The sequence below is a fragment of the Nonomuraea sp. NPDC049624 genome, from assembly GCF_040675255.1.
Lineage (GTDB): Bacteria > Actinomycetota > Actinomycetes > Streptosporangiales > Streptosporangiaceae > Nonomuraea.
The window spans coordinates 470334-527472 of sequence record NZ_JBFAOR010000007.1; the positions used below are offsets into that span (position 1 = coordinate 470334).

Genomic DNA, 57139 nt, shown 5'->3' on the forward strand with positions numbered 1-57139 from the left:
GCCGAGGCGAAGCCGACCAGCGTGTGGGTGCGCAGGCCGGCGCTCTTCTGGCGGATCTCGCGTTCGAGCCCGATGGCGGCCGACAGGAGCAGGGCCAGGCCGAGTTCGCCCAGCTGGGTCCATCCTTGCCCGGCCAGTGCCGTCGTGACGAACGCCGTCCCCATTTGCCCAGATGTCCCCGGCGGGCGCGGGTCTCACACCTGCGTCGCAAGAAGTCAGTTGTCTGACTGAGTTTCTGTGCTACGGTTCTTTTTAGTCAGACGACTAACTAATGACTGAGGAGAACCACCATGTTCGTTGTCACGGGTGCCACCGGGAACGTCGGCCGCACGCTGGTCGGTCTGCTGGCCGAGGAGGGCCTGCCGGTCACCGCCGTCGCCCGCCGCGTCACGCAGGCCGACGTGCCGCCGGGCGTCCTGGCCGTCGCCGCCGACCTGGGTGACGTCGCGAGCCTGCGTCCGGCCCTGGCGGGTGCGGACGCGCTGTTCCTGCTGGTGGCGGGGGAGGACCCGGAGGGCGTGATCGCGGCGGCCAGGGAGGCGGGCGTGCGCAGGATCGTCCTGCTGTCCAGCCAGGGTGCCGGGACCCGGCCGGGGGCCTACCCGCACGCAGTCCGCTTCGAGGAGGCCGTCCGCGGGTCGGGCCTGGCCTGGACGGTCCTGCGTTCGGGCGGCCTGGCCTCCAACGCCTACGCCTGGGCCGAGCCCGTACGCCTGCACCGCACCGCCGAGGCTCCCTTCGGCGACGTCGGCCTGCCCTTCGTCGACCCCGCCGACGTCGCCGCCGTGGCGGCCGCCGTCCTGCGTGAGGACGGGCACGACGGGGCGACGTACGTGCTGACCGGCCCCGAGGCCACCACCCCGCGGGACCGGGCGGCGGCGATCGCGGCGGCGCTGGGCGAGCCGGTGCGGTTCGCCGAGCAGACCCGCGAGGCCGCCCACGCCCTCATGGCGCAGGTCATGCCGCTGCCCGTGGTGGAGGGCACGCTCGCCATCCTGGGCGAGCCCACCCCTGACGAGCGGAGCGTCAGCCCGGACGTCGAGCGCGTCCTCGGCCGCCCCGCCCGCCCGTTCGCCGCCTGGGCCGAGCGCAACGCCGCCGCCTTCCGCTGACCGCCGGCGACGAGCACGGCGGCGTGGCGAGCCGGCGGGCGCCGGACGGCCGGAAGCCGGTGACGGCGGGCGTCACCGGCTCCGGAGCCGCGCCCGTCAGGTGATCGGGCAGGTGTCGCGGTACTCCTCGATCGCGGTCCCCCGCGGGGCGGGGCACAGGAACTGGTCGTAGCGGGTGTCGTCGTCGACGAACCGCTTCAGCCAGGCCACCATCGACTTGGCCATCGTGGTGTTGGTGACCTGCGGGAAGAAGTGCGAGGCGCCGTTCAGCTCCAGGTACGCCTTCTCCACCGACGACGGGATCGACTGGTAGAACGGCTCGGAGTGGGTCGCCACCGGCGCGATCGTGTCGGCCTCACCCCCGATGATCATCGTCGGCACCCGGAGGCCCGACCAGCTCTTGGTGAGGTTCCACGGCGCGAGCGGCACCGCCGCCTGGAGCGACGGGCGCGCGTCGGCGGCCTCCAGCGTGCCGCCGCCGCCCATGGAGTGACCGGCCACCGCCAGCCGGGACGCGTCGATCCTGCTCCGCACGGCCGTCGGGCTGCCCGAGGTCAGGTAGTCCAGCGCGGCCAGGAGCTGACGGCCGCGGCTGGCCGGCTGGTCGTAGATCGTGGTGGTCTCGATGCCGATCACCACGAACCCGTGCGAGGCGATCCGCGGCCCCAGCCAGGCGAGGCTGGACCAGGTCGCCGTGTAGCCGGGCGAGATGGCGATCGCGCCGAAGGTGCCCTGGCTGGTGTCGGTCGGGTAGTAGACCGTCCCGCCGCCGAAGCCGGAGACGCTCAGCCGCGAGACGCTGAGCTCGGCGGTCGCGAACGGGCCGCGCGCGGCTTCCAGGATCGCGGAGGTCGGGTCGGGGCCGCGCTCGTACGGGCCGGCCGCGTGGGCGGCCGGCGCCGCCGCGACGCCGCCGGCGAGCAGCGTGACGGCCAGGGCGAGCTTGGTGAACGTTCGCGCGCCGAAGTGGGGGGTGGAGAGCTGCACGTCGTCGAACTCCCTGCTCATCGGGGAATGACTGCTGTCTGTCGCCATTGTCGGGACGCGCAGTCAGTCGTGCATCGGTGAAATCACCGGTCTCGTGCCGCGCGCCGCCCGCGATGGAACCGCTCGGCGGCGTCGCTCAGGACATGAACCTGACCAGCTCCACCCGTGAGCGGATGCCGAGCTTGCTGAAGACGTTCCTGAGATGGTGCTCGACCGTGCGCCTGCTGAGGAAGAGCTGCTCGGCGACCTCCTTGTTGGTGGCGCCCGCGGCCACCATGCGGGCGATCTGCGCCTGCTGCGCGGTGAGCTGCGACACCGTCGCGTCCGCGGTCGGCCGGACCGGCTCGCCGGAGGCCCGCAGCTCGGCCCTGGCCTGCTCGGTCCACAGCCGCGCGCCGTGCCGTTCGAACGTCTCCAGCGCCGTGTGCAGGTGGTTCCTGGCCGCGCCGGGCCGCCGGTCGCGCCGCAGCGCGCTGCCCAGCAGCAGGTGCGTACGGGCCGCCTCGAACGCGCAGACGCCCTGGCCGTGCAGGCGCAGGGCGTCCAGGAACAGCTCCTCGGCCTCGCCGGGACGCACCGACAGCAGCGCCCGGCAGCGCGAGACCAGCGCCCGCAGGTCAGGGCTGCGTGTGCTGCCGACCCAGCGTTCGAGCACCCGCAGGGCGGCCGCGGCCCGCTCGCGGTCACCGGTGCGGGCGGCCGCCTCGATGTAGTGCGGGGTGGACATGACCTTGATGACGACGTGGCGGTTGCGCCGCTCGGCCCGCAGCCTGCCGGCGGCGTCGGCCACGCGGCCCGCCGCCAGGTCGAGGCAGGCCAGCGCCCAGTTGCCTACCGCGCCGGCCAGGCCCAGCTCGTGGGCGTCGGCCAGCTCGATGGCGGCGTCCGCGCGGATCCGGCACGTCTCCTGGTCGCCCTCCACGGCGGCGCTGACCGCCAGCCAGGCCAGGTGCTGGGCGGCGGTGTTGTGCTGGCCCGTCTCCCGGGCCAGCCGCAGGCCCTTCGCGGCGGTCGCGGCGACGGAGGCGTACCGGCCCATCCAGACGTCGGGGTAGATCGTGAACTCCAGGAGTTGCGGCACCGCCGACGCGGCTCCGCGCAGCCGGGCCTCCTCCACGGCCCGCGCCGACAGCCGGTGGGCCACCGCGTCCTCGCCCAGCAGCATGCCCGCCACGCAGGCCCACGTGAGCACGGCCGGGTCGCGTACCGACCCGGCCAGCTCCAGCACCCGCCGCAACGGCCCGGCGGCCTCCTGGTGCAGGCCGCTGAAGGTGTGGGCCATGCCCGCCAGGTACTCGAACATGAGCTGCGCCGGCGCCGGTTCGTCCGGACGCCGCAGCGCCGCCGCCTGCCGGGCGATCGCGATGAACGCCCGGTTGTCGCCCGCCCGGTAGCTGGCGTCCGCCGCCCGGACCAGGGCGCGCACGCCGAGCTCGCGGTGGCTGTCCAGCAGCCGGCGGGCCGCCGCCAGCAGCTCCTCGCGGGCGCTGCCGGTCTCGCCGCCCAGCAGCTCCAGGCTGCCGCGCAGCAGCTGGACGTGGCCGCGCAGCTCCTCGGGCGCGCCGGGCGACCGCAGCCGGGCCAGCAGGGAACGCGCGGCCCGGGGACGTCCCGACACCCAGGCGTGCCTGGCGGCGGCGGCCAGTCGCTCGGCCTTGACCGCGGGACGAGCGGTCAGCTCGGCGGCGCGCTCCAACGCCAGGTAGGGCTCGGGGAACCCGGCACGGCACGCCGAGGAGCTCCCCGCGGCCCACCGGACGGCCAGCGCCGCCCGCGCCAGCTCGTCCCCGGCCTCCTCCGCCCCGCCGTCTGCCGTCCAGGCCCGATGCCAGGCCCGCCGCAGCCTCTCCCAACCGTCCGCACGGCCCCCGTCCGGGGTGAGCAGGCCGGCGAGGAGGCGGTGGGCGCTGCGGCGCTCGGCCAGCGACGCCGCGTGGTAGGCGACCGCCCGCATCGCGGGTGCGCAGAACGCGAACGCGTCACCGTCGGCCCGCAGGACGCCCGCCCGTTCGGCCGGTTCGAGCACGGACAACGCGCACGCCGGGCTCGCCGCCCTGGCCAGAGTCGCCACGTCCAGGGCCGGATCGGCGGCGATCAGCAGCGACAGCCGGCGCGTACGCGCGGGCAGCCGGGCCAGCACGCCCGTGTGCTCCCGCCACAACCGCCCACCAGGAGGCAGGACGGCGGGCGGCGCCGCGAGCCCGGCCCGCTGGTCGGGGGTGAGCGCGCCGATCAGCTCGCGCAGCGCCAGCGGGTTGCCGCAGGCGATCTGGTCGAGCGCGGCCGCCAGGTCCTCGGCGAGCCCGCCGGGCACCAGGTCCGCGGCCAGCTCCCGCACCGCCGGCCCGTCAAGCCCGCGCAGCTCCCGGACGGGCACGCCCTCCAGCGGCCACATCGCCCCGGCGTCGAACCCCTCCTGGACCGGCACGTCATCGGCCCCCCGCTCGCCGGAGGTCGTCCCTGGGGCGAGGGCCGGGGGCCTGGTGGTGAAGAGCAGGACGATCGGTTCGCAGGACAGGCGGCGGGCCGCGAACGCCAGCGCGTCCAGGCTCGCGGCGTCCAGCCGGTCGGCGTCGTCCACGCAGGCCAGTACGGGACGCTCGGCGGCGACCGCCGACAGCAGCCCCAGCACGGCGGCGGGCAGCGCGAGCCCCGCCGCGCAGGTCCCCGACTCCAGGGCCTCGGCCAGCGCGCGGGCCTGGGCGGCCGGCAGCGTCGCGACGGCCGCGGACACCGGCCGCAGCAGGCCGTGCAGCCCCGCGTACGGCACCCGCGACTCCGACTCCACCCCCGACACCCGCAGCACCCGGAACCCGGGGGCCCGCGCGGCGGCCAGGTCGAGCAGCGCGGTCTTGCCCATGCCCGCCGCGCCGGTCAGCAGCAGCGCCCCTCCGGAGCCGGCCCGGGCGTCGTCGAGCAGCCGCAGCAGGACGTTCTCCTCCGCGTCGCGGCCGCGGAACACGGGAACGCGCGTGACTGGTGACACGCCGTCCAGTGTCACGCGCGGGTGCCGCCGCTGAAAGAGGCCGCCGCCGACGGAAGTGCGGCCCGACCGTACGAGAAGGGGCGGACGGGAGAAAGTGTGGCATTCCGGTGACAGCAAGCGCTTGGTGACCTACCTTGAGTCCTGACCGTCAAGGAGTGCCGATGCGGAATCAGGGGCTTGGGTCATGGCCGGCACGCAGGGCGCGGATGACGCCCGCCCGGCCCGCCGTCGGTTACCGGGGAACCGACCGCAGCTACGGCGACCTGTACGACCGGGTCACCCGCCTGGCCCACGGGCTGACCGGCCTGGACGTGGGCCGCGGCGACCGGATCGCCTACCTCGGGCCCAACCACCCGTCCCTGGTGGAGACGTTCTTCGCCGCGGGGCTGCTGGGCGCGGTGTTCGTCCCGCTCAACGCCCGGCTGGCCGCGCCCGAGCTGCGCTTCCTCCTGGATGACTCCGGCGCCCGCGTCGTCGTCCTCGGCGCGGGCCAGGACGGCGGCGGCCTGCCCGGCCGGCACCTGAGCCAGGACGCCGTCGAGGAGCTGATCGCCGGCGCGCCCGCCGACCCCGTGGACGAGCCGGTCAGCCAGGACGACATCTGCCTGATCATGTACACCTCGGGCACCACCGGCCGCCCCAAGGGCGCGATGCTCACCCACGGCAACCTCATCTGGAACGCCGTGAACCTGCTGGTCGACGTGCCGCTCGCGCACGACGAGGTGACGCTGGTCAGCGCGCCGCTGTACCACATCGCGGCCCTGGCGCAGCTGCTCGTGCCGACCGTGCTGAAGGGCGGCAGGGCGCTGCTGGAGCCGTCGTTCGAGGTGGACAGGACGTTCGACCTGGTCGAGTCCGAGCGGGTCACGATGATGTTCGGCGTGCCGACGATGTTCGCGGCCCTCGCGCGGTCGCCGCGCTGGGCGGAGGCCGACCTGTCCAGCCTGCGGCACCTGCTGTGCGGGGGAGCGCCGGTGCCCGAGCCGCTGATCAGGACGTACCGGGAGCGCGGGCTGCCGTTCCTGCAGGGGTACGGCATGACGGAGACCTCCCCGGGCGCGCTCTTCCTCGGGGTGGGCCATCCGGACGCGGGGCTCGGCTCGGCCGGGGTGCCGTGCTTCTTCTCCGACGTGCGGCTGGTCGCCCCCGACGGCTCGCCCGCCGCCCCCGGCGAGCCCGGCGAGGTGTACGTCCAGGGCCCCAACGTCATGCCCGGCTACTGGCGGCGGCCGAAGGAGACGGCCAAGGTGTTGTCCGCCGACGGCTGGTTCAGGTCGGGCGACATCGGCGTGGCCGACGAGGACGGGTACGTGCGCATCCGCGACCGGATCAGCGACATGTACATCTCCGGCGGCGAGAACGTCTACCCGGCCGAGATCGAGAGTGTGCTCCTCGCCCATCCGGCGGTGGCCGAGTGCGCGGTGATCGGCGTGCCGGACGAGAAGTGGGGGGAGACCGGCAAGGCGCTGGTCGTGCTGCGGCCGGGCGCGAGCGCGGAGCCCGGGGACCTGCTCGCCCACCTGGACGGCCGCCTGGCCCGCTTCAAGATCCCGAGGTACCTGGAGCTCGTCCCCGAACTGCCGCGGAACGGCGCAGGCAAGCTGCTCAGGGCGTCCCTCAGGAAGCTGCACGGGCAGCGGCAGGCGCGGTGAGCGGGCAGGCGGCGGCGGGTCAGCCGATGGCGGGCACGCGCAGGTCGGCGAAGACGCCGCGGTGGTCGGTGCCGGGCACGTCGAGGATCTCCGTGCTGGCCACGTTCACCCGGCGGTCGGCCAGCACGTGGTCGATCGTGATGATCGGCGGTATCGCCCTGTTGTTGGGCCAGGTCGGGACGAGCCCCTTGCCCACCTGGTCGGCCGCGTCGACGTAACCCCTGGCCAGCAGGTCGCGGAAGGCACGATGGTCGAGGGTGGCGTTGAAGTCGCCGGCCAGGATCCTGATCACCGACGGCGACGGGGACGGCAGCGCCTTGAGCGAGGCGTCCCACTCGGCCGCCATCCCGCCGAGCGGCGGGTCGGGGTGCACCGCCACCACCTCGACCTTGCCGCCCGAGGGCAGGGACAGCGTGGCGGCCGGCATGTTGTGGCCGATCGGGGTGAACAGCCCCCGCAGCGGCCGCAGCGGGTGCCTGGCGAACAGGCCGCTGCCGATCGCGCCGTCCGCGGCCTGGAGCACCCGGTAGGGGAGCAGCTTGCGCAGCCCCGCCTGGTCGAGCCGCCGGACCGCGTCAGGGGTCAGCTCCAGCGCGCTGAACACGTCGATCTCGTACAGGCGCACCAGGCGGACCACGGTCTCGGCGTCGGCCCATCCGAACAGGTTGACCGACAACACCCGCAGCGGGACGCCCTCGATCACTCTGCCCGGTTCCACGCCGGACGTCCTCGGGATCAGGCACGCGACGAACACCATGCCCACGACGGCCGCACTCAGCCCCGCCGGGCGGTTGCGTTTGAGCACCGCCAGCAGCGCGGTCAGCGCGGCCAGCCCCGCGCCGATCGGCGTCACCGTCATGAGCTGGATGAGGAAGGAGCCGGTCTCCAGGCCGCCGACCCGCAGCGCCGCCCAGGCCGCCAGCAGCGCGACCACCGTCCAGGCGAACCAGCGCCTGCGCCGCCGGGGTGAGGGACGCTTGCCGGCGGATGCGCGTTCGGCCGTCGCGCTCGCTCCCCGTTGATCCACAGCATGAACCCTAAGGCAGCGGCGGAGGGCCCGAACCAGGGCCTTCCAGCCCGGCCCGGCCCTGGCCCGGCTGCTCGCTCACCGGCTCGGCTCAGAGGGTCATCTCGCCGACTCGGCCCCCGTCTTGACGGCGAGGAGCTGCCTGCGCATCGCGACGAAGTCGCCGACGTCCGTCATCGCGACGTGGGCGGCGCCGCGCACGGTGGGCTCGCCGCGCATCCGGAGCCGGTAGATCAGCCGGGTGCCGCCGCCGGTGTCGCGCAGCGCGATGGAGCAGGTCGTGGTGGCGTCGGCGCCGCGGTGGGCCAGCACGAGGGTGTGCGGGGCCTCGATCCGCTCGACGACGAAGCCGCCGCCGTCCATGACGTCGCCGAGCTTGAGGTCGCTCGGGGGGTGCGCGGGTTCGTCGGCGGCCTCCGTCCGTACGGCGGGTGCGGTGCCGGGACGGGTGCCGGGGCCGGGGTAGCCGCCGAGCCGGACCACCCAGGCCCACACGACCGGCGGCGGCGCGTCCACGGTGACGGCACGGGTGGCCTGGAGCTGGGGGAGCGGCACGATGTCGTCACCCGGCAGGTCCTCGTGCACCTCCCTGTCGGTCGCGCCCCAGCGCAGGTGCCAGGGGCGCACGGCGAACAGATACCCGGCCGCCGCACCCGCGGCCAGCCGGAACACACGGCGTGGCAGGAACATCGCAGCACTCCTTCGTCACTGACGATCGGAATTTCGGTGCTTATGCTGATTTATGGGCAAATATGGCTAGATCTGGTCAGCCTTCCATATTGTCAGGCCATATGTCTCCGCTATCGGCCGCCACGCCTGCGCGAATTGTGCCTTGGCCGTCTGTGCGGCCGCCGATCTGCTGAGACCTCGCCGGTAATCGCGGTCGTCCGAGACCGGGCCGGTGCAGCCGCCCGCCAGATGGCGCCGGGCCCAGGAAAGGAAGGCGGTGTCGGCGTCGTAGGAGGCGTCGAGCGCGGTGACGAGCGTCTGCTTCAGCGCCGCGCCCTCGGGCAGGGCCGTCACGTCCAGCGTCCGGGCGGCGGCGAGCTGGTCGCGGCGGCCGGCGGTGATGTCCTCGATCGTGGTCACGCCGCTTCGGCGGCAAGCCGTCGCGTCCGCGATCGCCGCCGACAGGCTGGAACGGGTGGAGCTGCTGCTGGACAGCAGCTCGTCCACCTGCCCGGCCTGCCCGGCCGCAGCCGCCGTGGGGTCCGTGCTCGGCGTCGGGCCGGTGCTCGCGGCCGGGCCGCCCGTGGGGGTGGCGTCCCCGGTCGCCGGGTCTTCCGCCGTCTCGTCCGAGGTCTGCGGCTGGACGGCCGACGGCGCGCCGCCCGAGCTCCCGCCCGCCTCCGCCGGCGAGGACGGGCGGCTCCCGGCCACCCACCACACCAGCGCCGTGGTCGCACACGCCGCCGCCACGCTGACCAGCACCACCGGCCGCCGCCACCCCGGCGGACGCAACCGCGAGGGCGGCGGCGGACGATCGTCGGCGGGCGAGGGCGAGGGCGAGGGCGAGGGCGAGGGCGAGGGCGCGGGGGCGGAGGAGGCGGGAGGTGAGGGGGCCGGGAGGAGGGCGCCGCAGCGGGGGCACTGGGTGAGGGCGCCGGTGTCGCTGCCGCATCGCCCGCACCGCCCCCCGGCGCCTGAATGGTGGACCAATACACCCTCCCGTAATGCTCCGTAAAGGGAAGTATTTCGATTTTTCGGGCTTTTGTCCCGACCTTCACTTCCGGTGAACGAGACTATTTGATAACAACGAGCCCCCTGAAGCACTCGCCCCTCATAAGCTCGGCCGGGTTCACCGACGAAGGAGGGTCATGGCCGTCGACAGCTCCGGCGCCACCGGCTCCACGCGGGACTCCACGGCCCACCCCGGCGTGCCCCGCATGAGCAACGTCACCCGCTACCTCAGCGCCGCCGCCTACCTCGACAGCGGGTTCCGCGACCGGGTGCTGGGCGAGCTGATGTTCGACCCCTACCGCGCGGTCCCCCCGTCCTACGGCGGCTTCGACCTCATCCCGGTGATCCACCACTGCCGGCGCTCACGCTCGATGCTCGTCGTCCGCGACGCGCTCATCACGGTGTTCTTCCTGGCCGGGTTCGTGATCTCCCCGCTGACCACGATCGCGTGGGTGGCGATGCTCGTCCCGCTGGTGCTGCTCACGTCGGGGCCGGTCCGGCGCGGCTCGCTCGTGCTGCGGGCCATGCTCTGGTTCTGGGCCGCGAACATGGCTCTGCTCCTGCTGGCCGCGGTGTTCTCCACCGCGCTGTCGGTGCTGCTGCTGCAGAGCCTGTCCAGCTCCTCGTTCTACGACGACGGCCCCTCCTACGGCCTCGCCGACGTCCTGGGCCAGGGGCTCGGCACGCTGGCCCTGGCGACGGCCGTGCCCTTCACCACGCTCGGGGTGGCGCTGGTCTACCGGATCGCGACGTACATGACGCTGGCGGGCACGCTGCGGCCGGGCGCGCCCGAGCCGGTCGTCGGCGCGACCGGCCCCCGCACCGCCCATCGCGTCGACTACGTGCGCAGCGCCCAGTGGGGCAACATCACCATGTACGCCAACGAGGACGCCTTCATGGGCGCCGGCTCCATCGCCAGGACCTGGTCGATCGCCGTCGAGCTCGACCGGGTGCGCGGCCGCGAGGGCCCGCCGCGCCGCCAGGACGACCCGGTCGACATCGACCCCGTCGAGCTGCACGCCTTCGTCCGCGAGCGGCTGAAGGACATGCGCGACCGGGTGCTGCGTCCCAACGAGGGCATCCAGCGGCTCGACATCGGCGACCACGTCGTCACCCGGGGGATCTTCACCGTGGCCGACTGGCACGAGGGCGGCGCCCCGGTGTCCCATCCGCTGATCGGCAAGAACGGCCTGCCCAGGTCCCACGCCACGCCCGAGGAGATCGAGGCCGTCGTCCGCCACCCGCAGGGCGGCGTGCGCTACTACCAGCGCGTCACGATCAACAACGCCGGGCAGGAGATCCGCGACCGCAACGGCCGGCTCGTCGCGCCAGCCGCGGATCAGGAGGCGCTGACCTCCGCGTTCATCTACCTGGCCGTCGAGGGCCGGATGCTCTACACCCAGTTCGTGGTCACCGTGCTGCCGCCCGCCCACGGCCCCTACCACGTGGTCGACCGGCTGCCCACGATGACCGGCGGCCGCATCGCCTGGGAGGCGGTCAGGTCGTTGAAGCTGCGGCTGCTGCGCGACGTGCTGGCCGCGCCCGCCCGGCTCGTCCGTACGGGGGTGCAGGCCGTCCGGCAGAACATGCTGGCGCCCGACCCGCGCAAGCACATCGTCTACCCCTACGGCGCCCGCTTCAGCGTCCGGGAGCTGGGCGCGAGCGACGACCTGCAGACCCACATCCAGGTGCTCGACGTCTCCAAGTACGTGCGGATGATCGAGCAGCGGCTCACCGAGGCGGTCCTCGACTTCCTGGAGGACAAGGGCGTGGAGACCGGCGCCTACCGGTTGCAGGCGGCGAGCGTCACCATGAACACGCTGTCGGTCAGCGGCGGCGCCACGGTCAGCGGCCCGGTCGCCTTCGGGCACCAGGCCGCGGCGACGGTCAACAACCTGGGAGGGCAGGGCGCGTGATGCACGAGGAGACCCCCACGCCGGGCTCGTACGGCGTGCACATCAGCGGCGGCGAGGTGAGCGGCCCGATCGCGGTGGGCCCGCACTCCCGTGCCACGGTCAACAACCTGGGCGGCGCGGCCCCCGGCGAGGCGGCCCGGCTGCTCGACCGGCTGGAACGCCTGCTCGCCGAGCACGAGGCGGAGGTGACCGAGCCCGCGCGGGCCCGCCGGGACGTCGCCGACGTGCGGCAGGAGATCGAGCAGGCCGACCCCGACCGCTCCCGCGTCCTCGACGCGCTCAAGCGGCTGTCGGCCCGCGCGGCCGAGGTGTCGGTGATCGTGGAGGTCGTCGGCCAGATCCGCGAGCTGTTCGGCTGACCCGGGCGGCTCCCGACGCGGGCCGGGGTCAGCGGAAGACCGCGACCGCGGCCTCGCCGAGCATGTCGTCGATCAGCTGCACGACCTCCCTGACGACGGGGGAGTGCTCACCCGCGATCTCCCGCAGGCGTTCGACGAGCCGGGCCGAGGGCTGGTCGAGGTAGAGCTCGGCCTCCAGCCGCAACGCCCCCACCAGCCCGCACAGCGCCGCGCCGCGCCCGTCGGGCTGCTTCCAGCCCTCGACCGCCGAGCGCACCCCGGCCGAGGCGCGCACCACCGAGGCGATGTCGGCGAGCTGGTACCGCGTGTACGGCAACATGCCCATGCGCCGCCTGGTCACCATGACCAGCACGCCCGCGGCGACCAGGCTCTGCCGGGTGCGGTCGTAGGCGTCCTCGGCCAGCTTCTTGATCCAGAACCTGGCCTCGCCCTCGGCCCGGTCGCGGGCCATCAGCGGGACGAGGGAGTCCACGACCGCGTCGCCGACCGGCGTGGGGTCGACGACGGTGATCCGCCCCTGCCCGACCGTGACGCGCCCGCTCAGCGCCAGGTCGAGCAGCACCGCCCCGGCCAGCCCGAGCGCCATCGAGTGCTGGTGCACCAGGGGCTTGCCGGACTGGTCGTGGCCGATGAGGAACAGCTCGTGGTGGAGCGGCGGCCGCGTCACGGCGACCGGATCCCGGTCAGGCCGGCCTTGTCGTCGCCGTCCAGCACCGGGCGGCGGCCGCGGGCGTACAGGACGCCGAGGACGACGACGCCGACGGCGAGCCAGATCAGGCCCACCTGCTGGGCCAGGATGTTGGCGTTGACGATCACGAAGATCAGGATCGCCATGCCGATCAGCGGCGCCACCAGGTGCGACCAGAAGTCCGTCGAGCGCCCCCGGACCCGGTAGTGGACGATCACCGACACGTGCAGCACGACGAACGCGATCAGGCCGCCCATGTTGACCAGGCTGCTCAGCAGGCCGACGCCCTCCTCGAGCTGCGCGGCCCACACGCCGATGGCGACGGACAGGGCCGAGACGAGCAGGATGGCGTTGGCCGGGACCGAGTGCTTGATCGACACCTTGGCCAGGAAGGCGGGCAGTTGCCGGTCGCGGGCCATGGCGTACAGCAGGCGGGAGACGGCGACCTGGGCCACCAGCGTGTCGGCGAAGCCCCAGGAGATGGCGGTGGCCGTCGAGGTGACGTGCCGCAGCCACTCGCCGCCCGCCGAGGCGGCGGCGTCGTAGAAGGCGGTCTCCGAGCCGGTGTTCAGCACGCCCGCCGGGTCGGGCACCACCAGCGCCGCCACCCAGACCTGGGCGACGAACAGCAGCCCGGCCAGGATCAGCGCCAGCCGCATGGCCCTGGCCACCTGGGCCGAGCCGCCCGCGGACTCCTCGACCAGCATGCTGATGCCGTCGAAGCCGAGGAAGGACAGCACCGCGACGGAGACCGCGGCGAAGATCACCGGCCAGGAGAAGGTGTCGGGGTTGAACAGCGGTGTGAGGCTGAACCCGTGGCCGCGGCCCTGGAGCAGGGCCCAGATCCCGATCAGCACGAACAGGCCGAGCACGACCAGCTCACAGGTGATCAGCACCTTGGTGAGGGTGATCGTCATCCGGATGCCGCGCAGGTTGACCACCGTGTTGACGGCCACGAAGATCAGCAGCCACCCCCAGACCGGCACCCCCGGCACGCTGTTGTTCATGGCGATCGAGGCGACCAGGTAGAGCAGGCTCGGCACGAGCAGGTAGTCGAGCAGGATCGCCCACCCGGTCATGAAGCCGACCGACGGGGCGATGCCGCGGCCCGCGTAGTTGTAGACCGACCCCGACAGCGGGAAGGCCTTGACCATCTGCGCGTAGGAGGCCGCGGTGAACAACATCGCGACCATGCCCACCAGGTACGCCAGGACGGGCATGCCGCCCGAGGCCTTGTAGACCGGGCCGAAGATGGCGAACGGCGCGATCGGCACCATGAAGATCAGCCCGTAGAACACGAGATCGGTCAGTCCGACCCCGCGGCGTAATTCCTGACGGTAGCCGAACCGCTCGATGCTCTCCTGAGGTTGCACGACAGCCTCTCCATGTCGTCCATGCGGGGGGTGACGGGCCTCGGTATACGCATGGGGTTACGGATACCGGTGGGGCTCGATCTGGCGATCCTTCCGTAGCCCACGGTCACGTCGCAAGAGGCTGCTCCAGGTGGTTGCGTGCCTGACCGCGCCGCGGGGGCCGCGCCGGCGGAGGCGGGCGGGACGCGCGCCGTCCCGCCCGCCGGCCGGCCGGAGCCGTCTCAGCAGGCGCCGACGTCCTTCCAGACGCCCCACTCGCCGGTGGTGCCGGGCTCCTGGCCCTGCGTCCACCACTTGGCCTCCCAGGTGTGGGCCTTGTGCGAGACGCGCTGGCCGCCGTTGTAGACGGCCGTCGCGCTCCAGGCGGGCGCGGTGCAGGCGCCGCCGGTCGGGGTGACGGTCGGGGTCGGGCTCGGGCTGGGCGCGACGCCGCCCCGCGCCAGGTCCTGGACCAGCCCGTACGTCCTGCCGCCGAAGGTCAGCGTGTAGTTCGCCTGGCCGGGGACGGGCAGGTAGTACACGTAGTCGAGGGTCACCGACGCGCCGGGGGCGAGCGTCTGCCAGGTGGGCAGCTTCACCGACACCCGGTGGAAGTCGCCCTTGAGCCCGCCGACGTTGTTGCCGGTGTGCTCACTGCTGATCACCCGCAGGCCGAAGCCCGACTGGTCCTTGGCGTTGTTCGGGGCGGAGGTCGCGTAGTCCCACTGGAACTCCGCGCCGCCCGGGATGGTGGTCTGCGTCCTGTTGGTGATGACGAGCTTGGGGTTGATCGGGTAGTTGCTGTCGCCGGCGGGGAAGCCCGTGGCCTCGATCGTGACGTCCACCTTCTCGGCGGGGACGGCCACCTTGGCCTTGGCCGCGCCGTACGGGGCGGCGGTCCTGAGCTTGTCGTAGAGCAGGCCGGTCAGGGTCTGGCCCATGAAGTACTCGCCCTTGGCCGCGTCCCAGGCGTAGTCGCCGGCCAGCTCCCAGATCATCACGCCGCCGATGCCCTGGTTCCTGACGTAGTCGGCCTTGGCGCCGAGCGACTGGTCGTCCTCGGTGGACAGGAACACCTTCTTGGTGGCGTTCCACAACCAGGGGGCGGTCAGGGTGGCGTTGTAGTTGCGGGTGTAGGCGCCGGTCAGCCGGTCCTCGGGGTCGTTCGCCGGGTCCAGGCCGTAGGCGGGGCCGTAGGAGCCGGCGATGCCCTTGGCCAGGTTCATGGCGTGCCACATGGGGTTGGAGCCGGCGCCGACCTCCTTGCCGTTCTCCTCGTCGTGCCACAGGTTGTCGATGCCGCGGGCGCCGTCGCCGCAGGTGGTCAGGCCCTGCGGGCAGCTGCCGCTCGGGCCGTTGGAGGTGCCCCACAGGCCGTTCGCGCCGCCGTTGACGTTCTTCCAGCCGCGCGTGTAGTACGGCACGCCGATGTTGATCCGGCCGGCCGGCATCGCGCCGCGGAAGTAGTGGTAGGCCCAGTCGGTGTTGAGGTAGCCGAGGCCGCCGTACTGGGCGGCGGTGTAGACGCCCCACTTGGCCAGCTCGGCGTCCTTGCCGTCGTCGTACAGGGCGGCGTTGGGGCCGACGAACTCGTTCCAGGCGCCGTGCAGGTCGTAGGACATGATGTTGACGTAGTCCAGGTACTGGGTGACCTGGAAGGTCTCCATGCCGCGCAGCAGGTAGCCGGAGGCGGGGGCGGCGACGGTCAGCATGTAGTACCTGCCGTCGGCGGCGGCCGCGGTGTCCAGCTTCTGGCGCAGCGTCTTCATCAGCGCCGCGTAGCCCTTCATCAGGCTCGACCTGCGGGCGTTGGCGACGGTCCAGTCGAGCGGGTTCCCGGCGTCCTTCATCGAGGTCGGGTACTCGTAGTCGATGTCCACGCCGTTGAACCCGTACGCGCGCACGAACGCGACGACCGAGTCGGCGAACGTGCCGATCCCGGCCTGGTTGACCGAGCCGTCGGCGTTGGTGGTCATCGAGTAGAAGCCGCCGGAGGGCACGCGGGCGCCGTTCGCGTCGAAGTAGCCGCCGGTCTCGGCCCAGCCGCCCACCGACACCAGCGTCTTGGTGCCGGGGTACTGCTTCTTGTACTTGTTCAGCAGGTTGAAGTGGCCCTTGTAGGCGTAGGCCGGGTCCATCTCGGCGCCGGCGACGCCGGGCCACTCGGTGGCGGTGGCGTTCGCGTCCACGGCGATCTTGTTGCTGCCGTCGACGTGGGCGAAGGCGTAGTTGATGTGGGTGACCTTGCCCCACGGGATGTTGCCGGCCAGGTAGGCGGGCTGGCCGTTCTTGCCGGTGCGCCAGCTGGTGAAGTAGCCGATGATGCGGCGGGGGTGGTCGGCCCCCATCTTCTCCCGGCCGTCCTCGTCGTAGGCCAGGCAGTAGGGGACGTCCACGCCGGGGGTCTGGTAGAGGCCGTCCGGGCGGCAGGCGGCGTTGTCGGCCGCGGCGGTGGCCGTACCGGCCAGGGCTCCCGCGATGAGGACCAGTGAGGTGCCGCACGCGGCCAGGGCCGCGCGTAGGCGTGTGGGCTTCAAGGCCACCTCCGATGGGGCATGACTGGGGGGTTGATCGGAAGGTAAGCCTGGTGACCAGGGCCGTCAATGCTTTCTGTTAGGAAACTTTCTTAATAGTTGCCATTCGGTCGCGCGGCCGGTCACGATCCGGTCCGGCGCAGGATGAGCACCGCGATGTCGTCGCGCGGGGCGCCGCGCGTGAAGGTGCTCAGATCGGCGGCCAGGGCCTCGACGGTCCTGGCCGGCGGGTCGCGGGCCCAGGAGCGCAGCCGCTGCTCCAGCGGGTAGAAGGAGCCGTCGCGGTCGCGGGCCTCGGTCACGCCGTCGGTGCACAGCAGCAGCGACGCCCCGCGCGGGAAGGCGAAGCGCGCGCCGTGGCGCGGCTCGCCCGCCAGCCCGGCCAGGCCGAGCGGCACCTCCGGCTCGCCGAGCCAGAGCTGACCGGCGTTCCCGCCGTGGATCAGGTACGGCGCGATGTGCCCGCAGTTGACCGCGTCCACCTCCAGCTCGGGGCCGATGTCCAGCAGCAGCGCGGTGACGAACCGCTCCGGCTCGCCGGTGTGCGCGGCGAACCGGTTGTGCCTGATCACGGCGTCCTCCAGGGCGTCGGCCACGCCCATGAGGGAGATCTCGCGGTAGGCCGCCTCCCGGAAGGCGCCCAGCACGGCCAGCGCGGCGCCGATCGCGGGCAGCCCCTTGCCCTGCACGTCGGCGATCATCACCCGGGTCCCGTACGGCGACGGCGCCACCTCGTACATGTCGCCGCCCACCATCGTGTCCTCCTCGATGGGCTGGTAGAGGCCGTCCACGACCACGTCGAGCGAGCGCAGCGGCAGCGGCCTGACGAGCTGCCGCTGCAACGCCGCGGCGGCCGAGCGCAACCGGCGGACCTCCTCCTCGCGCTGGATCCGGTAGCTCGCGCCGACCACGCTCATCAGCCCGAACGCCGCGGTGAAGCCGGAGACCTCCAGGTTCGTCCGCAGATTGCCGCCCAGATAGGCGACCGAGGCCGACACCACCGCCAGCACCCACACCGACGCGACCGCCGTCTGCCACACCGAGCCCAGCCCCGACACGATCGCCGGCAGGAAGATCAGCACCGGCACCAGCTCCGCGCCCCCGCCGGTGAACCTGTCCAGCCCGACCACCAGCACCGTGATCCCGATCAGGCCGACCAGGAACACCGGTGTCGTGAAGAAGGGCCGCCTGTGCCCGCCACCCCAGAGAATCGTCGTTCACCCCCGGTGACCAGCTTCTCCCAAGGCGTCCGCGTTCCGTCCTGCGGCGCGCCGGGCACGGCGAAGGGCCGGCCCCGAAACCCGGGACCGGCCCCTGACGTGCGAACTTATCCGAGGCCGTTCTTCATGGCCGTGAGGAGTTCGGCGTTGGTGGTGTCACCGCTGAGCTCCCAGAAGAACGCGCCGCCGAGGCCCTGGTTCTTCGAGTAGCTCATCTTGCCGCCGATGGTGCTCGGCGTGTCGTAACTCCACCACTGGTTGCCGCAGTAGGCGTAGGCCGTGCCCGCGACCGTGCCGGTGGACGGGCAGCGGGTCTTGATGACCTTGTAGTCCTCGATGCCCTGCTCGTACGTGCCGGGCGCCGGGCCGGTCGCCGTGCCGCCGGGCGCGGCCTGGGTCACGCCGGTCCAGCCGCGGCCGTAGAAGCCGATGCCGAGCAGCAGCTTGGCGGCCGGGACGCCCTTGCTCTTGAGCTTCTGGATGGCGTTGTCGGTGTAGAAACCGGGGACCGGGATCTTGTCCCAGGTGGTGAGCGGCGAGTGCGGGGCGGTCGGGCCCTGCGCGTCCCAGCCGCCGAAGAAGTCGTACGTCATGACGTTGTACCAGTCGACGTACTGGGCGGCGCCGCCGTAGTCGGCCGCGTCGATCTTGCCGCCGTCGTTGCCGTCGGCGGTGATGGCCGCGGTGACCAGGTTGTTCGCGCCGAAGCGCGAGCGCAGCGCGGACATCACGTTCTTGAACGCCGCCGCGCCGCTGGTGTCACAGGTCAGGCCGCAGGCGTTCGGGTACTCCCAGTCGATGTCGATGCCGTCGAAGACGTCGGCCCAGCGGGGGTCCTCCACCAGCTTGTAGCAGGAGTCGGCGAAGGCCGTCGGGTTCTGCGCCGCCTGGCCGAAGCCGCCGGACCAGGTCCAGCCGCCGAAGGAGAAGAGCACCTTCAGGTTGGGGTACTTCTTCTTCAGCTTGCGCAGCTGGTTGAAGTTGCCGCGCAGCGCGCCGTTGTCCCAGGTGTCGGCGACGCCGTCGACGCTCTCGCCCGCCTGGTAGAAGCGGTCGTAGTCGGCGTAGCTGTCGCCGATCGTGCACTGGCCGTTCTGCACGTTGCCGAACGCGTAGTTGATGTGGGTCAGCTTGGCCGCCGAGCCGCTGGTGTCGATGTTCTTGACGTGGTAGCCGCGCTGGTAGATGCCCCACTGGACGAAGTAGCCCAGCACCTTGTTGCCGCCGCCACCGCCGCCGCCCGTGGTGGTCGCGGTGATCTGGTTGCTGTCGGCCGAGCGGTTGCCGGCCGCGTCACGCGCGCGCACGGTGTAGGTGTAGGACGTGTTGGCGGTGAGGCCGGTGTCGTTGTACGTGGTGCCGGTGACGGTGGTGATCAGGGTGCCGCCGCGGTAGACCTCGTAGCCGGTGACCGCCACGTTGTCGGTGGAGGCGTTCCAGGCCAGCGCGACGCTGTTGTTGCTGACGCCGGTCGAGCGCAGGTTGCCGGGCACCGACGGCGGGGTCTTGTCGTCGCCGCCACCGCCGCCGGTGGTCGTCGCGGAGATCTGGTTGCTGTTGGCCGAGCGGTTGCCGGCCGCGTCACGCGCGCGCACGGTGTAGCTGTAGGCGGTGTTCGCGGTGAGGCCGGTGTCGTTGTACGTGGTGCCGGTGACGGTGGTGACCAGGGTGCCGCCGCGGTAGACCTCGTAGCCGGTCACGGCCACGTTGTCGGTGGAGGCGTTCCAGGCCAGGGCCACGCTCGTGTCCGTGACGCCGGTCGAGCGCAGGTTGCCCGGCACCGACGGCGCGGTCGTGTCGGTGCCGCCGCCACCGGAGACCTTCCACAGCGCCGCCACGTTCGGCGGCTCCCAGCCGGGCTGCGAGGTGTGCGCCTGGAGGCAGACGTAGTCCACGCCGTTGTAGGTGACGACCGTGCCCGCCGTGTAGGCGGTCCACGGGGCCCAGGCCGCCGCGTACGCCACCGTGCTGGCGGAGGCGAGCGTCGGGACGGCCACGGCCGCGGTGAGGGGCAGGGCCAATGCCGCCATTCCCGCCAGGACCTTGCTCAGAATGGTGTGTTTCATGTCGCTCCGACATCCGTTGGGGGGTGTGTGGGGAGTGGGATGGGAGACTTCTGGGGAAACTATTAGGAAAGTTTCCTTTAAGTTGTGAATCGACGGTAGCCGCTGCCTGGGGGAGCGTCAATACGTATCGGTCAGGTGTCCGTAACCGTGCCGGTCAGACCCCGGACACGCCCGTTCACGAGGGGATAACGGTTCCGGAACGGGGGCTGACGGCGGGGTGAGCCGTGGCTCAGCATTGGAGCGTGGCAGGAATCTCCGCCTGGCGGCGGACGCCCACGCGACGCGGACCCTACGTGGCCCGCGCGGTCGCGGAGTTACGGTCCTGGCCGTCGCTGAACGTCAGCGGCACCGGTCAGCAGGTCGCCTTCGCCGTACACGGAACCGAGATCCTGCGCCTGGCCGGCCGGGACGAGATCCACGTACGGCTCACCGCCCCCGCCATCGGCCGCCTGGAGCCGTATCTGGGGGCGTGCGACCAGGTCCACGCCTGCCGCGACGGCGCCTGGGTCGCCGTGCAGGTCGACGCCGAGCCCGATCTGGAATTGTTGCTGGCGCTCACGAGCGTGGCGATAAAGGCGCACGTGGCGTGAACCGATTCGGCGCGTAGCGTTTCTCGCACGCAGCGTCGAAATTATTGCCGCCATTTGCCGGGGAATTACTCGCCGGGTAGCTTGGTTGTACCCAGCCGAACGGGGAGTCGTCCCAGGTAGGGATGGCATTGCCTGGGAATTACCCAAGCGGGACCCGTGTTGTACAGAATCGATGCGGACATCTCCGCATCTGGGCGTCGCACATATACCTTCAGGCCCTTTCCGGGGCCCGGGAAGACGATGCGTCAGCCCTTTGCCTGACCAAGAGACCGCTGAATCCGCCTGTGCGCGGAACCGGGGACCCATGTGTCCAATGGGGTGAATCGGCACCGTGGTGCCGTAGGGCAGCTTCCCGCCCGAACCCGTCAGCTAACCCGGCAAGCGGCACGGAAGCTCAAGGAGTAACACCCTCATGGCCAAGCACCGTCTTCACCGTGCCTACAAGCTCGACCTCGCCAAGATCGCTCTCGGCGCGACCGCCGTCGCCGGCGTGCTCGGCACGCACGCGGCAGTGAACGCCGACGCCACCCACGCCACCGCCCACACCGCAACCCAGACCGCCAAGGTCGCCGGCGTGGCCGCCCAGCCGCGCGTCGCGCAGAACAGCGCCGCCGACGAGAGCGCCAAGGGCAAGGTCAACGTCACCGCCGCCCAGGTGCTGGCCACGGCCCGCGCTCAGGTCGGCACCTCCGAGGACGCCAACGGCGGCGGCACCAAGTTCCAGAAGTGGTACGCCGACTCCCAGCGCGCCGCCGAGACCGCCGCGCGTGACGGCGGCAACCGCGCCATGTACCTGAACGCCCCCTGGTGCTCGATGTTCGTCTCCTGGGTCGGCGAGCAGACCGGCGCCCGCCCGCAGGTCGGCTGGGACGCCTACACCGTGACCCACGCCAAGTGGTTCGCCGCCAACGACCGCTGGGGCACCGAGGCCAAGCCGGGCGCCGTCGTCTTCTTCTCCTGGAGCGGCAGCAAGAGCCTGAACGACATCCAGCACGTCGGCTTCGTCGTCAAGGACAACGGCGACGGCACGATCTCCACGATCGAGGGCAACACCGGCAACGGCAAGGTCGAGCAGCGCGTCCGGCCGACCTCGCAGGTCGTCGGCTACGGCTACCCGTCCTACGCCGCCTGATCCTGCTCTGCCGAAGAGCGCACTCCCCGCGGGGAGTGCGCTCTTTCGCGTCTCAGGGCCGCCGGTGCCGGTGGACCAGAACCGCCGCGGCCTGTCCGGCCGAGCGGGCCGCGCCCGGCTCCCCGGAGATCATCGCGGTCACCGTGGCGCCGTCGATCAGGGTGAGCAACTGCTCGGCGAGCAGGGCGGGGTCCCCGGCTCCCGCCTCCTCGGCGAGCGAGCGCAGGTAGGCGCGCAGGCGCTCCTTGTGCTCGCGCACCGCCGTGCGGACGGCGGCCGAACCGGCGCCCAGCTCGGCGAAGGCGTTGGCGAACCCGCAGCCGCGGAAGTCGTCCTCGGTGAACCAGCGTTCCAGCCACGCGAAGACCGCCGGGATGCGGTCGCCGGCACCCGCCACGTACGCGGTGAGCGAGGCCATCCAGCGTTCGTCGCGCCGCCGCAGATAGGCCACGACCAGCGCCTCCTTCGACGGGAAACACTGGTAAAGGCGTTTCAGCGAGACGCCGGAGGCGGCCCGGATCTCGTCCATGCCGACCGCCTGCACGCCGCGGCGGTAGAAGAGGTCGCCCGCGGCGTCCAGCAACCGCTGCTCGTGATCCATGACACCCCTCCAGGTGCTTGCCGCGGAGAACGCTCGTTCTCTACGCTATCGCACAAGCCGGGAGAACGACCGTTCTCTCGATCGGAGAGGACAGCCCATGACCCGCCCGCCCGTCCCGCCGTTCACCGAGGAGACCGCCCGGATCAAGGTCCAGGCCGCCGAGGACGCCTGGAACACCCGCGACCCCGACCGCGTCGCGCTCGCGTACACCGAGGACTCCGTGTGGCGCAACCGCGGCGAGTTCGTCACCGGCCGCGCCGCGATCGCGGAGTTCCTGCGCCGCAAGTGGGCCCGCGAGCTGGACTACGCCCTGCGCAAGGAGCTGTGGGCGGTCACCGGCGACCGCATCGCCGTCCGCTTCCAGTACGAGTCCCGCGACGCCGCCGGCCAGTGGTGGCGCAGCTACGGCAACGAGCAGTGGGAGTTCGACGCGTCGGGGCTGATGCGCCGCCGCGAGGCCAGCATCAACGACGTCGCCATCACCGAGGAGGAACGCCGCATCTTCGGCACGCGCCCGCTGTCCGAGCACGGCGTGGACGTCCTCGGCATCCGCCACGCCGAGATCGCCGGGGTAAGGTCGGAAGGCCGATCGTAGGAGGTCTGACATGGCGGTCTTGCTGCTGGGCACCCTCGACACCAAGGGGGAGGAGTACGCCCTCGTCCGCGATTCGATCATGCGGGCCGGCCAGGGCGTCGTCCTCATGGACACCGGCGTCATGGGCGCCCCGGCGCTGGCCGCCGACGTCCCCGCCGAGGCCGTGGCGCGCGCCGCGGGCACCGATCTCGACCGGCTCAGGAGCGCCGGCGACCGCGGCGCCGCGCTCGCCGCGATGGCGGCCGGGGCCACCGCGCTGGCCACGGACCTGCACGCCCGCGGCGAGCTGAGCGGCGTGCTCGCGCTCGGCGGCAGCGGCGGCTCCTCCATCGCCGCCGCCGTCATGCGGGCGCTGCCCGTCGGCCTGCCCAAACTGCTCGTCTCGACCATGGTCAGCGGCGACGTCTCGGCCTACGTCGGGGAGACCGACGTGACGCTCATGTACAGCGTCGTCGACGTCGCGGGCGTCAACTCCGTCTCCCGCCGCATCCTGACCAACGCCGCCGCCGCGATCAGCGCGATGGCCGCCTCCTACGACGCCGGCGCCGAGCCGTCCGGGGAGGACAAACCGCTGGTCGCGGCCACGATGTTCGGCGTCACCACGCCCGCCGTCGACGCCGCGCGGGCCCGGCTGGAGTCCCTGGGCTACGAGGTGCTGGTCTTCCACGCCACCGGCTCGGGCGGCCGGGCCATGGAGGCGCTGGCGGCCGGCCGCCACTTCGCCGGGGTCCTCGACCTGACCACCACCGAGCTGGCCGACGAGCTCGTCGGCGGCGTGTTGTCGGCGGGCCCCGACCGCCTGACCGCCGCCGGGCGGGCCGGCATCCCGCAGGTCGTCAGCCTGGGCGCCGTCGACATGGTGAACTTCGGCCCGATGGAGACCGTGCCGGAACGGTTCAGGTCCCGGCAGCTCCTCGTGCACAACCCGACGGTGACGCTCATGCGCACCACCCCGGCCGAGAACGCCGAGATCGGGCGGGCGATCGGCGAGCGGCTGGCCCGCGCGTCCGGGCCGGTCACGCTGTTCGTGCCGCGCGGCGGCGTCTCGGCCGTCGACGTCGAGGGCGGCCCGTTCCACGACCCGGCGGCCGACGCGGCCTGCTTCGACGCCGTGCTCGCGGCCGTCGCGGGCAGCGCCGTCGAGGTCGTCGAGAGCGACCAGGACATCAACAACGCGCAGTTCGCCGTGGCCGCCGCCGACCGGCTGCACCGGCTGATCGAGAAGGGGGCTTGATGCGTCGCGACGAGGCACTACGGAGGTTGCGCGCCGAGCGGGAGGCCGGCCGGCTGATCATCGGCGGCGGCGCGGGCACCGGGCTGTCGGCCAAGTCCGCCGAGGCGGGCGGGGTCGATCTGCTCATCATCTACAACTCCGGGCGGTTCCGGATGGCCGGCCGCGGCTCGCTCGCCGGCCTGATGCCGTACGGCGACGCCAACGCGATCGTCGTGGAGATGGCCGGGGAGGTCCTGCCGGTCGTCAAGGACACGCCGGTGCTGGCCGGGGTGTGCGGCACCGACCCGTTCCGGCTGCTGCCGCGCTTCCTCGACGAGCTGAAGGACATGGGCTTCACCGGCGTCCAGAACTTCCCGACGGTCGGCCTGATCGACGGTGTCTTCCGGGCGAACCTGGAGGAGACCGGCATGGGCTTCGACCTGGAGGTGGAGATGATCAGGCTGGCCGCCGAGCGCGACCTGCTCACCGCCCCCTACGTGTTCACCCCCGAGCAGGCCACGGCCATGGCGCGGGCGGGCGCCGACATCCTCGTCCCGCACATGGGCCTGACCACCAAGGGCAGCATCGGCGCCGTCACCGCGATCGGCCTCGACGAGGCGGCCGTGCGCATCCAGGAGATGCGTGACGCCGCCGTCGCCGTCAACCCCGACGTCATCGTGCTGTGTCACGGCGGTCCCATCGCCGAGCCCGACGACGTGCGCCACATCCAGCAGCGCACGGTCGGCGTCGCCGGGTTCTTCGGCGCGTCCTCGATGGAACGCCTGCCCGCCGAGCGGGCCATCGCCGAACAGGTCCGCGCCTTCAAGCAGCTCTGACCGGGAGGAACCCGCCATGCACCGACCACCGGACGCCCTGCCCACGATGATCTTCGACTGGGGGGCCATCAAATGGCACGTGACGCCCGACGCCGTGCCGGGCGCGTCCTCCACGTTCGGCGAGGTCGTCATCAACCCGAACAAGGGCCACGAACGCCACCTGCACCCCGACTCCGACGAGGTCCTCTACGTCATCGAGGGCGAGGGGCGGCAGACCGTCGGCGACGACCCGGAGTTCCCGGTCAGGGCCGGTGAGGCGATCTACATCCCGAAGGGCACGCTGCACTCCACCTTCAACACCGGGTGGCGGCCGCTGCGGATCATCGCGACGTACACGCCGGGCGGGGCCGAGCTGGCGCTGCGCGAGCTGCCCGGTTTCGTGGAGCTCGGCCCCGGCGACCACCCGACCTGGGCGGCCGTCACCTCCTGAGCGGCGGGGCGCCGTGCGCGGGGGTACGAGCCCGCGCACGGCCTCCGGCGTGCTCGACCTCCGTGCGAATGATCGTTCACGTCCGGTCTGTCGGTGGCCTCCGGTAGATTTCCGGGTCTGTTGATCAAGCCCATCGGAGTTGGCTGTCGGCGCGAGCATGCCGTCAGACTGGAGGTCGAGACCTTGGACGCGGACGAAACCGCGTGGGAGCAGCGCAGCGTCGTGCGGGTGGTGCCGCCGGTCCAGCCGCGCAAGCTGGCGAAGGTGCCCTTCGTCGAGCTGGCTGACGGCAGGTTGCAGGGGGTCGTGTCGAGCGGGTCCGACATCGAGCGGGTCTACGTCTCCTCGATCACCGCCGGCACCCACGACCTGAGCTGCAGCACCAACAACAACCGCCCGTGCGGCGCGCTGCACGGCTACGCGTGCAAGCACATCCGCCTGCTGGCCGACGAGGCCGTGCTCCAGTACGGCCTCGACCGGGTGGCCCGCTACCTGCGCGTCGAGGTGCCCGAGGGCGGCCACCTGATGAGCGTGCTGAACGGCACCCCTCAGCGCACCCCGGCGGCCGTGGTGTTCAGCCGGTTCCTGCGCCACCTGGCCTACCTGGAGGTGCCCGACAGCACCGAGCCGCTGGCCGAGCTCCACTGGTTCCCGGCGACGGGGCCCGAGACGGGAAGGGTGGGCTGATGCTCGACGTACAGCTCGGGGAGCTGGCCGGCGACGGGCCGGCCGGGGTCGAGGAGGCGCTCGCGCTCGCCACGGGGTTCGACGGCGCGCTCGGGCACGGGTTCGCCAGGGTCGCCGAGGAGCCCGCCGCGGCGCTGGCCGCGCTGGCCGGCGCGCTCGCGGGCTCCCCGCTCGGCGACCGGCTGGGCGAGGCGGTGGAGAAGGTGACCGCGGGGTCGGTCGCCGACGAGCACCTGGCCGCGCTGGCCGGCGGGCGGGCCGCGCTGTTCGGCGCGGTGCACGACGCCCTGCTCGCCCGCTTCGACCAGGCTCTGGGCCGCAGCCGCGCGCCCTGGCCGCCGGCCGCCGCCACGGCCGCCACCACGGACGCAGCCACGGCTGCCGCCACGGACGCCGCCACGGACGCCGCCACGGACGCCACAACAGGGGCGGCGTCCGTCGGCGGCGGGCCGGGCGCCGGGGCGGCGTCCGGCGGTGTGCCGGAGAACCTGCTGGCCGGGTGCCGGGTCTGGTTGCGGGAGCTGGCGATCACCGGCTGGCGGGGCGTCGACGACGACCTCGTCTCCGGCGCCGACCAGGCGATCGAGGCGCTGCTCGGGGTGCCCGAGCTGCGCGGGCTCGCGGTGCTGCTCGACGGGCTGGCGACCGAGCTGCGGGCCTCGTCCCCGGTGGCGACCATGGACCGGCTGCCGCTCAGGCGGTGGGCCGACCTGTGGACGCGCGGGCTGCTGCTCGCCCAGTCCGGGCCGTGGCACGGCGTGCCCGAGCCGGTGTCGGGGCGGCTGCTGATCCTCGGCGCCGACGTGCACGAGCACGCCACGGTCGTCCGGGTGCAGGTGCACGGCGTGCTGGAGGAGGCCGGCGGGCAGGCCCGGCTGGTGCGCACGAGCGTCGCGGCGGCCAAGGTCGACACCATCGTGGGGCCGTCGGTGTGGCGGCTGTTCGGCGGGCGGCCCGTGCTCATGGGCGCGCTGGCCGGCCACCTGTCCGTGGAGATCGACGGCATGCCGCTGCTGCCCGGCGGCGACCTGCTGTGGCACGACGACCGCGCCCGCACCGGCGCCGAGGCCGACCCGTTCACCACCGCCCGGGTGCGGCTCGCGGGCGCGCTGGCCCCGGCCACGCCGCCGCTCGACCGCCACCCCGTGCGCATCGCCGAGCCGGTGCTGGTCGAGGGGTACACGGTCGACGGGCACACCCTCGACCTGGGCGGCAACAAGCTCGCCCTCGACCTCGACCGGCTCCCGGCGAGCTGCCCGCTCACTCCGGAGCTGGTGGCCGCGTCCTCGGCGTGCGTCGGGCTGGTGCGCCGCGACGGCGGCAGGTGGCTGCTGCAGCCGCTCGCCGTCCAGGCCACGGTCAAGAAGAAGCCGGTCACCGTGCACAACGGCGACTGGGCGAACGGCCCGACCGACCCCAAGGTCGTCAAGGCCGAGGCCAAGGCCGGCGACGTGGTCGCCGTGCTGCGCGAACGGGCAGGACGGCTGCTGCGGAAATGACCGACTCGACCACGAGCGCCGACGAGACCCGGCGCCAAGTGCTGTACTGGCGGCTCATGTCGCGGCTGTTCTCGGCCGACGAGCAGCCCGCGCTGGAGACCGCCAGCATGGGCATCGTCGGCGACCTGGAGCTGCCGCCCGCGCTGCTCGACCCCGGCGTCTCGGTGGACACGCTCGTCCAGCGCTTCCCCGAGCTGGGCGCCGAGCTCCAGGACCTGATGGCCGACAAGGAGCACGAGGAGGGCGGCGAGGTGCGCCGCGCCGCGCTGGTCTCCAAGCTGCTGCTCAACGTGTTCTCCACCGGCACGGGCGACGTCACGGCGGGCGACCTGGCCCGCTGGAAGCAGGACGCCGCCTGGTTCGAGAAGGGCATGGGCTGCGAGACCGGCGGCCTGCGGAACGGGCCGGGCAACGAAGAGCTGGCCGCCGTCCTCGCCATGATCGAGGGCGACCTGGTCAAGCGCATGCGGCTGCGCGAGGTGCTGGCCGACCCGGCTCTGGCCAGGCAGCTCACGCCCAGCATGTCGCTCATCGAGCAGCTGCTGCGCGACAAGTCGAACCTGTCCGGCGTCGCCCTGGCCAACGCCAAGGCGCTCATCCGCAGGTTCGTCGACGAGGTCGCCGAGGTGCTGCGCACGCAGGTGGAGAAGACCAGCGTGGGCGTGATCGACCGGTCGGTGCCGCCGAAGCGGGTCTTCCGCAACCTCGACATCGAGCGCACGATCTGGAAGAACCTCACCAACTGGAGCCCTGAGGACCAGCGGCTCTACGTCGACCGGCTCTACTACCGGCAGACGGCCCGCCGCACCACGCCGGCCCGGCTCATCGTGGTCGTCGACCAGTCGGGCTCGATGGTCGACGCGATGGTCAACTGCACCATCCTGGCCTCGATCTTCGCCGGCCTGCCCAAGATCGACGTGCACCTCATCGCCTACGACACCCGCGCCCTCGACCTGACGCCGTGGGTGCACGACCCGTTCGAGGTGCTGCTGCGCACGACGCTCGGCGGCGGCACCGACGGCACGGCCGCGATGGCCCTGGCCAGGCCGAAGATCGCCGATCCGCGCAACACCGTGATGGTGTGGATCTCCGACTTCTACGACAACCGCTCGCTGATCAACGACTTCGGGTCGATCCACCGGTCGGGGGTCAAGTTCATCCCCGTCGGCTCGGTCAACAGCTCCGGCAGCCAGAGCGTCGACCCGTGGTACCGCCAGAAACTCAAGGACCTGGGCACCCCCGTGCTCTCCGGCCATGTCCGCAAGCTCGTCTTCGAGCTCAAGAACTTCCTCACCTAGGAGAACCCCCGACCATGAGTGACATGCTGCGCGCCCCCGCAGAGGTGAAGTACGCCGACGAGCTCGACTGGCTGGAGTCGGTCGACGACGGCCCCAAGCCGTTCTCGTGGCGGCTCAGCCCGCGCATGATCCGCATCTTCATCCTCGGCTCCGAGCGCTCCGACGGGCTCGACCGCGAGATCCCGCAGAAGTGGTTCGGTGACCGCAGCTTCGTCGAGCGCAGCATCGTGACGCTGGCCTCCGACCGCGGCCTGCTGCTGATCGGCGACCCCGGCACGGGCAAGAGCTGGCTGGCCGAGCTGCTGGCCGCGGCGATCTGCCGCAACTCCACGCTGGTCGTGCAGGGCACCGCGGGCACCACCGAGGACCACATCAAATACTCGTGGAACGTCTCGATGGTCATCGCCAAGGGCCAGTCGCGCGAGTCGATGATCCCCTCGCCGATCATGAACGCCATGGAGCAGGGCGTGATCGGCCGCTTCGAGGAGCTGACCCGCTCGACCAGCGACGTCCAGGACGCGCTGATCTCCATCCTGTCGGAGAAGTACGTCTCCATCCCCGAGCTCGACGACGACAACATCGTCTTCGCCCAGCCCGGCTTCTCGATCATCGCCACCGCCAACAGCCGCGACCGGGGCGTCAACGACCTGTCGTCCGCGCTCAAGCGCCGCTTCAACTTCGTCCGCATCCCGGTGGTGACGAACAAGAAGAGCGAGGCGGAGATCGTCCGGTTCCGTACCGAGGAGCTGCTGCGCCGGCACCAGATCGAGCTCGACCTGCCGCCCACGCTGCTGGACATCCTGCTGCAGAGCTTCGCCGACCTGCGGGCCGCGGCCGCCTCGGCGACCAGCGACGACGAGAAGCTGGAGTCCGCGCTGTCCACGGCCGAGCAGATCGGCGTGCTGGAGGACGCCATCCTGCACAGCCACTTCTTCGGCGACCGCACACTGCGCCCCGAGACGCTGGCCGGCTCCCTGGTCGGCTCGCTGGCCCGGCGCAGCCCGGAAGACCTGGCCATCCTCAACAAGTACTGGCACGGCGTGGTCGAGCCGCGCAGCAAGAAGGACGGCGGCCCGTGGCAGGACTTCCTCGAGGGCGGCCGCCAGGCCATCTCCACCCTGTCATGAGCCTCTTCCAACCGCTGAAGGATCAGCTCAGCGAGGCCGCCTCGGCCTTCGCGGGCGACGGCGCGGTGTCGTCCATCCTCACCGGCATGGTCGAGGACGTCGACCGGGCGCTGCGCGAGGAGCTGGAGATCTTCCCGGTCTGCCACCATTCGCCGGCCTCGGCGCTGGCCATGGTGCGCCGCCTGCGGGAGAAGCAGCCCAAGGTCATCTACCTGGAGCTCTGCGAAGACCTGGCGCCGCTGCTGACCGAGCTGCGCAACTGCCGGCTCCCGGTGGCGCTGCAGGCGTTCGCCACCGACCTCGACGGCTTCCCCAAGGGTTCGGGGCCGCTGAGCGTGGTGGCCCCGATCACCGAGGCGTCGGCCGAGTACCAGGCCATCTCGTACGCGCTGGAGACGCCGGGCGTCGAGCTGGTGCTGGTCGACCGCTCGGCCGACCACGTCTTCCAGTGGCTGCCGCGCGAACGGCAGGAGCCGGCGAAACCGGGGGAGGAGGCCGGCCTGCACGGCGACGCCGTCGGCGTGGAGATCGGCGACCTGCGCCCCCGCTTCGCCGAGCTGGAGGAGCACCTGCTCCACCACGGCAAGGTCCGCCACTGGTCGGAGTGGTGGGACCAGTACGTCGAGCAGCCGCTCTCCGGCGCCGACTACGACACCTACCGCCAGGTCATGGTCCTCATCGGCAGCCTGTTCCGCCGGTTGCGCCCCGACGACGACCGGCTGGCCGGCGACGAGGAGCGCGAGCGCTACATGTGGACCAGGATGCGCGAGCACCTGTCCGCCTCGGGCGCCGACCCGGCCGACTGCCTCTACGTCTGCGGCGCCTTCCACGCCGCCAGCCGCGTCGAGCAGTTCGGCCTGGCCGCCACGGCCCCGTACGAGATCGGCCCCCGCACCGCGACCCGCTGGCTGTACGGGCTGATCCCCTCCAGCCACTCGGCCATCGAGGCGCAGTTCGGGCTGGCCTCGGGGTCGGTGTCGATCGCCGCCGCCACCTGGGCCAAGGCGGTGACGCGGAGCAAGCTGACCCCGTTCCAGCTGGCCGGGCAGAAGGGGGCCAGGAAACGGCCGGTCAAGCTGCCCGCGCCCGCCGCGCCGGCGCAGGTCGCCGACCGGCTGACCGGCTTCCTGTCCAGGCCGCCCACGCTCGACGCGCTCGACGAGGCCGAGCTGCTGGGCTGGAGCGTCGACATCGTCCGGCTGGCCCGGCGCAACGGCTACCTCGCCAGCACCGCCGACGCCATCGCGGTGTTCGAGACGTCGATCCTGCTGGCCGGCATGCGCAACCGGGCCAGGCCCACGCCGTACGACTTCCAGGACGCGGCGGTCACCTGCATCGAGAAGGACGTCGTGCCGGGCCGGCGCGACGTGCGGCGGCTGTGCGAGATCCTGCTCGGCGGCGACCGCATCGGCTCGGTCGGCTACGACGCGCTGCCGCCGCTGGCCCAGAACGTCTACGACCGGCTGCGGCCGCTCGGCGTCGACTTCGACAAGCGCACGATCCAGCGGGCGCTGCTCGACCTGCACTCCGACCCGGAGCTGCGGCCCTGCTCCGACCTGCTGTGGATGCTGCGCTTCGTGCTGCCCGCCGACGCGGCCCGGCCGATCATGGGCGAGCGCAAGCTCGGCGAGCGGTCCATCCAGGAGAGCTGGGACCTCGCGCTCGGCCGCAACCAGCGGGCCATCATCGAGCTCGGCTACGAGGGCGTCACCATCGAGCAGGTGGTCGAGCAGCGGCTGCGCCGCGCGGTGTGGGAGCCCGACGCCACCGCCGCCGTGGCCCTGGCCGCCGTCGAGGACGCCATCCTCTACCTGGGCGGCGGGCGCGTCGCCGACGAGCTGGGCGCGCGGGCGGTGGAGCTGCTGGCCGGCGAGCGCGGCGTCGACGACGCCCCCGACGTGCTGCGCCGCATCCGCCGCCTGCTGGCCTACTACCGCACCGCCGAACCCACGCTGCCGGCGTGGTGCGAGGCGTTCGTGACCGAGGGGTACGCCCACTACTGCACCCTGCTCCCGACCGCGTTCGTCGAGGACGACACCGGGGTGCGGCAGGTGTCGGCGATGCTCGGGTTCCTGTTCACGATGGAGGGGCTGGCGCTGGCGCTCGGGTGCGACCGGGCGCAGCTGGAGATCGCGGTGCGGCAGTCGCATCCGGAGGCGCCGGCCAAGGTGGCGCTGCTGTGGGCGGCCCAGCACCTGCTGGGGCTGCTGCCGCTGGCCGAGCTGCGGTCGCGGTGCGACGAACTGCTCGGCAACCCGCTGGTCATCCCGTCGTTCCCGCAGTACATCACCGGGTTCGTGCAGGCGATGGAGCCGGCTCCGGCGCTGTCCGGGTTCGTGGTGGAGGTGATCTCCAAGGCGTTCGGACGGCTGCCCGACCAGGTGCTGCTGCCGTGGCTGCCCAAGCTGATCACGACGCTGCGCGACCAGGCGGGCGAGCTGATGCCGGTCCTCGTCCGGGAGGCCGGGCGCACGTTCCCCGGCAGCCTGACGGCGGTCGACGCCTGGACACCCCCGTGGGCCCGGACGGCGGCGGCCACGCCGAAGGCGGCCCCCGCGGTCGTGTCCGGGCCGGTCGCCGAGCTGCTGGCGGGGCATCCGGCGGCATGCGACGCGGTGGCGGGGCTGCTGGGCTGCGAGGGCGGCTGGCGACAGGCCGCCTCCGCCGCCGGGCCCGGGAACCGCGCGGTCGAGACCCTCCTCACCGCCCACCCCGCCACAACCACCGCCCTGGCAACCCTCCTCACCTGACGGCCCCTAGCCCCGAGTGCCGGACCCGCCGGTGCTCGGGGCGGGGTTTCCCTGCGCGGAGGGGGCGGGGGTCAGCGGCCGAAGCAGATGGTGTGGCCGGGGCGGACGTGGTCGGGTTTGTAGGCGGCCTGGTCGATCGTGACGCCCTCGGGGGACACGAGGAGGATGGTCTCGCCCTGGTTGCGGAGCTGTACCCGGCCGTCGAGCACGACCTGCAGCACGCCTCCGCCCGCGAGCACCCCCGTCAGCTCCATGCGCCCGCCCGCCGAGTCCGCCAGCCGCCACCCGCCGAGGTCCACGGACTGTCCGGTGACGTTGAGCAGGGTGACGGTCTCATGTCCCCGGTCGGCCCCCACCGGGTCGGGCAGCGCGGCCACGATGAGCACGTCCCCGGTGGACGGCGGGCGCGCGCCGACGGGCGCGCCGGGCGGCGCGGGGTCGGGGCTGATGACGAAGTCCTCGGGCCAGGCCGTGAGCTGGATCTGGTTGCCCGACGCCCGGATCACGTCGTGCAGGTTGCCGTGTTCGAGCCGGTCCAGCAGGAACACCGCGTCGTCCCGGTTGACGGGGTCGGCCCGGAGCCAGGCGTCGAAGCCGTCGAGGTTCGCCGCCCCGGTCGCCAGATAGGGCACCAGTCGGCGGAACAACTTCGGCCACATGACCAGCCGGGTGAGCGCGTCCAGCGAGCCGACCTCGGCCGGCCCGTCGGGGTCGGCGGCCGAGCGCGGCCAGATGCCGGTGGGCGCCGCCGCCGTCCTGGCCGCACGCGACACGCCGGCCAGGTGGGTGCGCAGCGTCGCGGGCAGCGTGGCGTAGAAGGCCGGGTACGTCAGCCCGGCGGCCAGCAGCCTGGCGTTCGCGGACGTGTCCACCAGCGCCTCGTCGAGGAACACGGCCTGCCCGTCGGGCCCGGGGTGCTCGCCGGCGAACACGAAGCCGATCAGCCGGCCGTTGGCGTCGATGCCGTTGCTGAGGACGTGCCCGCGCAGCTCGTCCTGGTCGGCAGACTGGACCTTGTTGGGCAGGTCGTCGAAGAAGCGCACGTTCGTGAAGCCGAGCAGCCGCAGCAGCTCGTCACGGGCCGCGTTCGCGCCAGCCGGCTCCTGGTGGGTGTCCTGGAAGTGGGTCTCCAGGGCGTCGATGGCCTCCAGGCGCACGGAGATGCCGCGTGCGCCGAGCTCCGGGGGCCGTCCGGACGGCCGGGCCAGCCCTTCGACCAGCGCGGGCGTGTCCGGCCTGAACTTGATCGTGTCGCCGTCGGGCTCGGGGCCCTGCCGGGGAAGGTCCGGGTAACGGATCACGAAGCTGCCGCGCAAAAGTGTGTAGCTCATTGGGTTCCCCCCCAAAAATAGCCATCACCGCCGTATCGGCCACCGGAGCGTAACTCCGCGCACTTCTCGGCGTCCACGTCCCACGCCGGGCCGGGGCACGGCCCGGCGGGGGACGTGCCGGCTCAGGCGGCGCCGAATCGGGGGATCGGCAGGTCCTCGGTGGCCAGGTGCACGATGTGCGACTCGGTGTAGACGTCGATGCTGTGCCTGCCGCCCTCCCGGCCCACGCCGCTGGCCTTGACCCCGCCGAACGGCGTGCGCAGGTCGCGCACGTTCTGGGAGTTGACCCAGACCATGCCCGCCTCGATCGACTGGGCCAGCCGGTGCGTGCGGCGCAGGTCGTTGGTCCACAGGTACGCCGCCAGGCCGTACCGGGTCGCGTTGGCCAGCTCCACCGCCTCCGTCTCGGTGGAGAAGGGCGTCACGCAGACGACCGGTCCGAAGATCTCCTCCTGGAAGATCCGCATGTGCGGGGTCACGTCGGCGAACACCGTCGCGGCCAGGAAGTTGCCCGCCGGCAGGTGCTCGGGCCGGGAACCGCCGGCGACCAGGCGGGCGCCCTCGCGCGAGCCGAGCTCGACGTACTCCATGACCCGTTCGTAGTGCTCGGGGTGGATGAGCGCGCCCAGCTCGGTGGCGGGGTCGCCGGGCGCGCCGACGCGGACCCGCGCGGCCCGCTCGGCCAGCCTGGCCACGAACTCCTCGTACACGGTGTCCTGGACGAGGATCCGCGAGCTGGCCGTGCAGCGCTCGCCGTTCAGCGAGAACACGCCGAAGACGGACGCGTCCAGCGCCCGGTCCAGGTCGGCGTCCGCGAAGACGAGCAGCGGCGACTTGCCGCCCAGTTCCATGGACAACGTCTTCAGTGACGACGCGGCGTTGCGCATGATGGTCTGCCCGGTGCCGCTCTCGCCGGTGAAGGAGATCACTGGCACGTCGGGGTGGGCGACCAGCGCCGCGCCCGCGTCCTCGCCGATGCCGTGGACCAGGTTGAACACGCCCTCGGGCAGCCCGGCCTCCTCCATGATCTCCGGCAGCAGGCTCGCCGAGGCCGGCGACCACTCGGCGGGCTTGAGCACCACCGGACAGCCGGCCGCCAGCGCCGGGGCCAGTTTCCAGGTCTCCAGCATGAACGGCGTGTTCCACGGCGTGATCAGCCCGGCCACGCCGACCGGCTTGCGCACGACGTAGTTGAGCTGCGCGGAGCCGACGCGGTAGACGTCCTCGCCCATGGTGGTGATGACGTCGGCGAAGAAGCGGAAGTTGTGCGCGGCGCGGCGGGCCTGGCCGCGGGCCTGGGTGATCGGCAGGCCGGTGTCCCGGCACTCCAGCGCGGCGATCTCGTCGTCCCTGGACTCGATGGCCGCCGCGATCGCGCGCAGCGTCCCGGCCCGCTGCTCGGCGGGCATCGTGCTCCACGGGCCGTCGGTGAACGCCTTCTGGGCGGCGGCGACGGCCGCGTCCACGTCGGCCGCGCCGCCCGCGGCGACCTCCAGGTACGGCTCGTTCGTGGTCGGGTCGAGCGCGGTGAAGGTCGCACCGGACTGGCTCGGGACGTGCCGGCCGCCGATGTAGTGCTCCAGTTTCATCAGGCGACTCCCTCGCTCTGTGCCAGTAGTTCGTTGATCCGGGCGATGCCGGGCTCGGTGGGGGTGATCAGGGGGGCCCGTACGTGGCCGGAGGCGATCAGGCCGCGCTGCTCCAGCACCCACTTGGCGGGCGCCGGGTTCGTCTCCACGAACAGCAGCTCGACCAGCGGGTGCAGCGAGTAGTGCAGCTCCAGCGCGGTCGCGTGGTCGCCCGCGGTGTAGGCCTCGTACATGCGGGCCACGGTCTTCGGCGCGAGATTGGCCGCCGCGCTGACGAAGCCGACGCCGCCGATGGCCAGCAGCGGCAGGCAGAGCAGCTCGATGCCGGACCACATGAGGAAGTCGCGCCCGCACAGGTTGAGCACGTGCGAGAAGTGCTCGAAGTCCTTGGTGGTCTCCTTGATGCCGACGATGTTGTCGTGGTCGCGGCGCAGCCTGGCCACGGTCGCGGGGGCGATGTCGACGGCGGTGCGCGAGGGCACGTTGTAGATCACGATCGGCAGTGCGGGGAACTCGGCGGCGACCGTGGCGTACCAGCGGTAGAGGGCTTCCTGGGTGGGACGGGCGTAGTAGGGCGTGATGACCAGGGCGGCGTCGGCGCCCAGGCGCTCGGCCTCGGCGGTCAGCCGCAGCGTCTCGTCGAGCTTGGCCGAGCCGGTGCCGGGCAGGAACGGCACCCGGTCGGCGGTCTCCTCGGCCACCACGGCCATCGCCGCGACGCGCTCCTCGACGGACTGGGCGCCGGGCTCGCCGGTGGACCCGCCGGTCGAGATGCCGTGCGAGCCCTGGTCGAGCTGCCAGCGCACCAGCGAGCGCAACGAGCCGAGGTCCAGCGACCCGTCGGCGGCGAACGGCGTCACCACGGGGGCGATGGATCCGCGGATGGTCGACGGATCCGAGCGGAACTTCATGGGGTTCTCCTTCTTGGGGGGTCAGCGCTGCTGCTCGTACGCCTCGCGCCAGGCGCCCTTCAGCGGGTAGAGGCCGTCGATCGAGGCGCCCTCGCGGACGCGATCGAGGATGAAACGCTCCTCGTCCTCCTGCCGGGCGGCGTCCCGGGCGACCTCGGCGACCAGCGCGGGCGGGATGACGACGACCCCCTCCGCGTCGCCCACCAGCACGTCGCCCGGGCACACCAGCACGCCGCCGCAGTCCACCGGCACCTGCGAGTCCATCGGGACGTGGCGGCGGCCGAGCACGGCGGCGTGCGCGGCGCCGTAGTAGGAGGGCAGGTCGAGGGAGGCGAAGGAGGGGCTGTCGCGCAGCCCGCCGTCGGTGACGACGCCGGCCGCGCCGCGGCGCAGGGCGCGCATGGCCAGGATGTCGCCCAGCGTGCCCGCGCCGTGCTCGCCGCGGGCGGAGATGACCAGCACCTCGCCCGGCTGGAGCTCCTCGACGGTGCGCTTCTGGGCGTTCATGCCGCCGCCGCGCTCGGCGAAGACGTCCTCACGCAGCGGCAGGTAGCGCAGGGTGCGCGCGACGCCGACCATGCGCAGGTCGGGACGGGCGGGGCGGACGCCCTCGATGAAGTGGTGGTCGATGCCGCGCGCGCGGAGCTGGGAGGAGAGCGTCGCGGTCGAGACCGAGCGCAGCGCGGCGACGACCTCCGGGGTGAGGGGGCCGGGAGCGGGGTGGGCGGCGCCGTACGCGGCGGCCCTGGTCGCCTCGGTGACCTGGGGCTGGACGCCGTACGCCGCGGGTGGCTCCTGGCCGGCGACGACCTCGTTGCGCAGCCGGGCCGTGCCCTCCAGCTCGACCTCCACCACGTCGCCGGGCCGGACGACGGTCGAGCCCGCCGGGGTGCCGGCCAGGATCAGGTCGCCGGGCTCCAGCGTCATGTACCGGGACAGGTCGGCGACGAGCAGGTCGAAGCCGAACAGCAGCTCGTCGGTGCACGCCTCCTGGGCGAGCTCGCCGTTGACGTACGTGCGCAGCCACAACCGTCCGGGATCGGCGCCGGTCAGCAGTTCGGAGCCGACCGGCGTGAATCCGTCCTGGCCCTTGGCCCGCAGGTTGGAGCCGAGGTCGGCGTGCTTGAAGTCGTAGACGCCGAAGTCGTTGGCCGCCACGTACCCGGCCACGTGCTCCAGCGCGCGCCCGGGGGAGACGCGGTGGGCCCGGCTGCCGATCAGGATGCCGATCTCGCCCTCGAACGCCAGCAGCTCGCAGCCCTCGGGACGCACCACGGGCCGTCCGGACCAGGACAGGGAGGTCGGCGGCTTGAGGAAGTAGGAGGGGACGGCAGGGACACGACCGCGCTCGGCGGCGCGGCTGCGGTAGTTCAGATGGACCGCGACGATCTTCCCTGGTGACAGTCCGAGAGGGTGTCCCACCTCGTCTCCTTCCAAATCATATACGACATCATTTATGTTATGGCATGTGGAACAATATCGACATACCCCCTCAGATGCCTACATGATGCTCATCACGTCATCAGTGGAGAGGAGAGTGCGGATGATGGCTCAGACCGCCCAGGCAGGCCGGGGAGTGGCGTGATGGGAGAGATCGTGCTGGCCGCCAAGATCACGCACGTGCCGTCGATCTGGCTGTCGATCCAGCCCGGCAGACACTTCGGCATCCGCCGGCCCGCGGAGCTCGCCCTCACCGAGGTCGGCAGGCGGGCGCGCGAGCGCGGCGCGGACACGTTCCTGATCGCCGACACCCATTGGATGAACAGCATCGGCTTCCACCTCAACGGCAAGCCGCGCCACCAGGCCACGTACGTCAGCCATGAGTTGCCGCACTTCATCCACGACCTCGCCTACGACTACGCGGGCGATCCCGAGCTGGCCGAGCTGATCCGCGAGGAGATCGTCGCGGGCGGCCAGAAGGCCCGCGTGCACACCTACCAGGACCTGGGCCTGGAGTACGCCACACTCGTGCCGATGTACTTCATGAACCAGGACGCCGACATCCGGGTCCTGCCCATCGGCTGCAACATCTACTCGACCGTCGAGGAGAACCGGCGGATCGGCGAGGCGCTGATGCGGGCCGTGCGCCGCAGCGACAGGAAGGTGGCCTTCCTGGCCAGCGGGTCGCTCTCGCACGCCTTCCCGCCCAACGAGATCGCCGAGTCGCTGCTCGACGACGTGAGCAGCGAGCTGAACCGCAAGGTGGACCAGGCGGTGCTGGAGATGTGGGACGAAGGGCGCATCCCGGAGTTCCTCGACATGTTGCCCGACTACAACGAGCGGTGCACCGGCGAGGGCGCGATGGCCGACACCGCCATGCTGTTCGGGCTGCTGGGCTGGCGCGAGTACACCGGGCGCGGCGAGCAGTTGTGCCCGTACTTCGGCAGCAGCGGCACCGGCCAGGTGGTCGTCGACTTCCCCGTACCCGCGTACCACACGAGATGAAGGAGCCGGCGCACATGACGGCCGTACAGACGTTCACGCCCGACCGGCCCGCGGGGGCGCCGCCCGTGCTGCTGCTGCACGGGTTCGCCTCCAGCGGGCGGCAGGACTGGGTGGAGACCGGGATCGCGGCGGAGCTGGCCGCGGGCGGGCGCGTGGTCGTCGTGCCCGACCTGCCCGGTCACGGCGAGAGCCCGGTCCCGGCCGGGCCGGCGGGCGCGCCCGAGGTCGCGGCCGCGCTGCTCGCGGTGGCCGGCGACGGGCCGCTCGACGTGGTGGGGTACTCGCTCGGCGCCCGGCTCGCCTGGGAACTGCCGGAGCTGGCCCCCGACCGGGTGCGCGCGGTCGTGCTGGGCGGGCTCAGCCCGTTCGAGCCGTTCGCCGCGCTGGACGTGGCGGCGCTGCGCTCGGCCGTCGCGGGCGGCGAGCCGGGCGACCCGATGACCGGCATGATCGCGGCGATGATCGCGGGCGCCTCCGGCGGCGACCCCGAACGGGCCGCCGGGCTGGTCCGGCTGGTCGAGGGCCTGCGCGGCACGCCGTTCGAGCCCAAGGGCTGGGCCGGGCGCACGCCGCCGGTGTTCGTGGCGGGCGCGCAGGACATGATGACCTCCGGCATCGAGAACGTCGTCGCGCTGGCCCCCGGCGCCCGGCTGGTCACCGTCCCCGGCGACCACCGCGGCGCGCTGGCCGGCCCCGAGTTCCGCGCCGTGCTCCGCGAGGCGCTCGGCCCGGCGTCGGGCACAGCGTCGGGCACAGCGTCGGGCACAGCGTCGGGCACGGCGTCGGGCACGGCGTCGGGCACGGCGTCGGGCACGGCGTCGGGCACGGCGTCGGGCACGGCGTCGGGCACGGCGTCCGGCCCGGTGTCCGGCACGTGACCAGCACCGGCGGAGTCGCGTCGAAGGCGGAGCTCAGCTACGAGATCCTGCGTTCGCGCATCCTGGACGGCACCTACGGCCCCGGCTACCAGCTCGTCATGGACCGCCTCGCGCGGGAGATCGGCGTCAGCACGATCCCCCTGCGCGAGGCGCTGCGCCGCCTGCAGTCCGACGGGCTGGTGGAGGTCGTGCGCAACGTCGGCGCCCGCGTCGCGGTCTTCGACGCGGCGCAGGTGCGGCACACGCTGGAGGTGCTGGCCCGGCTGGAGGGGTACGCGACCGCCGTCGCGGCCCCGCGCATGGGCCCGGCGGACGTGGCGCGCTCCCGCGAGATCAACGCCCGGCTGTTCCAGGCGCTCGACTCCTTCGACCCCACCGCGTTCACCGCGCTCAACCGCGCCTTCCACTTCTCGGTCTACGAGCACTGCGACGACGAGCACCTGAACTTCCTGCTGGAGGCCGAATGGACCAGGCTGGACCACATGCGGCGCTCGGTGTTCGGCTACCTGCCGGGCCGGGCCCGCCGTTCGGTCGAGGAGCACGAGCACCTGCTCGATCTCATCGCCGGGGGAGCCGACCCCGCCGAGATCGAACGGCTGGCCTGCGCGCACAAGACGAACACCGCCGGCGCCCTCTATGACGTCCGGGTCACCCGCGGCTAACGATCGGGTCATGCCCTCCCGGCATTTTGTCCTACACTGGTAGACGAAACGCCGTACGGAGGGGTGCCGCATGCCCAAGATCATCGACCACGACCAGCGTCGCAGCGACATCATCGACGTCACGTGGGACCTGATCACGAAGGGGGGCATCGAGGCGGCCACCATGCGTGAGATCGCGAACGCGGCGGGCTTCGCCAACGGCGCGCTCAAGCACTACTTCCCCGGCAAGGAAGACATCATCGAGGCGACGTACGAGCGCGCCCTGGCCATCGTGACCAGCTACGTCAAGCTCGACGGCCGCCGCGGGCTGGGCGCGCTGCGCGAGATGTGCGAGGCCGCGATGCCGATCGACGAGGAGCGCATCACGGCCGGCCGGGTGCTGCTGATCTTCTGGCAGACCTCGCTGACCAACCCCAAGCTGTACGACAAGTACCTGGAGCACCTGCGCGCCTGGCGCGGCATGCTGCACCGGCTGATCGAGGAGGGGCGCGCCGACGGCGACATCCGCACCTCGATCCCCGACGAGCAGCTCGTGGACGAGCTCGTGCTGCTCAACGCAGGGGCCAACGTGATGAGCCTGGTCGGCCCGCAGTTCTCCACGGTCGAGCTGCAGAAGCGGCATCTGGAGTCGTTCTTCGACCGCATCTCCCGGCCCTGACCCGCGCGTTCCGGCCCGCGCCGCCACCTGGGCGGCGCGGGCCGCGTCATGCTCGGGCCGGGTCGTGCCCGGCCCGGGTCGTGCTCAGACCGCTTCGGCCACGATGACGCGCGGGCTGCCCGGCAGGGCCAGCTTGTCCACCGGCTTCCAGGCGGCCTCGTCGAGCCAGGCGCGCACCTGCGACTCCTCGTAGACGACGGTCCCGTCGATCACCAGGTACTCCCCGGCGTGCAGCGCGTCGATGGCCCGCTGCTCGGCGTCGTCGTCGAGGAAGAAGTCGAGCAGCAGCAGCCGGGCCCCCGGCGCCGCCGCCGCGCGGGCGTTGCGCAGGATGGCCCGGTTCTGCTCGACGCCGAAGCGGTGGATGACGTGGTTGACCATGACCAGGTCGTACGGGCCGGCGGGCGTGGCCGTGTCGGTCGGGGCGCCGGTCACCTCGGCCCGGTCGGCGAACCCGGCCTCGGCCACCTGCTGGGTGACGGAGTCGGCGAAGGTCGGGTCGTACACGAAGGAGGCCCGCAGCTCCGGGTTGGCGCGCAGGGCCTCGAAGGCGAACGCGCTGGACAGGCCGCCCAGGTCCAGCAGGCTGCGGAAGCCGGAGAAGTCGAACGCGCCGCCCAGCATCCTGGCGTGCAGGCTGTTGTACGTCATGACCCCGGCCATGAACGTGCCCCACCGGTCGCCCGAGGTGTCCAGGACGCCCGGCTCGGTGGTGTCCACGGTCGTGTCGAACTGCAGCCAGTGGCCGTAGCTGATCTGGTTGAGGAACGTGAGGAACGGCCCGAGGTCCAGCTCGGACGACTTCCGCCCGGCCAGGTAGCCGGCCGCGTCGGCGCCGAGGGCGTACCGGCCGTCGGTCCTGGTCAGCAGGCCGAGCCCGGCCATGCTGTCGGCCAGGATGCGGGCCATGCGGGGGGTGACGCCGGTGGCCGCCGCGATCTCCCCGGCGCTGCGCCCGCCGTCCGCGAGCGCCTCGAACAGCCCGATGCGGCTGGCCGCGAAGAGCTGCTTGGCGCCCATGTATCCGGTGGCGATGGCGACGATCGGATCCGGCGTGGGGGAAGGCGTGGACATGGTCAAGGCCCTGCCCTTTCTGTATTGTCTACGAATGTAGACGTTCACCATAGACCCTCTGTCTACGAACGTGGAATAACCGTTGACAGTAGGGGGACCCTCTGTCAACCTTTGTAGAACTATCTGGCTCGAACATGGCTTTTCGGCAGCTCAGTGTGGGTTTGCGTGCCCCACTTCGAGCACGGGACCGGTGCCTGGAATGGAGCTCTCGCGCATGTCGCTGCTCACTCTGACGGATCTGACCATCGGCGTCACCCGGGAGGACGCCGAGCCCCAGGAACTCGTCCACCGGCTCACCCTCGACGTCGCCTCCGGGCAGACGCTCTGCGTGGTGGGGGAGTCGGGCAGCGGCAAGACCGTGACGGCGCTGTCGATCATCCGGCTGCTGGAGTTCGTGGCCCCGGCCTACACCGAGGGCGCGATCGAGGTCGGCGGCGTGGACGTCACGCGGCTGAGCGCCGAAGGCATGCGCGCCTACCGGGGCGCCCGGATCGGCATGATCTTCCAGGAGGCGCTGGACTCGCTCAACCCCGCCCAGCGCGTCGGCGTGCAGCTCATCGAGGGCTACCGGCCCGAGGGCGCGCTGCCCCGGCAGGCGCTGCGCCGGGGGAGCCGGTTGCGCCGCGAGGCCGAGGCCAAGGCCAGGAGCCTGCTCACCGAGGTCGGGCTGGCCGACACCGACCGGATCATGGCGCTCTATCCGCACCAGATGTCCGGCGGCATGCAGCAGCGCGTGATGATCGCCATGGCGCTGATGTCCGACCCCGACGTCCTCATCGCCGACGAGCCGACCACCGCCCTCGACGTGACCACGCAGGCCGAGATCCTGGCGCTGTTCCGTCGCGTGCAGCGTGAGCATCGGACCGCCTGCGTGTTCATCACCCATGACATGGGCGTCGCCGCCGAGATCGCCGACCGGATCGCCGTCATGTACCGGGGCAGGCTGGTGGAGGTCGGCGACAAGATGGACATCCTCCGCAAGCCTACGCATCCGTACACCAAGGCACTGCTGGAATGCGTGCCACAGCTCGGCGTCAGCCGCCGTACGGGCTTCCCGACGATCTCGGAGACCAGGCTGCGGGCCGCCACCGACGCCGGGGCCAGGCCAGGGAGCTCCGGCGGGACCGTGACCGAGACGCCGGCGCTCGGCGACGAGCCGGGGACGGTGACCGGCACCCCGCCCCTGGTCGTCGAGAACGTCACCAAGGTCTACCGGACCGGCCGCCGGGCGAGCGTGCGCGCGGTCGGCGGCGTCTCGCTGGAGATCGCGCCCGGCGAGTTCTTCGGCCTGGTCGGCGAGTCCGGCTCGGGCAAGACGACGCTCGGCCGCATGGTCAGCGCCCTGGAACGGCCGACCTCGGGCAGCATCTCCTTCGGCGAGCACCGCATCACCGAAGCGGGGCTGCGCGGCGACGAGCGCGCCTTCCGCCGCGCCACCCAGCTGATCTTCCAGGACCCGCAGAGCTCGCTCGACCCCCGGCACACCGTGGCCCGCATCATCGCCGAGCCGCTGCGCGAGCTGACCCCGCTGCGCGGCGCGGACCTCGACCGGCGGGTGGCCGAGCTGATCGACGAGGTCGGCCTGCCCGCCGACTGCGCCGGCAAGCTGCCCTCGCAACTGTCCGGCGGCATGCGCCAGCGCGTGTCCATCGCGCGCGCGGTCGCCGCCGAGCCGAAGCTCATCGTCGCCGACGAGCCCACCTCCGCCCTCGACGTCTCCGTCCAGGGCCAGGTCATGAACCTCCTCCTGCAGCTGCGCCGCTCGCACGGCATCAGCTTCCTGTTCATCACGCACAACCTCAGCCTGGTGCTGTCGGTGGCCGACCGCGTCGGCGTGATGTACAAGGGCGACCTCGTCGAGGTCGGCGCCCCGGAAACCATCGCCTCCTCCTCCACCCACGAGTACACGCGCCGGCTCCTCGCCGCGAACCCCGACTTGTCGGCATACGTGGGATAGCCCCGGGCCGACCTTCTCCTTCTGTCCCCCCTTTTAGAGCAAGAGCGAGAACCCACCATGAACGTGCTCAAGAGCCTGAGGGCCGGGCTCGTCTCCGCCGCCGCGGCGAGCGCCCTGCTGCTCTCCGGCTGCGCGGGCGGCGCGACGTCGTCCTCCTCGTCCGCCGACGCCGGCCCCCCCGTACGCGGCGGCGACCTCGTGGTCGCGGTGCCGACCGACCCGCAGTCGCTGGACATGGTCGCCAACCCCGGCCAGGTCACCGCCCACATCGGCAACATGCTGTACGAGAAGCTCTTCGAGGTCGACAAGACCTTCACGGCCAGGCCGATGCTGGTCGACACCTACAAGCGCAGCGACGACCGGCTCACCTACACCTTCGAGCTGCGCGCCGGTGTCACGTTCCAAGACGGCGCCCCGCTCACCGCCGCCGACGTGGTCGCCAGCCTGGAGCGCTGGCTGAAGAGCCACGTCACCGGCCAGCAGGTGGCCGCCGACGTCAAGAGCCTCAAGGCCACCGGCGACCGCACGGTCACGCTGGAGCTGAAGAAGCCGCGCTACCCGCTGATCGACGAGCTGGCCAGCCCCGGCGCGGAGATCTACGAGGCCAAGAACCTCAAGAACGTGCCGGCCACCGGCTTCGCCAAGGAGGGCGCGGTCGGCACCGGGCCGTACAAGCTGAAGAGCTGGGACATCGGGCAGCAGGTCGTGCTGGAGCGTTACGACGGCTACAAGTCGCGCACCGAGGAGGACTGGGGCGGCCAGGCCGGCGCCAAGCACGCCTACCTCGACACGGTCACCTACAAGGTCGTCGCCGACCAGGACGCCGTGGTCAACGGCCTGCAGACCGGCCAGTGGGCGCACGCCATGCCGGGCGACGACCAGTACACCCCGCTGAAGAACAACCCCGCCGTGGTCGTGTCGAACCTGGCCGGGGCCAACCAGAACGTGCTGATCCCCAACTTCAACAAGGGCTCCAAGTTCTCCGACGTGCGCGCCCGGCAGGCGCTCAACCTGCTGATGGACAAGCCCGCGCTGAACGCCGCCACCGGTGGCGGCCCCGACCTCACCGTCGAGGTGGGCGCGCTGGTCTCGCAGGACAACAAGGGCCTGTACTCCACCGCCGGCGACGACGTCTACAAGCAGCACGACCCGAACCGGGCCAAGGAGCTGTTCGCGCAGGCCGGCGTCAACGCCGGTGACACCGTGCGCATCCTGACCTCCAGCAGCTACCCGCAGTTCAGCCAGTGGGCGGTGCTGCTGCAGGACCAGCTCTCCAAGATCGGCATCAAGACGAAGATCGACACCTACGACTTCCCGACGATGCTCGGCACGATCACCAAGGACCCCGGCGGCTGGGACGTCACCACCCTGTTCTTCAACGCCGCGCTCACCTCGCCCTCGCAGATGCCCGCGCTGACCCTGGGGGCGTTCAACGGCTCCGGCTCGCCCGAGATGGCCAAGCTGATCGAGGACTACAACGCCGCGACCTCCCCCGAGACCGCCAGGACGCTGATGGACCAGCTCCAGGCGTTCGTGTGGCAGCAGTTCCCGGTCATCACGATCAGCCAGTCGAAGCTGTACGCCGCCTACTCGCCCAAGCTCAAGGGGTACGACACGTTCTACCGCGTGTTCTGGAACTCCTGGCTGCAGAAGTGAGGGGGGAACATGGCGGGACTCCTGCTCCGGCGGCTGCGTGACCTGGTCGTCATCCTGCTGATCGTGGGCACGATGATGTTCTTCGTCATCCGCCTGATCCCGGGCGACCCGGCCATCGCCATCCTCGGCCCGACGGCCAGGCCGCAGGACGTCGAGGCGCTGCGGCAGAGCATGGGCCTGACGGGCTCGCTGTGGGAGCAGTACCTGAGCTGGCTCGGCAACGTGGCGGGCGGCGACTTCGGCTCGTCGATCACCTACCACGCGCCGGTGGTGGGGGTCGTGGCCGAGCACTTCGTCCCGACGCTGACCCTGGCGGTGCTCAGCACCGTCCTCAGCTTCGTCGTCGCGGTGCTGGTCACCTCGTGGAACGCGGTCTCGCCGCGCAACCCCGTGGCCCGCGCGCTCAACCTGCTCTCCTCGCTCGGCATGGCGATCCCCGACTTCTGGATCGCGCTGATCCTGGTGCTGGTGTTCGCCGTGTCGCTGCGCTGGTTCCCCTCCAGCGGGTACGCCGACCTGTTCGCCGATCCGGTCGCCGGGGTGCCGATGCTGGTGCTGCCGGTGGTGTGCCTGGTCATCGGGCAGTCGGCGCTGTTCACGCTGACCCTGCGGGAGAGCGTGCTCGGCGAGCTGCCCCAGACGTACCTGCGCACCGCGCGGGTCAAGGGCCTGTCGGAGCGGCAGGTCATGCTCAGGCACGTGCTGCCGAACGCGCTCATGCCGCTGATCACCCAGCTCGGCAGCAATTTCGCGATGATGGTCGGCGGCATCGTGATCATCGAGTCGATCTTCGTCATCCCCGGGCTGGGCTCGTTGCTCATGGGCGCGGTCTCGACCCGGGACTTCCCGCTCGTCCAGGGCGTGACGCTGTTCGTCGCGCTGATGTTCGTGGTCGTCAATCTGGTCGTCGACCTGTCCTACGCCCTCCTCGACCCCAAGGTGCGTGTTTCGTGACTTCCGAGGCCGTCGCCGGGCGCGTCGGGACGGCCGGGCGGCCCTCCGCGGCCTCCCGCGCCTGGCGCCGCAACCGGGTGCTGATCACCGCCGCCGCGCTGCTCGTCCTGGTCGTGCTGGCCGTCGTGCTGCTGCCGGTGGTCCTGCCGGACGCGAACGCGACCGACCCGGTGCACCGGCTGCTGCCACCCTCGGCCGACCACCTGCTCGGCACTGACTCCTACGGCCGGGACGTGCTGAGCCGCCTGGTCTCCGGCGGCCGGGCCTCGCTCGGCCTCTCGGCGCTCATCACGCTCTGCGCGGCGTTCACCGGCATGGTGATCGGCCTGGTCAGCGGCTTCTACCGGGCCGTGGACGCGATCGTCATGCGAATCATGGACGCCTGGATGTCGTTCCCGGCGATCATCCTGGCCATGGCGCTGGCCATCGGGCTCGGCGCCAGCATCTGGACCGAGCTGATCGCGCTGACGGTCATCTTCACGCCGTTCACGGCCCGGGTGATCCGCAGCCGGGTGCTCGGCGTGGCGGCGCGGCAGTACATCGGGGCGGCGCGGGTGTCCGGCATGCGGCCGGCGAAGATCCTGTTCGTGCACGTGCTGCCCAACGTGCTGCCGCTGGCGCTGGTGCAGGTCGTGATCCTGTCGGCCTCGGCGATGCTGGTGGACGGCGCGATGAGCTTCCTCGGGCTGGGCATCGCGCCGCCCACGCCGACGTGGGGCAACATGATCGCCGAGGGGCGGTCGTACCTGACGCAGGCGCCGTGGCTGATCGTGCTGCCGGGTGCGGCGATCATGTTCTGCGTGCTGCTGCTGAACCTCATCGGGTCGAGCATGCGCAACGTGGTGGACGCGCGTGCCCGGTCGATGAGCGAGCTGCAGAAGCTGCGCACCCGGCGTCCCGCACGGTGACGGCGGGCGCGTGCGGGGACTCCCGGCGATCGCCGGGAGTCCCCGCGTCCGCGTCAGGGGGTCCAGACGCCGTCGGCGCGCACGTCGCGGTCCAGCCACAGGTCGGCCAGGGCCGCGCGCACCTGCGGGCCGTGCTCGCGCCACAGCCGCAACGCGCCCAGGTTGTCCTCCAGCTGGGCCGTCCTGCTCACCCCGAACAGCACGTTGGCCACCGCCGGGTGCTCCAGGCAGAACACGATCGCGACCTGGGCGGGCGTCGCGCCGAACTCGGCCGCGACCCGCGCGACGGCGTCCGCGGCCTGCCTGACGGCCTCCCGGATGCCGCCCGGGTCCGCGCCGATCTTCCGTTCGGGGAACTTCCTGCCCACCAGGATGCCGCCCTCGAAGACGTCGCTGGCCTGCAGCGCCAGGGCCCCGGAGGCGAAGTGCCGGCCGTAGAAGCCGCCCTCGGCCATCGAACGCCGGGCGATGCTGTACTTGAGCTGGGCGAAGCTCGGCGGCGTGAGGCCCTCCTCGGCGGCGAAGCTCAGCGCGAGATCGACGTCCTCGGCGATCCAGTTGTTGACGCCCCAGCTCGTGAAGCGGCCGGCCGCGATCTGCTCGGCCACGTCGGTCACGATCCGCCGGATGTCGGGCCGCTGCATGTAGTCGCCGACCACGACGGTCTCGGCGCTCTCGACGCCGACGCGCTCGAAGCTGACGTCGAGCTGCTCGCGGAAGCCCGTGCGCGGGTACTCCCACAGCCACAGTTTGCCGCAGAGCTGCCAGTCGTCCCGGCTCGCGCCCGCCTCGCGCACCGCCCGGCCGAAGATGAGGTCCGTACGGGCCTGCTCGGCGTGCGGGCCCATGTTGTAGTGGGCGACGTCGAAGAGGGTCACCCCGGCGTCGAGGGCCGCCCTGATCAGGGCCACCGCGTCGCCGAACTCCATGCGGTCCCAGGTGTTCCAGGAGCCCAGCCCGAACAGGGACGTCGTCGTGCCGCCCGGTCCGAGACGCCGCGCCGGAACCCGCTGTGTGTCGCTCACGTCGATCCACTCCCTGCCGGATGAAGCCTTTTTTGTCTACGCTTGTATAATAATAAACCCAGGACGCCCGCGCAGCCCCGTCTGCGAAGGCCCGCACCGAACAGGAACCCCCACATGAGCGAACCTGTCGTTCCCAGGACCGTCCTCGTCACCGGCGGCGCGAGCGGCATCGGCCGCGGCGTCGCCGAAGCCTTCGCCGCGGCGGGCGACCGGGTCGTCATCGCCGACCTCGACGAGGCGCGGGCCAGGGCGGTCGCCGCCGAGCTCGGCGCCCACCACGTCCAGGTGGACGTCGGGGACGCCGCCTCCGTCGAGTCCGCCGTCGCGGCCGTCGCCGCCGCGCACGGCGACATCGGCGTGCTGGTGAACAACGCCGGGCACACCGCGGGCGGCGGCCCGCTCATCGGGCTCGACGTGGACGTCTTCGACGCCTGCGCCCGGGTCAACTTCCGCGGCACCTTCCTGATGACCCGGGCCGTCGGGGCGCACATGGTGGAGCGGGGCGTACGCGGCTGCATGGTCAACATCTCCTCCATCGGCGCCCGCCAGCCCACGCCCGGCCTCGGCCACTACGAGGCCACCAAGGCCGCCATCGACGCCCTGACCCGCTCGGCCGGCATCGAGCTGGCCCCCCACGGCATCCGCGTGAACGGCGTCGCCCCCGGCCCGGTGCTCACGCCGATGACGGCCATGTTCGCCACCGACGACGCGGCCAGGAAGGCGTGGGAGGCCCGGATCCCGCTGGGCTCGATCGCCCAGGTGGCCGACATCGTGCCCGCCGTGCTCTTCCTGGCCTCCGACGGCGCCCGCCACATCACCGGCGTCAGCCTCCAGGTGGACGGCGGCCAGCTCCTGGCCTGACCCGGCGGCGGGGCCGGGCCGCCACCCGGCCCCGCCCATCAGTCCAGGGACACCCCGTCGCGCAGGTGGACGACCCGGCCCGCGGTCACGGTGGCGTCGACCGCGACCTGCGGCAGGTCCGCCGGGGCGACCTCGAGGGGGTCGCGCTCCAGCACGCAGAAGTCGGCGGCCTTGCCCCACTCCAGCGACCCCTTCCACGCCTCCGCGCCGTCCTGGACGGCGGGCGCGGTGGTGTAGCAGCGCAGCAGGCGGGCCATCAGCCGGGGGCGCGGCGCCCGTTCGCCCAGCAGCCCGCACGCCGCCGCCACCTGCGCCCGCCAGTCGGGCGTGGTCACCGGCCCGTCGCTGCTCAGGGTGAACGTCACCCCGCCGGCCAGCAGCTCCTGCAGCGGCCAGGCCGTCCCGGCGACCTCCGGGCCGAGCGCGCCGGCCACCCAGTCGGCGGTGGCGGCCGCGATCATCGGCTGCGTGGTGAGGCCCATGCCGAGCGCGGCCATGCGGGCGATCTGGGCGGGGTTCACCAGGTCGCCGTGGATGACGTAGTGCCGCCTCCCGGCCCCGCGCTCGCCCGCCGGTTCGGCCGCCAGTTCTGCCACTGTGTCCACGAACGCGTCGATGGACCGGTCGCCGGTGGCGTGCACGCCCACCTGGAGGCCCGCCCGGTGCGCCAGCCGGATCATGGTGCGCAGGTTGTGCTCGCGCGCGGCGTCGTCCGCCCCCGCGACCAGCAGCGATCCGTGGCCGCCGGAGGTGTAGCGGTGACAGGTCCAGGCCGAGCCCATGGGCGGGATGCCGTCAGCGAAGATCTTGAGCCCGGTCACGTTGAGCCAGGCGGGGTCGGTGCGGGGGAGGGGCGCGTCCAGGCCGGCGGCGACGTCCTCCAGGGTGCTGGGGCCGTCGAGGGCGCCGAACAGCCGCAACGCGGTCACGCGTGCCCGCAGCTCGCCCTCCTTCGCCAGCGTCGCGTAGGTGTCCAGGACGGCCTGCGAGAAGCAGCCGGTCTCGCCGTCGTCCTCGCCGGGGCCGAGGCCGGGCTCGGTGTAGCTGGTGATGCCGAGCGAGGCGCAGATCTGCCCGGCGCGCAGGATGGCGGCCCGCCTGGACTCCTCGTCGGCCAGCAGCCGGCCCTGGTGGGCGGCCAGGCCCTGCTCGCTGATCAGCGTGTCCGGCCAGACCGCTCCCAGCCAGGTGGCGTGCAGGTGGGAGTCGTTGATGCCGGGCAGGACCGTGCGGCCGGCCAGGGAGAGCACCCGGGTGCCGGGCCCGGCGTGCGCCAGGGCCTCCTCGTCCGTCCCGACCGCCACCAGGCGGCCGGCGCGCGCCGCCAGGCCGCTGGCCCGCCCGTCGCGGGCGTCGAAGGTGAGCACGTTGCCGCCGACCGCCACGAGGTCCGCGTACTCGTCCGCTGACACCGGGTTCCTCCTGAGGGGCTGTAATTGTTTGTCAACGAGTGTAGATTAACCACACTTAACGGTCGAAAGCCACGAAGGTGACCATGCCTACGAGAACCGCCGCCGCCGTCCTCACCGAGCACGGCAAGCCCCTCAGCCTTCAGGACGTACCGCTGCCCGACGCCGTCGAGCCCGGCGCCGCCCTGGTGCGCATCACGTGCACCACCCTGTGCGGCACCGACGTGCACCTGTGGGCCGGCCAGATGACCTTCCCCGGGATGTTGCCGATGATCCTCGGCCACGAGATGGTGGGCGAGGTCGTCGAGGCCGGGCCCGGCACCACCGACGCCCTCGGCCGCCCGATCGGCGCGGGCGACCGCATCGGCTGGTCGGAGTCCACCTGCGGCCACTGCTACGGCTGCGCCGTGCTGCGCCAGCCGGTCGCCTGCGCCAACCGCGGCTACGGCTTCACCCAGCGCGCCGACCGCCCCCCGTACGCCACGGGCGGCCTGGTCGAGTACTGCTACGTGACCCCGGGCGCGGCCAAGCTGCTGCTGCCCGCCGACGTCAAGGACACCTGGGCCTCGATGTCGGGCTGCGCGGCCAAGACCGTGCTGCGCGCCGTGGACCGGGCCGGCGGCATCAGGACCGGCTCCACCGTGGTGGTGCAGGGCGCGGGCGCGCTCGGCATCTTCGCCACGGCCGTCGCCAGGATCGCCGGCGCGGGCACCGTCATCACCGTGGGCGGCCCGGACGACCGGCTGGCCGCCGCCCGGCGCTTCGGCGCCGACGCGACCGTCTCGACCGACCTGGGCAAGGACGAGCGCGTCGCCCGGATCAGGGAGCTGGCCGGGGAGCGCGGCGCGGACTACGTGTTCGACCTGGCCGGAGCGCCGACCGTGGCCGAGGAGGCGGTCGCGGTGGCCGCCCAGCGCGGCACCGTCGTGATCGTCGGCTCCACCGGGTTCGAGCTCGCGCCCGTGCCGCTCGGCGCGGTCATGGGCAAGGAGCTGACCGTCGTCGGCTCGCTCAACGGCGACATCGCCGACTACCACCGCTCGATCGAGTTCTTCCAGACCTTCGCCGCCCGCATGCCGTGGGACGAGCTGTTCAGCGAGCCCGTCGGCCTGGCCCAGGCCACCGCCTGCGTCGAGTCGATGTCCAGGCTCGGCCAGATCAAGGCCGTCGTCGACCCCCGCCTGCCCTAGGAGACCCATCGTGCAGACCATCCCGCGCCGCCGCATCGGGCGCACCGGACCGGAGACGGGCGTGCTCGCGCTCGGCTCCTGGCACACCTACGACCGCATGGACTTCCACGACGCGGTCGCCATGATCCGCGAGGCCGTGGACCACGGCATCGACCTGTTCGATGTCGGCGTGTACGGCTTCCCCGGCATGCCGCCCGTGTTCACCGACGTGATCTTCTCCGCCCTGGTGCGCGCGGCCGGCCTGCGCCGCGAGGACTACCTGCTCTCCTCCAAGCTGTGGCTGGAGGGCTACCCGGAGCACAGCCTGCGCGACCAGCTGCTCAACGCCCTGTTCCGGGCCGGCGCCGACCACGCCGACCTCGTGGTGCTGGGCGACCTGCGGCACGACGGCGTGGACCTGCACCGGCTCGTCCTCGACCTGGCCGGCCTGGCGAAGGAAGGGCTGATCCGCAGCTGGGGCGTCAACAACTGGTCGGCGTCGAACGTGCAGACGCTCATCGACGCCGCCGCCGGCGAGGGCGTCGAGGGCCCGGCCATCGCGCAGCTGAAGTACAGCGTCTCGCGCCGCTCGATCCCCGACGGCGCGCCGTTCGCCCGCATCTTCGCCCAGGGCGTCACGCTGCAGTCCTCCGACGTGCTGGAGGGCGGCGTGCTGCTGGGCAAGGGCGTGGACCGGCAGGTCGGCCGCGACCCCGGCGGCATCAGGGAGCGCATCGCGGCCTCGGCGGCCGAGCTGGCCGCGATCGCCGCCGACCTGGACGCCACCCCGGCGCAGGTGTGCGTGGCCTTCACGCTCACCCACCCGGCCAACACCACCACGCTGTTCGGCGCGACCAGCCTGGAGCAGCTGCGCGACAACCTGGCGGCCGTGGAGCTGGTCGAGCGGGTCGGCGCCGAGGAGCTGCGGGCCCGGGTGGCGCCGCTGTGGGCCGACCGGGACGCCGTCGATCCGGAGGGTCCGTGAGCACGCCGCCGAGCAGGGGGTACGAGGGCTTCGGCGGCACGGCCCGCGAGCTGGCCTCGCAGTCCACGCCCTGGTGGCCGCGGCCGCGGCGGGCGCGTCCCGGGGCGCCCAACGTGGTGGTCGTGCTGGTGGACGACCTGGGGTTCAGCGACCTGTCGCCGTTCGGGTCGGAGATCGACACGCCGCACGTGCAGGCGCTGGCCGAGTCGGGCTACCGGTTCACCAACTACCACAGCACCCCGCTCTGCTCGCCCTCCAGGGCCGCCCTGATGACCGGGCTCAACCCGCACCGGGCCGGGTTCGCGATGGTGGCCCACGTGGACCCGGGCTACCCCGGCTACCGGATGGAGATCCCGCGGGAGGTGCCCACGCTGGCCGAGTCGTTCCGGGCCGGCGGGTACGCGACGTTCATGGTCGGCAAGTGGCACCTGACCATCGAGTCCAAGCTGCACGACGGCGCCGACAAGAGCTCCTGGCCGCTCCAGCGGGGTTTCGACCGCTACTACGGCTCCATGGACGGCTTCACGTCCCTGTTCCACCCGCACCGCCTGATCAGCGACAACGGCCCGATCCCCGACGAGGGCTTCCCGGACGACTTCTACCTGACCGACGCCCTCACCGACCGCGCCATCGGCATGATCAACGGCCTGCGCGCCAACGACGCCGACAAGCCGTTCTTCCTCTACTTCGCCCACCAGGCCGTGCACGGCCCGGTGCAGGCCAAGCCGGCCGACGTCGCCAAGTACCGTGGCCGCTACGACGCGGGCTGGGCCAGGATCCGCGAGGAACGCTTCGCCCGCCAGCTCCGCGACGGCCTCTTCCCCGAGGGCACCCGCCCCTCGGACCCGGACCTGGCGCCGTGGGAGGAGCGCACCGAGCTGTACGCCCGCCACATGGAGGTCTACGCCGCCGCCGTGGACGCCGTGGACCAGAGCCTCGGCCGGCTGGTCGAGCACCTCAAGCGCATCGGCGAGTACGACAACACCGTCATCGTCGTCACCAGCGACAACGGCGCGACCGGCCGAGCCGGCACCGCTCGCAGTACGTCGAGAGCGGCGGGCAGCGCGGCTACTTCGAGGACCACTACAAGCTCATCGCCCCGCACCTGCCCGGCACGCCGTTCACCGACGACGGCTGGGAGCTGTACGACATCGCCCGCGACCCGGCCGAGACCACCGACCTGGCCGCCGAGCAGCCGGAACGGGTGGCCGACCTGGCCGCGAAGTGGCGGGCGGCGGCCTGGCTCAACACGGTCTTCCCGCTGGCCGACACGCCGGACATGCTCAACACCCGGCCGCCGGCCGAGCTGGCGCTGTCGGAGCCGGTCACGATCCACCCGGGGACCCCGGTGCTGGAGCGGTTCCGGTCGAGCAGGCTCACCGCCCTGCGGTCGTTCACGATCGAGGCGTGGCTGGAGCGGCAGCCGGGTGACGAGGGCGTGATCGTGGCCCACGGCGACCAGGGCGGCGGCTACGTCCTGTACGTCGAGGACGGCGAGCTGCGGCTGACGTACAACGCCTACGGCGTGCCGGTGCGGGCGGCCGGCCCGCTCCCGGCGGCCGGGCCGGTGACCGTCACGGCCCGCTTCACGGCGCTGCCGGAGGTGCGCTGGGACATCGAGGTGCTGGTGGACGGCGAGCCGGCGCTGGCCGTCGAGCGGGTCCCGCAGCTGGTGGGCATGGCCCCCTTCACCGGCATCAGCGTCGGCTTCGACTACGGCGGCCCGGTGGACTGGGAGCTGCACGAGCGCCGGGGCGTGTTCCGCTACCGGCGCGGCCTGGACCGGGTGCGGTACGTCCCGGGGGAGAAGGCGCCCTACAACCCGGAGATCATCGCGCTGGCCGAGGACCTGGCGCAGCGCGCGATCGAATGACGGCTCACAGGTGGTAGGCGTACTCGCCGAACTCCCAGTCGGTGACGTGCCGCTGGAAGCGGGCGACCTCGTCGCGCTTGTAGGCCAGGAAGGCGGCGGTGAAGTCCTTGCCGAGCAGCTCGGTGAGCTCGCCGTCGGCCTCCAGGGCGTCCAGGGCCTCGGGCAGGGTCATCGGCAGCACCGGGGCCTTGGAGGCGTCGTAGCCGTACCCGACGAGCGGCGCGGGCGGCTCCTCGGCCGCCCGCACGCCCAGCAGCGCGGCGGCCGCGGTCCCGGCGACCAGCAGGTACGGGTTGGCGCTGGCGTCGCCGAGCCGCAGCTCGAAGCGGGCGCCCGCGCCGCGCTCCGGCGGGACGCGGAGCATCGCGCTGCGGTTGTCGAGCCCCCAGTCGACGAGCCAGGGGGCCAGCGTGTCGGGGCCGAACCGCTTGTAGGAGTTGACCGTCGGGTTGGCCAGCGCCGCCAGCGCGGGGGCGTGGGCCAGCACGCCCGCGATCGCGTGCCGCGCGGTCGCCGACAGCCCGTACGGCGCGGCCGGGTCGTCGAAGGCGTTGCCGCCGTCCTCGCCCAGGCACGACAGGTGCAGGTGGAAGCCCGACCCGCCCTCGTCGTTGAACGGCTTGGCCATGAACGTCGCCAGCCTGCCCTCCACCCGCGCCAGCTCCTTGACCGCCGCCTTGAACCAGAAGGCCCGGTCGGCCGCGTCGAGGGCCTCGGAGTGCCGCAGGTTGATCTCGAACTGGCCGCTGCTGAACTCGTGGTTGCCCGCCGTCACGCCGAGGCCGAGGTCGCGCAGGTGGCGCAGCGTGCGGGTGAGGTGGCCGTCGGGGTCGCCGCGGCGGCCGGCGGTGTAGACGTTGCCGGTGGCCTCGGCGTAGCGCTGCCAGCCGCCCGCGGGGGCCGGGTCGCACAGGAAGTACTCCAGCTCCGGCCCGACGACCGGGCGCAGGCCCTGCTCGGCGCACCGGGCCAGCACGGCGCGCAGCAGGTCGCGGGGCGACTCGGGGGCCGGTGCGTCGGTGGCCGGGTCGACGACGTCGCCGTGGCACCAGGCGACGCCGGGCTCCCACGGCAGCGGCGCGAGCGTGGCCAGGTCGGGCACGACGGCGATGTCGGGCAGTCCCGCGTCCAGGCCGCCGCTGATGTCGGCGGTGCCGCCGCGCGGGGTGGAGTGGTAGACGGCGCGGCAGAAGGCGAGGCCGTGACCGAGGGCGTCGGGCAGCGCCTCCAGCAGGACGTCGCGGGCGCGGTCGGTCCCGGTCAGGTCGGGGTAGGTCACGCGGACCACGTCGACGCCCCGCTCGGTCAGGCGGTCGATGTGCTGCTGCACCGGTCTCTCCTTGGGTCGTTTGACGCCAAACGTAACGGGCGCGTATTGGCTGCCGCAAGAGCTGTTGACCGATCGGCCTGGATGTTCATATTTTATTTGGAACCAAACGAGTTCCAGGAGGACCATCTTGGCCGGCGTCCGCGGCTACTTCCACCCCAAGACGGCCACGGGCCGCTCGTCCCTCGTCCCGGAGCCGCCCTGGCACTACTCCGGCGACCTGCTCACGATCGAGTACCGCACCGACCCCGACCGGGTGCGTGAGCTGCTGCCCGAGCCGCTGGAGCTCGCCGCCGAGGACCCGGGCGCGGTCGCGCTCATCTGGGCCGACTGGCAGTCCTGCGCCGCCTCAGGCGAGGAGCTGCTGGACCCGGTGCGCTCGCAGTACAAGGAGGCCTTCGCCGTCGTCCGGTGCTCCTACCGGGGGCGGACCTACTCCAGGTGCGTCTACATCTGGGTGGACAAGGACTTCGCCCTCGCCAGGGGGCTGCACCAGGGCTATCCGAAGAAGCTGGGGTCGATCCACCAGACCAGGCCGCACCCGTACGGCCCCGCGCCCCGCATCGAGGCGGGCGCCCGGTTCGGCGCGACGCTGGCCGCCGCCGACCGCCGCCTGGCCCAGGCCGTGGTGACCCTGCGGGAGCCGTCGCCGCACAACGGGTTCGTCAACGGCCACCCCATGGCCCACCACCGCTGGCTGCCCGCCATCGGCAAGGGCGGCGGGCTGGCGCTCGACGAGCTGGTCGAGTCCGGCGCCGCCGCCTTCGAGGCCGGCCAGGCGTGGGCGGGCGAGGCCGAGCTGGAGCTGTTCGACGCCCCCACCGAGGAGCTGTCCCGGCTGGCCGTCCGCGAGCCCATCGGCGCCTACTTCCGCCAGGTCGGCGTGGTGTGGGACGGCGGCACGCTGCTGGAATCCGGCACCTCCGGCGCGCACTAGCCCCTTGAGATTGGAAGCACCCGACATGTCCGAACAGATCACCGTCGCCGGGGTCACCGTCGACACCCGCCACTGGATCGGCGGCCGGCGCGTCGCCTCCGCGCGCACGTTCACCGACCTCTCGCCCATCGACGGCGCCGCGCTCGGCGAGATCGCCCGCGGCGGCCCCGACGAGGTGCACGCCGCCGTCACC

The 57139-nt window shown here is 72.4% G+C and carries 50 protein-coding genes and 1 riboswitch (2 of these 51 only partly in view); of the genes, 30 read left to right on the top strand and 20 right to left on the bottom strand.

Annotated features, from left to right (window positions below):
- On the bottom strand, positions 1 to 164 hold the 5' end (the start) of the coding sequence (locus AB0J76_RS30090; RefSeq protein WP_352318795.1) for an MgtC/SapB family protein. Its footprint begins 562 nt before the window's first position; the window shows 164 of its 726 coding nt (coding positions 1–164); it begins with the start codon at positions 162 to 164; its stop codon lies beyond the left edge, outside the window.
- A gap of 126 nt (positions 165 to 290) precedes the next feature.
- On the opposite strand from AB0J76_RS30090, the gene AB0J76_RS30095 reads away from it, so the two are divergent.
- A complete protein-coding gene (locus tag AB0J76_RS30095; protein WP_364391188.1) occupies positions 291 to 1112 on the top strand; it encodes an NAD(P)H-binding protein in 822 nt (273 codons plus the stop codon).
- Between the two features lie 96 nt (positions 1113 to 1208).
- Here the strand turns inward: AB0J76_RS30095 and AB0J76_RS30100 are convergent, their stop codons facing one another.
- Positions 1209 to 2120, bottom strand: a complete 912-nt coding sequence (locus AB0J76_RS30100; protein ID WP_352327144.1) for an alpha/beta hydrolase — start codon at positions 2118 to 2120, stop codon at positions 1209 to 1211.
- Between the two features lie 115 nt (positions 2121 to 2235).
- Positions 2236 to 5085, bottom strand: a complete 2850-nt coding sequence (locus AB0J76_RS30105; protein WP_352327145.1) for an AAA family ATPase — start codon at positions 5083 to 5085, stop codon at positions 2236 to 2238.
- Positions 5086 to 5291: 206 nt separating this feature from the next.
- Here AB0J76_RS30105 and AB0J76_RS30110 point away from each other — a divergent pair, with 206 nt between their 5' ends.
- Positions 5292 to 6737 (top strand): long-chain fatty acid--CoA ligase, encoded by a 1446-nt coding sequence (locus AB0J76_RS30110; protein WP_352327146.1) that lies wholly within the window; start codon positions 5292 to 5294, stop codon positions 6735 to 6737.
- A 19-nt stretch (positions 6738 to 6756) separates the two neighbouring features.
- Here the strand turns inward: AB0J76_RS30110 and AB0J76_RS30115 are convergent, their stop codons facing one another.
- From AB0J76_RS30115 to AB0J76_RS30125, 3 genes are all read right to left on the bottom strand, one after another.
- Positions 6757 to 7764 (bottom strand): endonuclease/exonuclease/phosphatase family protein, encoded by a 1008-nt coding sequence (locus AB0J76_RS30115; RefSeq protein ID WP_352327147.1) that lies wholly within the window; start codon positions 7762 to 7764, stop codon positions 6757 to 6759.
- 99 nt (positions 7765 to 7863) lie between these two features.
- On the bottom strand, positions 7864 to 8454 hold the full coding sequence (locus AB0J76_RS30120; RefSeq protein WP_352327148.1) for a hypothetical protein: 591 nt from the start codon (positions 8452 to 8454) through the stop codon (positions 7864 to 7866).
- A 66-nt stretch (positions 8455 to 8520) separates the two neighbouring features.
- On the bottom strand, positions 8521 to 9198 hold the full coding sequence (locus AB0J76_RS30125; RefSeq protein ID WP_352327149.1) for a hypothetical protein: 678 nt from the start codon (positions 9196 to 9198) through the stop codon (positions 8521 to 8523).
- Between the two features lie 383 nt (positions 9199 to 9581).
- Between AB0J76_RS30125 and AB0J76_RS30130 the strand changes: the two genes are divergently transcribed.
- Positions 9582 to 11360 carry a hypothetical protein gene (locus AB0J76_RS30130; protein ID WP_352327150.1) on the top strand — a complete coding sequence of 593 codons (1779 nt, stop codon included), beginning with the start codon at positions 9582 to 9584 and terminating at the stop codon, positions 11358 to 11360.
- Positions 11357 to 11719 (top strand): hypothetical protein, encoded by a 363-nt coding sequence (locus AB0J76_RS30135; protein ID WP_352327151.1) that lies wholly within the window; start codon positions 11357 to 11359, stop codon positions 11717 to 11719. Before AB0J76_RS30130 ends, AB0J76_RS30135 begins: the two co-directional genes overlap by 4 nt.
- Before the next feature lie 28 nt (positions 11720 to 11747).
- Here the strand turns inward: AB0J76_RS30135 and AB0J76_RS30140 are convergent, their stop codons facing one another.
- The 5 genes from AB0J76_RS30140 to AB0J76_RS30160 all read right to left on the bottom strand — a co-directional run bounded on the left by AB0J76_RS30140 (position 11748) and on the right by AB0J76_RS30160 (position 19579).
- Positions 11748 to 12386, bottom strand: coding sequence for a GPP34 family phosphoprotein (locus AB0J76_RS30140; protein WP_352327152.1), 639 nt, complete (start codon positions 12384 to 12386; stop codon positions 11748 to 11750).
- Entirely contained in the window at positions 12383 to 13780 is a 1398-nt protein-coding gene (locus AB0J76_RS30145) for an APC family permease (protein WP_352327153.1), read from the bottom strand. The genes AB0J76_RS30140 and AB0J76_RS30145 overlap by 4 nt, the downstream gene beginning before the upstream one ends.
- A gap of 221 nt (positions 13781 to 14001) precedes the next feature.
- The gene (locus AB0J76_RS30150; protein WP_352327885.1) at positions 14002 to 16296 is read right to left on the bottom strand and encodes a glycosyl hydrolase family 18 protein; all 2295 of its coding nucleotides are present in this window, start codon (positions 16294 to 16296) and stop codon (positions 14002 to 14004) included.
- A gap of 119 nt (positions 16297 to 16415) precedes the next feature.
- On the bottom strand, positions 16416 to 17459 hold the full coding sequence (locus AB0J76_RS30155; protein WP_352327886.1) for a PP2C family protein-serine/threonine phosphatase: 1044 nt from the start codon (positions 17457 to 17459) through the stop codon (positions 16416 to 16418).
- A 161-nt stretch (positions 17460 to 17620) separates the two neighbouring features.
- Positions 17621 to 19579 carry a glycosyl hydrolase family 18 protein gene (locus AB0J76_RS30160; RefSeq protein WP_352327887.1) on the bottom strand — a complete coding sequence of 653 codons (1959 nt, stop codon included), beginning with the start codon at positions 19577 to 19579 and terminating at the stop codon, positions 17621 to 17623.
- 242 nt (positions 19580 to 19821) lie between these two features.
- On the opposite strand from AB0J76_RS30160, the gene AB0J76_RS30165 reads away from it, so the two are divergent.
- Positions 19822 to 20169: a luciferase family protein gene (locus AB0J76_RS30165; protein ID WP_352327888.1), complete on the top strand. Its 348-nt coding sequence runs from the start codon at positions 19822 to 19824 to the stop codon at positions 20167 to 20169.
- 260 nt (positions 20170 to 20429) lie between these two features.
- Positions 20430 to 20567, top strand: a riboswitch (cyclic di-AMP (ydaO/yuaA leader).
- A 14-nt stretch (positions 20568 to 20581) separates the two neighbouring features.
- Complete coding sequence (locus AB0J76_RS30170; protein ID WP_364391201.1) at positions 20582 to 21301, top strand: CHAP domain-containing protein; 720 nt, start codon at positions 20582 to 20584, stop codon at positions 21299 to 21301.
- Between the two features lie 52 nt (positions 21302 to 21353).
- Here the strand turns inward: AB0J76_RS30170 and AB0J76_RS30175 are convergent, their stop codons facing one another.
- Entirely contained in the window at positions 21354 to 21902 is a 549-nt protein-coding gene (locus AB0J76_RS30175; protein ID WP_352331481.1) for a TetR/AcrR family transcriptional regulator, read from the bottom strand.
- Between the two features lie 97 nt (positions 21903 to 21999).
- Between AB0J76_RS30175 and AB0J76_RS30180 the strand changes: the two genes are divergently transcribed.
- The 9 genes from AB0J76_RS30180 (at position 22000) to AB0J76_RS30220 (ending at position 32337) form a co-directional block, all read left to right on the top strand.
- The gene (locus AB0J76_RS30180; protein WP_352331479.1) at positions 22000 to 22497 is read left to right on the top strand and encodes a nuclear transport factor 2 family protein; all 498 of its coding nucleotides are present in this window, start codon (positions 22000 to 22002) and stop codon (positions 22495 to 22497) included.
- A gap of 10 nt (positions 22498 to 22507) precedes the next feature.
- Complete coding sequence (locus tag AB0J76_RS30185) at positions 22508 to 23731, top strand: Tm-1-like ATP-binding domain-containing protein (RefSeq protein WP_364391205.1); 1224 nt, start codon at positions 22508 to 22510, stop codon at positions 23729 to 23731.
- Positions 23731 to 24546, top strand: a complete 816-nt coding sequence (locus tag AB0J76_RS30190) for a phosphoenolpyruvate hydrolase family protein (protein WP_352330832.1) — start codon at positions 23731 to 23733, stop codon at positions 24544 to 24546. Before AB0J76_RS30185 ends, AB0J76_RS30190 begins: the two co-directional genes overlap by 1 nt.
- A 16-nt stretch (positions 24547 to 24562) precedes the next feature.
- Positions 24563 to 24976: a cupin domain-containing protein gene (locus AB0J76_RS30195; protein WP_352330834.1), complete on the top strand. Its 414-nt coding sequence runs from the start codon at positions 24563 to 24565 to the stop codon at positions 24974 to 24976.
- 183 nt (positions 24977 to 25159) lie between these two features.
- Entirely contained in the window at positions 25160 to 25663 is a 504-nt protein-coding gene (locus tag AB0J76_RS30200) for a hypothetical protein (protein WP_352330836.1), read from the top strand.
- The gene (locus AB0J76_RS30205; RefSeq protein WP_364391210.1) at positions 25663 to 27162 is read left to right on the top strand and encodes a hypothetical protein; all 1500 of its coding nucleotides are present in this window, start codon (positions 25663 to 25665) and stop codon (positions 27160 to 27162) included. The genes AB0J76_RS30200 and AB0J76_RS30205 overlap by 1 nt, the downstream gene beginning before the upstream one ends.
- Positions 27159 to 28460, top strand: coding sequence for a VWA domain-containing protein (locus tag AB0J76_RS30210; RefSeq protein WP_352329619.1), 1302 nt, complete (start codon positions 27159 to 27161; stop codon positions 28458 to 28460). Before AB0J76_RS30205 ends, AB0J76_RS30210 begins: the two co-directional genes overlap by 4 nt.
- A gap of 14 nt (positions 28461 to 28474) precedes the next feature.
- Positions 28475 to 29587, top strand: a complete 1113-nt coding sequence (locus AB0J76_RS30215; RefSeq protein ID WP_352329618.1) for an AAA family ATPase — start codon at positions 28475 to 28477, stop codon at positions 29585 to 29587.
- The gene (locus AB0J76_RS30220; RefSeq protein ID WP_364391215.1) at positions 29584 to 32337 is read left to right on the top strand and encodes a DUF5682 family protein; all 2754 of its coding nucleotides are present in this window, start codon (positions 29584 to 29586) and stop codon (positions 32335 to 32337) included. Before AB0J76_RS30215 ends, AB0J76_RS30220 begins: the two co-directional genes overlap by 4 nt.
- Positions 32338 to 32408: 71 nt before the next feature.
- Here the strand turns inward: AB0J76_RS30220 and AB0J76_RS30225 are convergent, their stop codons facing one another.
- The 4 genes from AB0J76_RS30225 to AB0J76_RS30240 all read right to left on the bottom strand — a co-directional run bounded on the left by AB0J76_RS30225 (position 32409) and on the right by AB0J76_RS30240 (position 37590).
- Positions 32409 to 33668 carry a lamin tail domain-containing protein gene (locus AB0J76_RS30225; protein ID WP_352328231.1) on the bottom strand — a complete coding sequence of 420 codons (1260 nt, stop codon included), beginning with the start codon at positions 33666 to 33668 and terminating at the stop codon, positions 32409 to 32411.
- Positions 33669 to 33790: 122 nt separating this feature from the next.
- Entirely contained in the window at positions 33791 to 35257 is a 1467-nt protein-coding gene (gene hpaE, locus AB0J76_RS30230) for a 5-carboxymethyl-2-hydroxymuconate semialdehyde dehydrogenase (RefSeq protein WP_364391218.1), read from the bottom strand.
- On the bottom strand, positions 35257 to 36168 hold the full coding sequence (gene dapA, locus AB0J76_RS30235) for a 4-hydroxy-tetrahydrodipicolinate synthase (RefSeq protein ID WP_352329653.1): 912 nt from the start codon (positions 36166 to 36168) through the stop codon (positions 35257 to 35259). Before dapA ends, hpaE begins: the two co-directional genes overlap by 1 nt.
- Before the next feature lie 21 nt (positions 36169 to 36189).
- Positions 36190 to 37590 carry a fumarylacetoacetate hydrolase family protein gene (locus AB0J76_RS30240; protein ID WP_352329651.1) on the bottom strand — a complete coding sequence of 467 codons (1401 nt, stop codon included), beginning with the start codon at positions 37588 to 37590 and terminating at the stop codon, positions 36190 to 36192.
- A gap of 162 nt (positions 37591 to 37752) precedes the next feature.
- Between AB0J76_RS30240 and hpaD the strand changes: the two genes are divergently transcribed.
- The 4 genes from hpaD to AB0J76_RS30260 all read left to right on the top strand — a co-directional run bounded on the left by hpaD (position 37753) and on the right by AB0J76_RS30260 (position 40811).
- Positions 37753 to 38613, top strand: coding sequence for a 3,4-dihydroxyphenylacetate 2,3-dioxygenase (hpaD, locus tag AB0J76_RS30245; RefSeq protein ID WP_352329649.1), 861 nt, complete (start codon positions 37753 to 37755; stop codon positions 38611 to 38613).
- Between the two features lie 14 nt (positions 38614 to 38627).
- Positions 38628 to 39491, top strand: a complete 864-nt coding sequence (locus tag AB0J76_RS30250; protein ID WP_352329648.1) for an alpha/beta fold hydrolase — start codon at positions 38628 to 38630, stop codon at positions 39489 to 39491.
- Entirely contained in the window at positions 39488 to 40153 is a 666-nt protein-coding gene (locus tag AB0J76_RS30255) for a GntR family transcriptional regulator (RefSeq protein ID WP_352329646.1), read from the top strand. The genes AB0J76_RS30250 and AB0J76_RS30255 overlap by 4 nt, the downstream gene beginning before the upstream one ends.
- Positions 40154 to 40223: 70 nt before the next feature.
- On the top strand, positions 40224 to 40811 hold the full coding sequence (locus AB0J76_RS30260) for a TetR/AcrR family transcriptional regulator (RefSeq protein WP_352329644.1): 588 nt from the start codon (positions 40224 to 40226) through the stop codon (positions 40809 to 40811).
- An 84-nt stretch (positions 40812 to 40895) separates the two neighbouring features.
- Here the strand turns inward: AB0J76_RS30260 and AB0J76_RS30265 are convergent, their stop codons facing one another.
- A complete protein-coding gene (locus tag AB0J76_RS30265) occupies positions 40896 to 41885 on the bottom strand; it encodes a methyltransferase (protein WP_352329433.1) in 990 nt (329 codons plus the stop codon).
- Positions 41886 to 42099: 214 nt separating this feature from the next.
- Here AB0J76_RS30265 and AB0J76_RS30270 point away from each other — a divergent pair, with 214 nt between their 5' ends.
- Genes AB0J76_RS30270 through AB0J76_RS30285 form a run of 4 tightly spaced genes read left to right on the top strand, consistent with a single transcriptional unit; the run spans position 42100 to position 47360 of the window.
- Complete coding sequence (locus AB0J76_RS30270) at positions 42100 to 43842, top strand: ABC transporter ATP-binding protein (RefSeq protein WP_352329435.1); 1743 nt, start codon at positions 42100 to 42102, stop codon at positions 43840 to 43842.
- Between the two features lie 57 nt (positions 43843 to 43899).
- Entirely contained in the window at positions 43900 to 45498 is a 1599-nt protein-coding gene (locus AB0J76_RS30275; protein ID WP_352329437.1) for an ABC transporter substrate-binding protein, read from the top strand.
- 9 nt (positions 45499 to 45507) lie between these two features.
- Positions 45508 to 46452: an ABC transporter permease gene (locus tag AB0J76_RS30280; RefSeq protein WP_352329439.1), complete on the top strand. Its 945-nt coding sequence runs from the start codon at positions 45508 to 45510 to the stop codon at positions 46450 to 46452.
- Positions 46449 to 47360, top strand: a complete 912-nt coding sequence (locus AB0J76_RS30285; protein WP_352329441.1) for an ABC transporter permease — start codon at positions 46449 to 46451, stop codon at positions 47358 to 47360. The genes AB0J76_RS30280 and AB0J76_RS30285 overlap by 4 nt, the downstream gene beginning before the upstream one ends.
- Positions 47361 to 47413: 53 nt before the next feature.
- Here AB0J76_RS30285 and AB0J76_RS30290 read toward each other — a convergent pair whose 3' ends face one another.
- A complete protein-coding gene (locus tag AB0J76_RS30290; RefSeq protein ID WP_352331489.1) occupies positions 47414 to 48385 on the bottom strand; it encodes an aldo/keto reductase in 972 nt (323 codons plus the stop codon).
- Positions 48386 to 48499: 114 nt separating this feature from the next.
- Between AB0J76_RS30290 and AB0J76_RS30295 the strand changes: the two genes are divergently transcribed.
- Positions 48500 to 49246 (top strand): SDR family NAD(P)-dependent oxidoreductase, encoded by a 747-nt coding sequence (locus tag AB0J76_RS30295; protein ID WP_364391229.1) that lies wholly within the window; start codon positions 48500 to 48502, stop codon positions 49244 to 49246.
- A 38-nt stretch (positions 49247 to 49284) separates the two neighbouring features.
- Here AB0J76_RS30295 and AB0J76_RS30300 read toward each other — a convergent pair whose 3' ends face one another.
- Positions 49285 to 50658, bottom strand: coding sequence for an amidohydrolase family protein (locus tag AB0J76_RS30300; RefSeq protein ID WP_352326633.1), 1374 nt, complete (start codon positions 50656 to 50658; stop codon positions 49285 to 49287).
- Positions 50659 to 50741: 83 nt separating this feature from the next.
- Between AB0J76_RS30300 and AB0J76_RS30305 the strand changes: the two genes are divergently transcribed.
- Genes AB0J76_RS30305 through AB0J76_RS30320 form a run of 4 tightly spaced genes read left to right on the top strand, consistent with a single transcriptional unit; the run spans position 50742 to position 54682 of the window.
- Complete coding sequence (locus AB0J76_RS30305; protein WP_352326634.1) at positions 50742 to 51845, top strand: zinc-binding dehydrogenase; 1104 nt, start codon at positions 50742 to 50744, stop codon at positions 51843 to 51845.
- Positions 51846 to 51855: 10 nt separating this feature from the next.
- Positions 51856 to 52809: an aldo/keto reductase gene (locus AB0J76_RS30310; protein ID WP_352326636.1), complete on the top strand. Its 954-nt coding sequence runs from the start codon at positions 51856 to 51858 to the stop codon at positions 52807 to 52809.
- A complete protein-coding gene (locus AB0J76_RS30315; protein WP_352326637.1) occupies positions 52806 to 54251 on the top strand; it encodes a sulfatase-like hydrolase/transferase in 1446 nt (481 codons plus the stop codon). Before AB0J76_RS30310 ends, AB0J76_RS30315 begins: the two co-directional genes overlap by 4 nt.
- Entirely contained in the window at positions 54158 to 54682 is a 525-nt protein-coding gene (locus AB0J76_RS30320; protein WP_352326639.1) for a hypothetical protein, read from the top strand. Before AB0J76_RS30315 ends, AB0J76_RS30320 begins: the two co-directional genes overlap by 94 nt.
- Positions 54683 to 54686: 4 nt before the next feature.
- Here the strand turns inward: AB0J76_RS30320 and AB0J76_RS30325 are convergent, their stop codons facing one another.
- Complete coding sequence (locus AB0J76_RS30325) at positions 54687 to 56012, bottom strand: glutamine synthetase family protein (RefSeq protein ID WP_352326641.1); 1326 nt, start codon at positions 56010 to 56012, stop codon at positions 54687 to 54689.
- Positions 56013 to 56139: 127 nt separating this feature from the next.
- Here AB0J76_RS30325 and AB0J76_RS30330 point away from each other — a divergent pair, with 127 nt between their 5' ends.
- Complete coding sequence (locus tag AB0J76_RS30330; protein WP_352326642.1) at positions 56140 to 56946, top strand: acetoacetate decarboxylase family protein; 807 nt, start codon at positions 56140 to 56142, stop codon at positions 56944 to 56946.
- A gap of 25 nt (positions 56947 to 56971) precedes the next feature.
- Positions 56972 to 57139: the 5' portion of an aldehyde dehydrogenase gene (locus tag AB0J76_RS30335; protein ID WP_352326643.1), read on the top strand. 1293 nt of this gene lie beyond the right edge of the window; the window shows 168 of its 1461 coding nt (coding positions 1–168); the start codon lies at positions 56972 to 56974; its stop codon lies beyond the right edge, outside the window.

What these genes read in the sequence shown, in the direction of transcription:
- AB0J76_RS30295 (WP_364391229.1), top strand. Translation starts at nt 48,500, where the DNA reads ATGAGCGAACCTGTCGTTCCCAGGACCGTCCTCGTCACCGGCGGCGCG.
- AB0J76_RS30180 (WP_352331479.1), top strand. Translation starts at nt 22,000, where the DNA reads ATGACCCGCCCGCCCGTCCCGCCGTTCACCGAGGAGACCGCCCGGATC.
- AB0J76_RS30095 (WP_364391188.1), top strand. Translation starts at nt 291, where the DNA reads ATGTTCGTTGTCACGGGTGCCACCGGGAACGTCGGCCGCACGCTGGTC.
- AB0J76_RS30170 (WP_364391201.1), top strand. Translation starts at nt 20,582, where the DNA reads ATGGCCAAGCACCGTCTTCACCGTGCCTACAAGCTCGACCTCGCCAAG.
- AB0J76_RS30220 (WP_364391215.1), top strand. Translation starts at nt 29,584, where the DNA reads ATGAGCCTCTTCCAACCGCTGAAGGATCAGCTCAGCGAGGCCGCCTCG.
- AB0J76_RS30275 (WP_352329437.1), top strand. Translation starts at nt 43,900, where the DNA reads ATGAACGTGCTCAAGAGCCTGAGGGCCGGGCTCGTCTCCGCCGCCGCG.
- hpaE (WP_364391218.1), bottom strand. Translation starts at nt 35,257, where the DNA reads ATGAAACTGGAGCACTACATCGGCGGCCGGCACGTCCCGAGCCAGTCC.
- AB0J76_RS30160 (WP_352327887.1), bottom strand. Translation starts at nt 19,579, where the DNA reads ATGAAACACACCATTCTGAGCAAGGTCCTGGCGGGAATGGCGGCATTG.
- AB0J76_RS30210 (WP_352329619.1), top strand. Translation starts at nt 27,159, where the DNA reads ATGACCGACTCGACCACGAGCGCCGACGAGACCCGGCGCCAAGTGCTG.
- AB0J76_RS30270 (WP_352329435.1), top strand. Translation starts at nt 42,100, where the DNA reads ATGTCGCTGCTCACTCTGACGGATCTGACCATCGGCGTCACCCGGGAG.
- AB0J76_RS30175 (WP_352331481.1), bottom strand. Translation starts at nt 21,902, where the DNA reads ATGGATCACGAGCAGCGGTTGCTGGACGCCGCGGGCGACCTCTTCTAC.
- AB0J76_RS30305 (WP_352326634.1), top strand. Translation starts at nt 50,742, where the DNA reads ATGCCTACGAGAACCGCCGCCGCCGTCCTCACCGAGCACGGCAAGCCC.
- AB0J76_RS30205 (WP_364391210.1), top strand. Translation starts at nt 25,663, where the DNA reads ATGCTCGACGTACAGCTCGGGGAGCTGGCCGGCGACGGGCCGGCCGGG.
- AB0J76_RS30260 (WP_352329644.1), top strand. Translation starts at nt 40,224, where the DNA reads ATGCCCAAGATCATCGACCACGACCAGCGTCGCAGCGACATCATCGAC.
- AB0J76_RS30250 (WP_352329648.1), top strand. Translation starts at nt 38,628, where the DNA reads ATGACGGCCGTACAGACGTTCACGCCCGACCGGCCCGCGGGGGCGCCG.
- AB0J76_RS30100 (WP_352327144.1), bottom strand. Translation starts at nt 2,120, where the DNA reads ATGAGCAGGGAGTTCGACGACGTGCAGCTCTCCACCCCCCACTTCGGC.
- AB0J76_RS30195 (WP_352330834.1), top strand. Translation starts at nt 24,563, where the DNA reads ATGCACCGACCACCGGACGCCCTGCCCACGATGATCTTCGACTGGGGG.
- hpaD (WP_352329649.1), top strand. Translation starts at nt 37,753, where the DNA reads ATGGGAGAGATCGTGCTGGCCGCCAAGATCACGCACGTGCCGTCGATC.
- AB0J76_RS30185 (WP_364391205.1), top strand. Translation starts at nt 22,508, where the DNA reads ATGGCGGTCTTGCTGCTGGGCACCCTCGACACCAAGGGGGAGGAGTAC.
- AB0J76_RS30190 (WP_352330832.1), top strand. Translation starts at nt 23,731, where the DNA reads ATGCGTCGCGACGAGGCACTACGGAGGTTGCGCGCCGAGCGGGAGGCC.
- AB0J76_RS30110 (WP_352327146.1), top strand. Translation starts at nt 5,292, where the DNA reads ATGACGCCCGCCCGGCCCGCCGTCGGTTACCGGGGAACCGACCGCAGC.
- dapA (WP_352329653.1), bottom strand. Translation starts at nt 36,168, where the DNA reads ATGAAGTTCCGCTCGGATCCGTCGACCATCCGCGGATCCATCGCCCCC.
- AB0J76_RS30120 (WP_352327148.1), bottom strand. Translation starts at nt 8,454, where the DNA reads ATGTTCCTGCCACGCCGTGTGTTCCGGCTGGCCGCGGGTGCGGCGGCC.
- AB0J76_RS30225 (WP_352328231.1), bottom strand. Translation starts at nt 33,668, where the DNA reads ATGAGCTACACACTTTTGCGCGGCAGCTTCGTGATCCGTTACCCGGAC.
- AB0J76_RS30265 (WP_352329433.1), bottom strand. Translation starts at nt 41,885, where the DNA reads ATGTCCACGCCTTCCCCCACGCCGGATCCGATCGTCGCCATCGCCACC.
- AB0J76_RS30130 (WP_352327150.1), top strand. Translation starts at nt 9,582, where the DNA reads ATGGCCGTCGACAGCTCCGGCGCCACCGGCTCCACGCGGGACTCCACG.
- AB0J76_RS30215 (WP_352329618.1), top strand. Translation starts at nt 28,475, where the DNA reads ATGAGTGACATGCTGCGCGCCCCCGCAGAGGTGAAGTACGCCGACGAG.
- AB0J76_RS30280 (WP_352329439.1), top strand. Translation starts at nt 45,508, where the DNA reads ATGGCGGGACTCCTGCTCCGGCGGCTGCGTGACCTGGTCGTCATCCTG.